This window comes from Flavobacterium foetidum, from assembly GCF_004634245.1.
In the GTDB taxonomy this organism is placed as follows: Bacteria; Bacteroidota; Bacteroidia; order Flavobacteriales; family Flavobacteriaceae; genus Flavobacterium; species Flavobacterium foetidum.
In genome coordinates this window covers 115,344-173,014 of the sequence record NZ_SJTF01000011.1, presented here as the reverse complement: position 1 = coordinate 173,014, position 57,671 = coordinate 115,344, and the positions used below count along the sequence as shown (strand labels likewise).

General features: G+C 31.5%; 55 protein-coding genes and 1 pseudogene (2 of these 56 cut by a window edge). All 56 read right to left on the bottom strand.

Annotated elements, in window-relative coordinates; genetic code table 11:
* A protein-coding gene (locus tag E0W73_RS15075; protein WP_135222882.1) for a serine O-acetyltransferase crosses the window boundary here: on the bottom strand, positions 1–435 show its 5' portion. 120 nt of this gene lie to the left of the window's left edge; only the first 435 of its 555 coding nucleotides appear in the window; the start codon lies at positions 433–435; its stop codon lies off the left edge, out of view.
* A 3-nt stretch (positions 436–438) separates the two neighbouring features.
* On the bottom strand, positions 439–1,248 hold the full coding sequence (locus E0W73_RS15070; protein WP_244248488.1) for a glycosyltransferase: 810 nt from the start codon (positions 1,246–1,248) through the stop codon (positions 439–441).
* A gap of 203 nt (positions 1,249–1,451) precedes the next feature.
* Positions 1,452–2,450, bottom strand: a complete 999-nt coding sequence (locus E0W73_RS15065; RefSeq protein WP_135222880.1) for a glycosyltransferase family 2 protein — start codon at positions 2,448–2,450, stop codon at positions 1,452–1,454.
* Positions 2,450–3,985, bottom strand: a complete 1,536-nt coding sequence (locus tag E0W73_RS15060) for a glycosyltransferase family 2 protein (RefSeq protein ID WP_135222879.1) — start codon at positions 3,983–3,985, stop codon at positions 2,450–2,452. The genes E0W73_RS15065 and E0W73_RS15060 overlap by 1 nt, the downstream gene beginning before the upstream one ends.
* Positions 3,982–5,142: a glycosyltransferase family 4 protein gene (locus E0W73_RS15055; RefSeq protein ID WP_135222878.1), complete on the bottom strand. Its 1,161-nt coding sequence runs from the start codon at positions 5,140–5,142 to the stop codon at positions 3,982–3,984. Before E0W73_RS15055 ends, E0W73_RS15060 begins: the two co-directional genes overlap by 4 nt.
* Positions 5,142–6,023, bottom strand: coding sequence for a hypothetical protein (locus E0W73_RS15050; protein WP_135222877.1), 882 nt, complete (start codon positions 6,021–6,023; stop codon positions 5,142–5,144). Before E0W73_RS15050 ends, E0W73_RS15055 begins: the two co-directional genes overlap by 1 nt.
* Entirely contained in the window at positions 6,024–7,457 is a 1,434-nt protein-coding gene (locus E0W73_RS15045; protein WP_135222876.1) for an MBOAT family O-acyltransferase, read from the bottom strand. It lies immediately after the preceding gene.
* 7 nt (positions 7,458–7,464) lie between these two features.
* Complete coding sequence (locus E0W73_RS15040; protein ID WP_135222875.1) at positions 7,465–8,862, bottom strand: glycosyltransferase family protein; 1,398 nt, start codon at positions 8,860–8,862, stop codon at positions 7,465–7,467.
* Positions 8,863–8,902: 40 nt separating this feature from the next.
* The gene (locus tag E0W73_RS15035) at positions 8,903–9,718 is read right to left on the bottom strand and encodes a polysaccharide pyruvyl transferase family protein (protein WP_135222874.1); all 816 of its coding nucleotides are present in this window, start codon (positions 9,716–9,718) and stop codon (positions 8,903–8,905) included.
* Positions 9,719–9,724: 6 nt separating this feature from the next.
* Positions 9,725–10,600: an N-acetylneuraminate synthase family protein gene (locus tag E0W73_RS15030; RefSeq protein WP_135222873.1), complete on the bottom strand. Its 876-nt coding sequence runs from the start codon at positions 10,598–10,600 to the stop codon at positions 9,725–9,727.
* On the bottom strand, positions 10,587–11,753 hold the full coding sequence (locus E0W73_RS15025) for an acylneuraminate cytidylyltransferase (RefSeq protein ID WP_135222872.1): 1,167 nt from the start codon (positions 11,751–11,753) through the stop codon (positions 10,587–10,589). Before E0W73_RS15025 ends, E0W73_RS15030 begins: the two co-directional genes overlap by 14 nt.
* Positions 11,754–11,766: 13 nt before the next feature.
* Positions 11,767–12,699 carry an O-fucosyltransferase family protein gene (locus E0W73_RS15020; RefSeq protein ID WP_135222871.1) on the bottom strand — a complete coding sequence of 311 codons (933 nt, stop codon included), beginning with the start codon at positions 12,697–12,699 and terminating at the stop codon, positions 11,767–11,769.
* Between the two features lie 43 nt (positions 12,700–12,742).
* Positions 12,743–13,714, bottom strand: a complete 972-nt coding sequence (locus tag E0W73_RS15015; protein ID WP_135222870.1) for a glycosyltransferase family 10 domain-containing protein — start codon at positions 13,712–13,714, stop codon at positions 12,743–12,745.
* 62 nt (positions 13,715–13,776) lie between these two features.
* Positions 13,777–14,838, bottom strand: coding sequence for a glycosyltransferase family 2 protein (locus E0W73_RS15010; protein WP_135222869.1), 1,062 nt, complete (start codon positions 14,836–14,838; stop codon positions 13,777–13,779).
* Complete coding sequence (locus E0W73_RS15005) at positions 14,835–15,860, bottom strand: glycosyltransferase family A protein (protein ID WP_135222868.1); 1,026 nt, start codon at positions 15,858–15,860, stop codon at positions 14,835–14,837. The genes E0W73_RS15010 and E0W73_RS15005 overlap by 4 nt, the downstream gene beginning before the upstream one ends.
* Positions 15,857–16,672, bottom strand: a complete 816-nt coding sequence (locus E0W73_RS15000; RefSeq protein ID WP_135222867.1) for a polysaccharide pyruvyl transferase family protein — start codon at positions 16,670–16,672, stop codon at positions 15,857–15,859. The genes E0W73_RS15005 and E0W73_RS15000 overlap by 4 nt, the downstream gene beginning before the upstream one ends.
* Positions 16,672–17,460, bottom strand: a complete 789-nt coding sequence (locus tag E0W73_RS14995; protein WP_135222866.1) for a glycosyltransferase — start codon at positions 17,458–17,460, stop codon at positions 16,672–16,674. The genes E0W73_RS15000 and E0W73_RS14995 overlap by 1 nt, the downstream gene beginning before the upstream one ends.
* Entirely contained in the window at positions 17,457–18,272 is an 816-nt protein-coding gene (locus tag E0W73_RS14990) for a glycosyltransferase family 2 protein (RefSeq protein ID WP_162847714.1), read from the bottom strand. Before E0W73_RS14990 ends, E0W73_RS14995 begins: the two co-directional genes overlap by 4 nt.
* An 11-nt stretch (positions 18,273–18,283) precedes the next feature.
* Complete coding sequence (locus tag E0W73_RS14985) at positions 18,284–19,267, bottom strand: glycosyltransferase family 2 protein (RefSeq protein ID WP_135222864.1); 984 nt, start codon at positions 19,265–19,267, stop codon at positions 18,284–18,286.
* Between the two features lie 4 nt (positions 19,268–19,271).
* On the bottom strand, positions 19,272–20,198 hold the full coding sequence (locus tag E0W73_RS14980; protein ID WP_135222863.1) for a glycosyltransferase family 2 protein: 927 nt from the start codon (positions 20,196–20,198) through the stop codon (positions 19,272–19,274).
* Positions 20,195–21,082: a GT-D fold domain-containing glycosyltransferase gene (locus E0W73_RS14975; protein ID WP_135222862.1), complete on the bottom strand. Its 888-nt coding sequence runs from the start codon at positions 21,080–21,082 to the stop codon at positions 20,195–20,197. Before E0W73_RS14975 ends, E0W73_RS14980 begins: the two co-directional genes overlap by 4 nt.
* On the bottom strand, positions 21,075–22,370 hold the full coding sequence (locus tag E0W73_RS14970; protein ID WP_135222861.1) for an ABC transporter ATP-binding protein: 1,296 nt from the start codon (positions 22,368–22,370) through the stop codon (positions 21,075–21,077). The genes E0W73_RS14975 and E0W73_RS14970 overlap by 8 nt, the downstream gene beginning before the upstream one ends.
* Positions 22,371–22,395: 25 nt before the next feature.
* Positions 22,396–23,262, bottom strand: a complete 867-nt coding sequence (locus E0W73_RS14965; protein WP_135222860.1) for an ABC transporter permease — start codon at positions 23,260–23,262, stop codon at positions 22,396–22,398.
* A 171-nt stretch (positions 23,263–23,433) separates the two neighbouring features.
* Positions 23,434–25,363 (bottom strand): annotated as a pseudogene (locus E0W73_RS14960) (polysaccharide biosynthesis protein).
* 118 nt (positions 25,364–25,481) lie between these two features.
* Positions 25,482–26,366, bottom strand: coding sequence for a glucose-1-phosphate thymidylyltransferase RfbA (rfbA, locus tag E0W73_RS14955; RefSeq protein ID WP_135222859.1), 885 nt, complete (start codon positions 26,364–26,366; stop codon positions 25,482–25,484).
* Between the two features lie 62 nt (positions 26,367–26,428).
* A complete protein-coding gene (gene rfbD, locus E0W73_RS14950) occupies positions 26,429–27,274 on the bottom strand; it encodes a dTDP-4-dehydrorhamnose reductase (protein WP_135222858.1) in 846 nt (281 codons plus the stop codon).
* Positions 27,274–27,822 (bottom strand): dTDP-4-dehydrorhamnose 3,5-epimerase, encoded by a 549-nt coding sequence (gene rfbC, locus E0W73_RS14945; RefSeq protein ID WP_135222857.1) that lies wholly within the window; start codon positions 27,820–27,822, stop codon positions 27,274–27,276. Before rfbC ends, rfbD begins: the two co-directional genes overlap by 1 nt.
* Positions 27,823–27,839: 17 nt before the next feature.
* On the bottom strand, positions 27,840–28,982 hold the full coding sequence (locus tag E0W73_RS14940) for a DegT/DnrJ/EryC1/StrS family aminotransferase (protein WP_135222856.1): 1,143 nt from the start codon (positions 28,980–28,982) through the stop codon (positions 27,840–27,842).
* Positions 28,972–29,400: a WxcM-like domain-containing protein gene (locus E0W73_RS14935; protein ID WP_135222855.1), complete on the bottom strand. Its 429-nt coding sequence runs from the start codon at positions 29,398–29,400 to the stop codon at positions 28,972–28,974. The genes E0W73_RS14940 and E0W73_RS14935 overlap by 11 nt, the downstream gene beginning before the upstream one ends.
* The gene (locus E0W73_RS14930) at positions 29,397–30,362 is read right to left on the bottom strand and encodes an MraY family glycosyltransferase (protein ID WP_135222854.1); all 966 of its coding nucleotides are present in this window, start codon (positions 30,360–30,362) and stop codon (positions 29,397–29,399) included. The genes E0W73_RS14935 and E0W73_RS14930 overlap by 4 nt, the downstream gene beginning before the upstream one ends.
* Before the next feature lie 17 nt (positions 30,363–30,379).
* Positions 30,380–31,312, bottom strand: coding sequence for a GDP-L-fucose synthase (fcl, locus tag E0W73_RS14925; RefSeq protein WP_135222853.1), 933 nt, complete (start codon positions 31,310–31,312; stop codon positions 30,380–30,382).
* A 46-nt stretch (positions 31,313–31,358) separates the two neighbouring features.
* Entirely contained in the window at positions 31,359–32,477 is a 1,119-nt protein-coding gene (gene gmd / locus E0W73_RS14920) for a GDP-mannose 4,6-dehydratase (RefSeq protein ID WP_135222852.1), read from the bottom strand.
* A 9-nt stretch (positions 32,478–32,486) separates the two neighbouring features.
* Complete coding sequence (locus E0W73_RS14915; protein WP_135222851.1) at positions 32,487–33,413, bottom strand: NAD-dependent epimerase/dehydratase family protein; 927 nt, start codon at positions 33,411–33,413, stop codon at positions 32,487–32,489.
* Positions 33,414–34,235 carry a glycosyltransferase gene (locus E0W73_RS14910; protein WP_135222850.1) on the bottom strand — a complete coding sequence of 274 codons (822 nt, stop codon included), beginning with the start codon at positions 34,233–34,235 and terminating at the stop codon, positions 33,414–33,416. It abuts the gene before it with no gap.
* Positions 34,236–35,027 carry a glycosyltransferase family 2 protein gene (locus tag E0W73_RS14905; protein ID WP_135222849.1) on the bottom strand — a complete coding sequence of 264 codons (792 nt, stop codon included), beginning with the start codon at positions 35,025–35,027 and terminating at the stop codon, positions 34,236–34,238. It abuts the gene before it with no gap.
* Positions 35,028–35,123: 96 nt separating this feature from the next.
* Positions 35,124–36,197: an EpsG family protein gene (locus E0W73_RS14900; RefSeq protein WP_135222848.1), complete on the bottom strand. Its 1,074-nt coding sequence runs from the start codon at positions 36,195–36,197 to the stop codon at positions 35,124–35,126.
* A 2-nt stretch (positions 36,198–36,199) separates the two neighbouring features.
* Complete coding sequence (locus tag E0W73_RS14895; protein WP_135222847.1) at positions 36,200–37,390, bottom strand: glycosyltransferase family protein; 1,191 nt, start codon at positions 37,388–37,390, stop codon at positions 36,200–36,202.
* A gap of 187 nt (positions 37,391–37,577) precedes the next feature.
* Positions 37,578–38,519: a glycosyltransferase family 2 protein gene (locus tag E0W73_RS14890; protein WP_135222846.1), complete on the bottom strand. Its 942-nt coding sequence runs from the start codon at positions 38,517–38,519 to the stop codon at positions 37,578–37,580.
* Between the two features lie 48 nt (positions 38,520–38,567).
* Positions 38,568–39,530: a glycosyltransferase family 2 protein gene (locus tag E0W73_RS14885; RefSeq protein ID WP_135222845.1), complete on the bottom strand. Its 963-nt coding sequence runs from the start codon at positions 39,528–39,530 to the stop codon at positions 38,568–38,570.
* 114 nt (positions 39,531–39,644) lie between these two features.
* The gene (locus E0W73_RS14880) at positions 39,645–41,135 is read right to left on the bottom strand and encodes an O-antigen translocase (RefSeq protein WP_135222844.1); all 1,491 of its coding nucleotides are present in this window, start codon (positions 41,133–41,135) and stop codon (positions 39,645–39,647) included.
* Positions 41,136–41,155: 20 nt separating this feature from the next.
* Positions 41,156–42,097 (bottom strand): hypothetical protein, encoded by a 942-nt coding sequence (locus E0W73_RS14875; RefSeq protein WP_135222843.1) that lies wholly within the window; start codon positions 42,095–42,097, stop codon positions 41,156–41,158.
* An 11-nt stretch (positions 42,098–42,108) separates the two neighbouring features.
* A complete protein-coding gene (locus E0W73_RS14870) occupies positions 42,109–43,206 on the bottom strand; it encodes a DegT/DnrJ/EryC1/StrS family aminotransferase (protein ID WP_135222842.1) in 1,098 nt (365 codons plus the stop codon).
* 123 nt (positions 43,207–43,329) lie between these two features.
* Positions 43,330–43,935 (bottom strand): HAD family hydrolase, encoded by a 606-nt coding sequence (locus E0W73_RS14865; protein ID WP_135222841.1) that lies wholly within the window; start codon positions 43,933–43,935, stop codon positions 43,330–43,332.
* Positions 43,932–44,828, bottom strand: a complete 897-nt coding sequence (locus E0W73_RS14860) for an NAD-dependent epimerase/dehydratase family protein (protein WP_135222840.1) — start codon at positions 44,826–44,828, stop codon at positions 43,932–43,934. Before E0W73_RS14860 ends, E0W73_RS14865 begins: the two co-directional genes overlap by 4 nt.
* Complete coding sequence (locus E0W73_RS14855) at positions 44,828–45,895, bottom strand: ATP-grasp domain-containing protein (protein ID WP_135222839.1); 1,068 nt, start codon at positions 45,893–45,895, stop codon at positions 44,828–44,830. The genes E0W73_RS14860 and E0W73_RS14855 overlap by 1 nt, the downstream gene beginning before the upstream one ends.
* On the bottom strand, positions 45,892–46,302 hold the full coding sequence (locus tag E0W73_RS21470; RefSeq protein ID WP_162847713.1) for a sugar 3,4-ketoisomerase: 411 nt from the start codon (positions 46,300–46,302) through the stop codon (positions 45,892–45,894). The genes E0W73_RS14855 and E0W73_RS21470 overlap by 4 nt, the downstream gene beginning before the upstream one ends.
* A complete protein-coding gene (locus tag E0W73_RS21465) occupies positions 46,295–46,696 on the bottom strand; it encodes a sugar 3,4-ketoisomerase (RefSeq protein WP_162847712.1) in 402 nt (133 codons plus the stop codon). Before E0W73_RS21465 ends, E0W73_RS21470 begins: the two co-directional genes overlap by 8 nt.
* 100 nt (positions 46,697–46,796) lie before the next feature.
* A complete protein-coding gene (locus E0W73_RS14845; RefSeq protein WP_135222838.1) occupies positions 46,797–47,858 on the bottom strand; it encodes a Wzz/FepE/Etk N-terminal domain-containing protein in 1,062 nt (353 codons plus the stop codon).
* A gap of 4 nt (positions 47,859–47,862) precedes the next feature.
* Positions 47,863–50,289: an SLBB domain-containing protein gene (locus E0W73_RS14840; protein WP_135222837.1), complete on the bottom strand. Its 2,427-nt coding sequence runs from the start codon at positions 50,287–50,289 to the stop codon at positions 47,863–47,865.
* 4 nt (positions 50,290–50,293) lie between these two features.
* A complete protein-coding gene (rfbB, locus tag E0W73_RS14835) occupies positions 50,294–51,340 on the bottom strand; it encodes a dTDP-glucose 4,6-dehydratase (protein WP_135222836.1) in 1,047 nt (348 codons plus the stop codon).
* Complete coding sequence (locus tag E0W73_RS14830) at positions 51,340–52,344, bottom strand: mannose-1-phosphate guanylyltransferase (protein ID WP_135222835.1); 1,005 nt, start codon at positions 52,342–52,344, stop codon at positions 51,340–51,342. The genes rfbB and E0W73_RS14830 overlap by 1 nt, the downstream gene beginning before the upstream one ends.
* Before the next feature lie 30 nt (positions 52,345–52,374).
* Positions 52,375–53,664, bottom strand: coding sequence for a nucleotide sugar dehydrogenase (locus E0W73_RS14825; RefSeq protein ID WP_162847711.1), 1,290 nt, complete (start codon positions 53,662–53,664; stop codon positions 52,375–52,377).
* 284 nt (positions 53,665–53,948) lie between these two features.
* The gene (locus E0W73_RS14820) at positions 53,949–54,413 is read right to left on the bottom strand and encodes a UpxY family transcription antiterminator (RefSeq protein ID WP_135222834.1); all 465 of its coding nucleotides are present in this window, start codon (positions 54,411–54,413) and stop codon (positions 53,949–53,951) included.
* 76 nt (positions 54,414–54,489) lie between these two features.
* On the bottom strand, positions 54,490–55,881 hold the full coding sequence (locus E0W73_RS14815) for a UDP-glucose 6-dehydrogenase (protein WP_135222833.1): 1,392 nt from the start codon (positions 55,879–55,881) through the stop codon (positions 54,490–54,492).
* 29 nt (positions 55,882–55,910) lie between these two features.
* Positions 55,911–56,891, bottom strand: coding sequence for an SDR family oxidoreductase (locus E0W73_RS14810; protein ID WP_135222832.1), 981 nt, complete (start codon positions 56,889–56,891; stop codon positions 55,911–55,913).
* A 4-nt stretch (positions 56,892–56,895) separates the two neighbouring features.
* A protein-coding gene (locus E0W73_RS14805; protein ID WP_135222831.1) for a polysaccharide biosynthesis tyrosine autokinase crosses the window boundary here: on the bottom strand, positions 56,896–57,671 show its 3' portion. The gene runs 1,669 nt beyond the window's last position; the window shows 776 of its 2,445 coding nt (coding positions 1,670–2,445); its start codon lies off the right edge, out of view; its stop codon occupies positions 56,896–56,898.

Sequence of the window (57,671 nt, the reverse complement as noted above, 5' to 3'; positions counted from 1 at the left end):
CAATATAATTTTGCCGGCAATAACCGCATTTGCTCCAATATACACATTATTCCCTAAAATAGGAACGCCTCGTTTTTCTCCAAGGCCAGAAACACCAACTGTAACACCTTGCGAAATATTGCAATTATTCCCGATAACCGCATTTGCATTTATAATTATCCCTCCAAAATGGCCGATATAAAAAGAATGGCCGATGGTTACAGAAGCCGGAATAGATATTCCTGTTAAAACTTCAATAATTTTTTGATTTATTAAAACCCAAAGTAATAAAGGAAAACGAAAGATTTTCCATTTGACATTTTTGTAAATGTAATGAGAAATTCTATAATGAAAAGACGCCCAAAAACCCTGTGTGAAAAATACAATAACAAAAAAATTACCTCCGTATTTTAGGTGTTTTTTGTAATCAGACTTAATCAGTTGGAATAATGTCATAATTTATTTTAAATCGTTTGTATTTTCATTCAACAAAATTAAATCTTTACTGCCACTCTTTTCAAAATCAAAATTTTGATAATATTGCGAGTAATAATCAAGTACATTTTTCATCATTTTATTTTTAGTTTCCCCAGACATAGACAGCGCCTTATCTATCACGATTTTAATATCACCAACCTTTTCGTAAACTAAACAATTATAATCATTTTGCAATGAAGGATTCAACCAATGCGCATAATTTAAAATCGGAATTACACCAACCGACATTGCTTCTAGTACATTGTGGCACATTGGCATTGTCATTCCAGGAGCACAGAAAATAAAATCGGCCGCAGAAAGATAATGTCTCCATTTATCTGTAGGAATCGCTCCTGACTGCCATTTCATAAGAACAAATTTGCCATTAAATCTATTAGAATCAAGTTCATTTACAAAATCAGTTCCTGAGACTGAAATTATTTCATTGTATTTTATGACTTCCTGATAGATTTCCCATCGGTTTAATAATCCGAAATTTAATTGTATTGTTTTGGTATTATAAATTTTTTCTTCAAAATTCCCGCTCATTAAAATACCTGCTTTTTTAGGTAATTTATTAACTTCTCCTTGCATATAATTTCCCGGATGCATTATATACGGAAGTGCATTCTCTTGAAAATCATTTACACTATAAATTTGTTTATAATTGTAATTAACTATGAAATCAGCATTTTGCTTATGACTGAAAACCTTAGCTTTTTTGTTATTTGAAAATGGTGCTTCAAAATAAATATAATCAAGATTCTTAAACCATTTTGCTAAAAAAATCATTCGAAGCACAGAAAACTTTATAACGATTGGCTCTTTGTAACAGCTACGAATTCGGAAAAAAAGATTTAAATAAGTCCTAACCTTTGTCTTATGGTTTAAATGGATATAAATCACTGGTTCATTTTCTTTATAAAAACGAACTTGCGAGTAACTCTCTTTAAATTCTTTAAGCTTTTTGAGTATTTTCTTTTTTAGTAAAAAAATCATTGCATTTTGGGTTTATTAAATAATAATGTTCCCAATCCTACCATTCTGCCTAAGCTTTCTGTAAAAGCACTTTTTTTTTGCTTTTCGGTCAATACATTGGTCGATCTAATTAGAATTAGTAAAATGGTTATAGAATTCCACTTCAAACGGTCTTTAAAAGTTGGATTTGGATTTTTTACTTTCCATACATACCAACCGTTTCGAACCACCATTTTTCCATATTTATATTGATTTGGTCTTCCTGAGGGTGCATGAAAGTGATCTAATTTTACTTTAGTATTAATAACGTTTTTTCCGAACTGCAATGCTCTAAGGCTAAAATCGGCATCTTCATACAAACCGTATCCTTCAAAAAATTTTGAGAATTTTATTTTTTCATAAACATTCTTTCGAAATGCCATTGACATTCCTATTAATAAATCTACTTCATGCATTTTGCCGGTTAAAGGAAATCCGCAGGTTCTGCCGTGTGAATAGGAAGGCATTTTACCAGGCCCTAAATCTGATGCAAGTCCTAAATAATTGCGAACTACATTTCGTAGCCCTTCCTTATAAACAAAGCCTTCAAAGAAATAATATTTCCGTTTATCGTAAAATACCTCAGGTTGTTTTTCTTTCCACTTATTTTCATTTACCGCAACTCCTCCTACTCCAGTAATTTCAGCATAATTTTGAAAAGTTATGGCAATTTCTTGAAAATAATCGCATTCTAAAATTGTATCGTCATCTATAAAACAAATAAAATCCGAATCTGGATTTACTTTAGAAATACCAAAATTTCTCTGCTTTGTTAAACCTCGGTTTTCATCAGAAACTAAAAAATATGTTAAGTTTGGAAAATCATTCTCACGAAAAATTGCTTCAGTTTCCTTATTTACAGAACCGTCAATAATTAGAATTTCATCAGGATATAAATTTTGTCCCTTCACTGAATTCAAAAGACTCAATAAAGATATTGGGCGCATGTACGTACAAATGATTAATGAGAATCTCATCAGCTGTTTCTTAAGTTGTTCATCCAATATAAACTTTGTCTCCACTGCTTTTTAAAATTTGCATAGTACAAAATTGGATTTTTTATTTTTTGAACTTTATAAAATTTTAAAAGCAGAATAAACTTATAGGCACTTACCTGATTTATTGTTAAGTGAAGTTGCTTGCACAGCATAACCGTTGGCGAAGGCTTTGGCTGAATAGGGTCAGAAGACCATCTCAAAACTGGTTTTGTTCTAAAACCACCAATCGGAGCTTTTAGATGAAGTATTTCTAAATTAGGGAAATAAATTATATCTGTCCCGATGTTTCTAAGTTGCATACCAAAATCAATATCTTCTCCGTATCCAAATTCGAATTTCATATCGAACTTCACTTTATTTAGTACGTTTGAACAAATAAAACTGTTTCCTGAACCAAAAAAAGAATGTTGTTTTACTCTCAAATCTTTTTTAATCTCATTTGTTTGCAGATAAGATGTTGTTAGTGCTTGCAAACCAAATCTTTTTAAATTACTCAAAACATTTTCAAGCAAATCAGAACCAAACCTGTTATCATCATCGTTCAAAAATACCCATTCGCTTTCAACTTGATTTAAAGCGAGATTACGTGCGTTGCAGGCGCCAGACTGATTTGTGAATGTGTGTTTTATAGTAAACGGCCAATCTTCTGACGTCAAGTAATCCAATTCGGAACTGCTCTCAGGATTAGGGTTTTGCTCGATAATAATTACATTTACTGGCAAATGAGTCTGCACAGCTAAATCTTTCAGAACATCGTAAAGATACTTTTTTCTCCCAATCGTTGGAATTATTACATCTATAGTTCCTAATTCTACAACATTTTTTGAAGAAATGACTTCGATATTATCTAAAACAGCTGTCGTTAATTTTTTGTTTTTAAAAAAGAAACTCCAAAGAAGAGGCAAAAACTTAAATTTTCTCTCAAACAATGTTAGACAAATAAATAAAAAGAAAGTCCATTGAGCTTTATAATTCTGTTTGACAAATTGAAACAAAATGAAAAAATCTTCTTTGAACTCTGCTACTGTAACAGATTTATCTTTTAATAATTTTGGTTCTGAGTAACACAAAAGTCCTTCGTCAGAAGCTTTCTTTGCAAGGGAAATTAAAAAAAAACCGAGATTTCTGATATGGCAAAAATCCTTTTTAAGAACTTTTAAAATTGATGCATGAATACCTCCCACCCACGAACTCATCATCCAGGTTGGATAAGCAACATTTTTATTGATTTTTAAAAAAGGTGCTCCATCTACATAACCAATTGAATTAGGCAAGAAAGAATTGTGACCAGGGTTATAAGATGCCATTATTTTTTTGTGATGAAAAACAGATTTCAGATTTTTAAGACTTAAATTGTCTTTCAAATCAATATGGCACCAAATAATGAATTGATTTTCAAATTTCTCCGCAGCTTCAAATAAAACCACTACTGGATTTTTATCTTGAAATTTTAGTAATCCCTGATCATTTTCAACTTCAACAATTTTATTTTTTTGATGATAGATAATAATCATGATTGCTTATTTGAATTTATAATCTCCTTGCAAAACTGTATGTTGTCATGAACGAGTTTACTTATATCGAATCTTTCAAGCACTCTTTTTCGTGCTGATTTGCCAATTTGAAGTGCAAATGAATCATTTTTGAGAATCTCTATAATTCGTTCTGAAAACAAATCATGATCAGAAGGATAAACCAAAAATCCGCTTTTATTGTCAATAATCAATTCCTTTGCCCAGCCTATGTTGCTGTTTACAACTGGTTTCTGCATTGCCATCGATTCTATGGTTACCATTCCTAGAGTTTCTGCATAAGTTGGAAAAACACATACATTTGCTCTTTTAATGTATTCTTGGACTTTTTCGTACGGAATTTTACCCGTGTAAATCACATTCTGCAAATCGTCATTCTTAAATTTTTCCTGCATCAATGCCCAAGTAGATTTTGAACCTGTTGCAATATCAACAGAATCGCCACCAATTAACACCAATTTTGCATCTGGAAAAATCTTACGTACTTTACTGAAAACTTCAGGAAGCTCTAAAACTCCTTTTTTTCTAATCAGAGTACCAATATATAAGAGCAGTCCTTTTTCAAAAACTTCAGGAGATCCATTCTCAAATTTTTCTGTTTCTAATCCGTAATGAATGGTTCTGATTTCCTTATTTTTAATCTTAAATAATTCTTTTGAGACTTGACCAGCAAAAGTTGTTGGAGCAATAAATGCATTTGCTTTTTTTATCGCTGTCTTTTCAAACCAGAAATTCTTGCGTTTTTGCGGTCTGTTTTCTAAATGACAAAAATAAGTATCACTTCCGTGAAAACGAATGGCAAGGGGTATATCAAAATTCATGAAAGCTGTGATTCCTGTCCAATCAGGAGCTTCCAGCAAATCAATTTTTTCTTTTTTGACAACCGAATTGATATAGTTTTGAATGTATTTTCGATGAAAAAACCATCCAAAAACTTTATATTTTCTATTTTGAATAAGATGTATTGTGATTCCGTTTTCTTCTAAAACTTCTTGAGTTTTCTGTCCGAACACAAAAACAGTAACTTTAACATCTTCTTTACTTAAAGCTGTCGTGAGGTTTTTTATACTAGTTCCTATTCCAGCGGCATGAGTCACTTTTGGGTGAGGAAATTCTGGGGTCAAAAAAGCTATATGCATTATTTCTTAAAAAAATCTTTTAAAATTCTAGCTGTAAACATTTTTGCTCCTTCATCTGTCATGTGTCCGCATGAAGAAAAGTATTTATCTTCAATAACAGTGTTTTCATAATTATGAATCTCTGGATAAGCTTTTTTTACTTTATCGAAATAATTCATTCCCACCACATTTTCGCACATTGGGGTCATTACTGCAATAAAATTAATATTGTTCTTTTTACAGATTGATTTTATTTCTTCATAATACTTGTTATGTGGCAGCGGATTCAAACTGACAATATTATTCTTCATATTGCCATTTTTATGTTTTTTTAATGGATAAAATCCTAGATTATCCAATGCATTTGTTTCCTCTTTTTTTACAATTTTAAACATCTCTCGAAAACCAATCTTCGAATCGTATTTTATATATCTGTAAAAAGGAATAAAGTGGAGTTCGTTAAAATCTTTCTCATGTTCAAAGTGTTTTTTTATTACTTCTGAATTGTGAATAAATGGTAAAAATTTAGCCGAGACCCCTTCGGATTGTTTGTCGTTTGAAAGGTTTAAATCGGCTTCGAGAATTACATTTTTAATCTGGTATTTTCTCTCAATCATTAACTTCAACATTAAGGACGCTTCAAACAAATGACCGCCACTCATTCCGTAATTAAAAGTTTTGATTCCTTTATCCTGAAACATCTGAGACACAAAATGATTATTTGCTCTTGACGACCCTAAAATCACGACATCATATTTTTGAACTTCAGAATTTACAACACTTTCAATCTTTCCTCTATTTTTCGAGTGCATGAAAATGTAGGTGTATAGGCCGTCTAAAAATACAGCAATTAAAGCAGTAACGACAAAAATCTTAACGATATACAGTAAAAACTTTTTCATTTAAAACTGAAAGTATATAAATTCTTTATAATCAGAATAAGTACCAAAAGCGATTATGGCCATTATGGCTAACGCTATTTTGAGCAAACTATTTTTTCCTGAAATCGGTTCAACTTTAGTGCGATTAAACCATTCAACCAAAACAAAAATGCCAACCATTACAATTATTTCATAATTGTAGCGCTCGTTATCCAAATATTGTAAACTGAAATTCCAATCTGTCACTATCCTTCTTAAATATAAAAAAGCGTCAGAAATTGTTCGTGCCCTAAAAAATACCCAAGCAATACAAGTCAGTAAAAAAGTAAACAAAATGCTGAAAATAGTTTTTAGAGATTCCAGATCCCATTTTAAAACAACAGAATCTATATTGTTTCTATTGCTATTAGATAATAATAAAGGAAGAAAATAAACTGCGTTGATAAATCCCCAAACAATATAGGTCCAATTAGCTCCGTGCCAAAATCCGCTAACGATAAAAATGATAAAGGTATTTCTAATTTTCATCCAAAGTCCACCTTTGCTTCCTCCTAACGGAATGTACAAATAATCTCTAAACCAAGATGAAAGCGAAATATGCCAACGTCTCCAGAATTCTGCGATATCTCTTGAAAAATAAGGATAATTAAAATTTCGAAGCAGGTCTATACCAAACAATTTAGAAACCCCAAGCGCAATATCTGAATAACCTGAAAAATCTCCGTAAATCTGAAAAGCAAAATAAATCGCTCCTAAAATCAGTGAAAAAGTATTCATGGAAGTGTAATGGTCAAAAATCGCATTTGCATAAACGGCGCAAGTATCCGCAATCACAACTTTTTTGACCAAGCCCCAAACTATCTGACAAATTCCTTCTTTTGCTTTTTCCAAATCGAACTCACGTTTTAGCTTTACCTGTGGCAGCAAATGAGTAGCTCGCTCAATTGGTCCTGCAACCAAAAGTGGAAAATAGCTCACAAATAAAGAGTAATCAACAAAATTGTATTCGGCTTTAATTCTTTTATAATAAATATCAATTACGTAAGATAGTCCGTGGAAAGTGTAGAACGAAATTCCGACTGGCAGAATTACATTCAGTAAAACAGGACTTACTTTAAACCCGAAAGAAGTAAACATTTCGGCAAAAGAAGCAGCAAAGAAATTGTAGTATTTGAAGATTCCCAGAAATCCTAGATTGACAATAATACTCAGCCAGAACCAAAATTTTCTGCTTTTCTCCGATTTTCCTTTCTCAATTTGAATTCCAGTATAATAGTCTAAAAATGTTGAAAAAACCAGTAAAAATAAAAATCTCCAATCCCAACAAGAATAGAAATAGTAACTTGCAACAATTAATAAAGCATTCTGTGTGCTTTTATTTTTATTAAAAACAAACCAATATAAAAAGAAAACGATTGGTAGAAAAATAGCAAATGCTAGAGAATTGAAAAACATAAATTAATTACTTTCTTAAAATCTCATTAAAACTTTTCCAAATATTTTCAGATGCTTTTGTTGGTTCGGATCCTACAATAATCTCAAACCATTTTTTGCTTTCTTTCACACTTGAAATTTTTCCATCAAGAATGTCTTTCACTGTAGAAGTCAGATCTTTTTTATCTCTTATCCATAAAGCAGCTTCTTCAGAAGGTTTGGATCTAAAATGAATGTATTTATAATTTTGTCCAATATCACGGATTCCTTTTTTTAGTTGCGGCTGTTCGTAATCAAAAAAGAGACATGATTTATCATGTGCTGCAAAATCGAATACCATGGACGAAGCAATATTACCAACAAAAGCAGTATGTTCGCATACATTTGCCTGTAAAGCGAAATCTTCTTTTGTAGGCATAATTTCGTTCCAACTCTCCCCAACCGGGCTCCAAAGCGGATCTATGCTTACAATTACGTCTTTATATTTTTCTAGTACTGCATCATAGCGATTTGTAAAATCTACAGGACATTTTCGATAAATAATTCCTAAAGAATAACCTTGACTGTTTAATTCTCTAACAGAAACGGCAAGGTCCTCTAAATAATATTGATCTAAAGGAGATGTTACGATATCGTCTCCAGAATAACAGATGTATTCTTTAGAAATATCTAAATTGTGCGATTTATAAAATTCTTCTTTTGTTTGCAAAAGGCTTTTATCAAAATGGCTTTCGAATTGCGGAGTACCTGTAACAAAAACCTGATTTTCTTTTACATACGGGCAATACATTAAAACCTCTTTTTTCATATGCTCGCTCCACACAAAATAATAATCTGTTTCTACGAGAGTCGTTGCTTTAGGAAGATTATCCCATGAAAATATAAAAGTTCCTGTTGGAATTCCTAAATCTTGAGCTGCCAAAATTGGTGCGATTGCTTGTGTAGGACGCTGGTTGGTGCAAAAGATAAAATCTGGCCTATGAGTTTCGAGTTGTTTTTTGCAGTACTGGTATTTCGGAGTGCTTCGTTCTAATTTTTTAATTTTATTTCGAACGAAATTAATTCCTTTTTCATTAGATCCAAAAGTGGTTAGAGCGTCGACCATTAGGCTCTTAAAAGCATTTTTAACCCCTTTATATGAATGCGGAAAATTATAAGTATTATAAACGGTTTCTTTAAATTGCTTGTCAAAAAAGTTCAACTCCATACGCTTGCGAGCTCGCGTATAGACCGTTGTAAAAGGATGCAGAGAAGTATCTTTGATATGAACTTCCTTGAAACCTAATTTTTCTGAGATTGAAAAAGGAGTATTATTCCAATAGGTAATATCGTAGTTATTTTTTTCACCGATGCTTTTAAAGGCAGTCAAGGCAAAATTGCGAAGCCCGACACCGTCTGGCAGAAAAATAAAGATGTTCTTTTTCATTTAAAATTTAAATAGACTTGGGATAGACTTAAAAAACGTTTTATTTAAAAGGACAGACTTCCATAAGTCCGTCGCATAATTCGATAATTTTTTCTTTTTGAGGCAGACTTGGCAATTCTTCAAAAAGATTTTTTATTTCAGTTTCTGTGTAAACTTCCGATTTTATCTGAGGCTTATAAAATGGCATTTCAACAGATTCAAAATAATCCTGATACTTTATATCATCGCCAAAAACTTTATTAGAGAATTTCTGCCAGACTGCAGGAATATTATACGAATGTGCTATAATTACGCCATGCAATGAAGAGGAAATGATTTTTTCGCATTGCAAAAATTCAACTGTTTTAGATTCGATGTCATTAGTCATCATATCAATCAGCAAAATTTCTTCATTATTTACAAACCAGTCTTTTACTTGTTTATAATCATTGTAATGGGGAACAAAGCCGTATTTGTATTTTTTTTCGACTTTCGGATTAAAATATCTAGGCAACAAAAGCGCCGGATCGCCATAAACCTCAGGAACATCATATCCTGAATTTAGAAGAAATTTTCTTGTCTGAGGACCACGGACAGCTAAAAAGACAGCTTTCTTAATTGGGGTTTTCTGGTCAATAATACCGCTTCCCCAAACAATACATTTTTTGTTTACGTTAGCCAAAATACTGCCAACAGTAACATAAATAGGCGCAAACCAATCTAAAAAAGAGAATTTTTTAGGCCAAGCGAAAACAACTTTTTTCCCCGATATTTTTTCTACAAGATATTTTCCAAGAATATCTCCGTAGTTTTCATGAGATTTCCCCTGAATAATTCTTTCATTCCACCAAAAAAGCCTGATTCTGCCTGACAACATAGAATATTATACCTTTTTATTTTTCAGTTTGTCTCTTTGTACTTGTTCTATCGGTAAAATATCCGAGGATTTATAAGTCAAAGCCTCATAAACAGCCTGTAAGTCACGCGTCAGTTTTCTTAAACCCATTGGCTCGAGAGAAGCTGCGTGGTCTGTACCTTTCCACGTTCTGTCAAGTGTATAATGTCTTTCGATGATATTGGCGCCAAGCGTATAGGCTGCAATATCGACAGCAATTCCTAAATGATGGCCAGAAAAACCGATATGTTTGACTTTGTCTCCGTATTTTTGTTTTAGAAGATTAATATCCAGCAGACATACATCTTCAAACGGAACAGGATAACCAGAAGTACAATTGTATAAAACCAAATCTTTGTTTCTTCCTTTTGAAGAAAAGAAATCTACCAAAATATCGGTCTCGTTTTTGGTTGTCATTCCGGTTGAAATGTGAAGTTCGCCCGAATAGTTTTCGCATAACCAACCCAGCATTTCAAAATTGTTATTACAAGCGGAAGGGATTTTAATAAATTCCGGATTTAAAGCTGCAATTTCTTTTGCCGATGTAGTATCCCAAACCGAAGTTGAATAAACAATTCCGATTTCTTCGCAATAGGATTTTAGTTCCGCATGCTGTACAGCATCAAATTCGAGAAATTCTCTGTGCGCGCCATACGTATCTCCGTAAGAGTTACTGGCATTTGGATGCGGTGCATAATACTGCTCTTCTGTTAAAAGTTCTTTATTGTTGCGTTTTTGGAATTTTACGGCATCTGCATTCCCGAAGATTTTAGCAATTTTTATTAATTCTTTGGCTATTGCCATTTCACCTTTATGATTACAGCCTATTTCGGCAATGACGTAAGGTTTTTTAAATTCCTTCATAACGTTTATTATACTTTAATAAAATTTCACAAGTTTCTCGTATGGCACCTGCTCCAGAGGCATGAGTCAAAACATAATCAGCATTAGCCTTTACTACGTCTACCGCATCAGCAGGAGTAAACGACCAGCCAGCACTGCATATATTTGCAAGATCATTGACATCATCACCTACGTACGCAACGGCGCCAAAACTACTATTTCTCTCTGAAAGAAAATGTGTTAAAAACGAAAACTTATCTTTTACCCCTAAAAAAGTTTGATTTAGCTGCAATTTCTTCATTCGCTGGGCGACTAATTCAGAATTTTCTGAAGTTAACACAATAACCTCCACCTGATTCTGTCTTAAAATTTCCAATCCCATTCCGTCACGCATATCAAATTTTTTAGCCATTTCTCCGTTCTGATCATAGTAAACGCAACCATCTGTAAAAACACCATCAACATCAAGGATCAAATATTCAATACGTTGATGTGTTTTCTTTCTCTTTTGGCGATCCGCCAGTAGTTTTTCGACAATATCCCAATCCGACAAACTATCGATTTCTACAAGAGATTCTTCTGCCATCTTAACCAAACCTATTGTACCGCTCACTCTGTTTTTTGAACCTAAAAAAGCTTCTTTTGTTGTACAGTAAACCGCTCCGTTTTCAATTAATAGCCCATTGAAATCTTGTCTTCTCGGGCGATTGAAAACGTCGTAATTTTGTGGAGTTCCGTCTTCATTCCAAATGAATCGATGGGTATTTACAACAGTTATCGCTGACGTTTTTTTATTGTTGATGACTTCGTTCAATACGGCATTAATGTCTGATGCGGTTGTTTGTGGCGACGTTGCCTGAAGCAGACAAAGCAGCTCAAAATCATAATTTACAGCCTCCGCAAATTCAATCATGGCACTTTCTGTCGATGCAGTATCGGATGCATTTTCATCATTGCGCAAGAGGGCTTTTATTTTTGGAGTCCAAAAATATTCTCTTTCAATGTATGCTATTATTTCTTCATCATCAGTAAAAACATACACCTCATCTAATTCAGAAAAAACAGCTTCTGTGAGCACCCATGAAAAAAGCGGACGCCCCAGCATTTTCTTTTTATTTTTGCCCGGAATTCCTTTAGAATTTTTGCGAAGTGGTATTATGGCGGTTTTTTTCATAGTTTTTTACTATTTATAAAGGAGACCATTCTGTATCGAGACTATAACAATCTTTATTATTTCGCATCAAGGTGACAAAACGTGAAATATTGCTTGAATTAGTTCCTATGAATATTTTTGAATTTATTAGTAAATTGGCATCTTTTAGAACATCTATAACTTCTGCTCTTTTTCTTTTAATGTCTTTTGTTTTATTGTATTGAGCCTGAAAATAACCGTTTTTCGCTGAATCACAAAAGCTTAAATAAATAAATCCAGGTGATTTTTCTTGAAAATTTTCCACGACATTGTAGTCGTCTGTGCAGATGGTAATTTTTTTAATTTCCGAATTAATTTCTTGAACTTTATTTAAATAGAGCTCAACATCAAATAGTTCAGCTTCTTTTGTTTTGCCACTTACTTTATCACCTCTTCTAATATGAATTCCGAAACTATCCTTTACAAAATCGCTATCAGCTTGTTTCATTAAAAAAACTTCTTCATAAGTTTCCTTATTATAACTAAGCAGTATGTTGCAAAGCTGTCTTTTAGCTGCAAAAATAGATCCGTCAATACCTAACTCAGGAAAATTAAAATACTTTTCGGTAAATGAACTGCTTCTCATTTCTTTCCAGATATCATCTTGTAAAATCTTCCTGCCTTTTAGATTTTTATGATACATTTTTAAGAAAACATCCTCTCTTTTTTTAGAAAACACATCATTAGGTACTGGCATTAGCCCGTTATACTCTTCAAGCAGAGGTATAAAATAATCATTCCATTTTCCTCCAACCCAATTTCTAGTGCAAAGTCTTAACTTGATTTTATTATCAAGACAAAACAAGGCCGCTAGAACTAGATTATTAATTTCCGAAAAAAATCCTCTATTAGTGAGCGGATATATTAGCTCCGTCTTACTGATAGAATTATTAATTGATTTATATGCTTCTATATATTGATTTACCATATTTCCTTTTAATTATTTTTAGAACGATGCAGCACATCATTACTTATTTATTGTTGGCCCTTTGCACAATAAATCTAAGCTTTTGAACAATTTTCTCCAACACCATCTTCCTTTCCGAATGTTCTAAGTCAGCACCTTTCTCGCTTATAGCGTTATAAACATTTATACATTTGTTTAATCTTGAAATGTACTCACTATCTGGCATTTGCTCGATATAATCAAACAATTCTTTGGGGTTATTAAATTTAGAGTAATCTATAAAACTATTTTCAGGGAAAATTTCATATACATTAGTTCCTGCGCCATAATAAATAGGAAGGCAGTAACTTTCTATACTATCCCAAATTTTTTCTGTTAGATAATTGAAAGCAATGGTATTTTCAAAACATAAATTAAATTTATAAGGCTCTAATAAAGTTTGTTTTCTCGTCCTCCATTCGCCAGCTCTCGAATTTTCCTTAGACATACCCTCAGGCCATCCTTTTCCATAAATATCCATAACAGAAGATTTATAACCTTCAGTAGCAATATATGCTCTCAATGTAATTAAATCAATATTTACTCCATCTCGTATTAGTTTTGGAGCATTTAACCCTCCGTAATAAGACATTAAGACTACGGCATTTTTCGTCTTTTCTGGGCTAATTTTTGTTATGAGCTCCAATTTTTTATTTATCAACACTGCGGTAAAAGATAAATTGGACACAAAGACATCCTTTGTATAAATATTCATAAAATGAATTTTTATCAATCCGAAAAAAATCTTCTTTAAGGCCTTAAAAGATGTGTCAAATCTTGGTTCATTTGTCCAGACTAAAAATTTCTTTTTCTGAATAAATCTCCAAAAATACTTTGTTAAGTGCTTATAATTCTGTGAGATAATAACATCTGCATCTTTAACATTATCTACTAAAACAATATTGTTTTTTGACAAAAAATCGAGATCGCCTGGAATATAATTGCCAAATGGAGTATAGGTAAATGTCGACGCTTTAAATAGTTTGATAGGATTCATTTATTTCTTAACGGATTAGAAATTCAGGTATTCTTTATTTTTTCTCATCTTTAATTTATTAATCACAATTTTATTCTTAAACGAATTTTATTTTGACTTATAGAATATTGATAAGGTGCATTTCTGAAAGAAGAAATTATTAATTCTAAAAGCAGATCATTTATCATTTGCAGTTCATAATATTCTATGTATTTTTTACCTATAGCTTTTTTGATCAGATTTTTAGTTTTCTCTTCCTGAGCTTTATTTATTTCTATTTCTACTATTGAGTTTTTTAAATCAACTAAGGTTCCCCTAAGCAAGGCATCAACTGTTGCTCTTTCGTTTGTTATCGAAATAAAAACATTAGGATTATCCAGAGACATATAATCATCATGATTTGGAATAACTCCCCACTCAAAATTAAGATTGGCTCTTGTTTTTTCAAACTCCTGAGTCTGCAAAAGATATCTTGCATTAATTTTTTCTAGTGATGTATGAAAGCCTGCTATATTTTGAACTGAGCGATATACTTTGGCGTGCCACTGATGCAGCATCAATATTTCCTTATCATAATACTCAACAGATATTCCAAGATTTTTTAATCTGACATGCACATCTGTATCTTCAGATCCCCAGCCATGGTAAAATTCATCAAATCCGTTTATCTGCTTAAGCAATTCGGTTGGATACAAAGTCATGCCAGTTGCATTATCGGTCGAGTTAAAGCTAATTTTATACTCTTTGAACAATCTGCTTTTTTCACTTTCTTGTTTATCTAAAAAGCCAACCTGAAAATATTTAACAACTTTTTCATTTTTGAGTTCATGAAGCCTTTTTACAAAATCCGGATGATAAATCATGTCTATGTCTCCAACGAAAAAAAAGTCTGTTTTACATTCTTTTAGAGCAATATTAATAGCTCTGCATTTATTCCAAAGTTGTCCCGAAACACAACAACCTATAAAATTTATCTTTGGATACGAATGCAGCAATTCTTCTAAGCTGACCAAATAGTTTTTATCAGAACCGTAATCTACAAAAAACAAGTCAAACCAATCATTAGACTGATTTTTGAGCGAGTCTAAACATTTTTTCACAATGTTTAAATCGCGATTTCGATTGGTTAAAACAATTGAGATCAACTTGTAAAATTTTTAATTTGTTCGCTTGTCAGTCCTTTATATCGAAGCATATTTTTTTGGATTGTTTTTATGCCGATAATTTTTCTGAATATTTTTTCACCTAAAAAATATTCCAGCTTGTTCTTTTTAAGTTTCTTTAAAGAACTATAATCTAAAACCTGCTTTTCACTCGTTATCAAATTATCATACACATCTTTCATCCATGGCTCTAAACTATTTCCCATATGAAAAGCATGATTATCATAAGTCGCAAGACGATAACCTCCCATTTTCAAAACCGGGACGTCCAGATATAAATGTTCACTGTTTCCACCTAATAAAAAATCGGTGTTTTTTTTGGGTGATTCATTAAAAACTTCTCGTTTGTAGGTAACTACAAAATGCGAACATCCTAAAACAGCAGTCGTATCATTGGCTTTTATCGTTCCAATTACATCTTTAAACTTTAAATCTAACCTTGACCAACCAATGCTTTTCGCAAATGCTGTTAATCCTTCTGGATTTTTAACAGATCTAAAATATAATTTTTTAGAAAAAAAATGTTTGATCCAGATGTTGCCCGTATGTCTAAAATGAGTTCTAAAAACCGGAACTGGGCTTACTGAACCTGCTTTCGGAAATGCCTTAAAAACGTCTAATACTGCTTTTTCCCAATTGTTATCAAACAAAACGTCAGCATCGGTCACTGTAATCAAACGTTCGTCTGCAGTTCGAAGAGCTTTCAAGATACTATTGATCTTGCCTATAGCCCTTTTTTCGATAATTAGTTCGTCAATGGCGTCTTCATTAAAAAGCAATGCTAATTTTTCATTAACCGCTGCACAGCTGCCGTTACTTACCACAGATATCTTAATAAAAGAATTACTCGTTTTTTTTACAGATAACAAACAATATTTAAAAATCTCGAAAGCATCTGCATAATATCCTTCTTCATTAGGAATGTACAACGGAATGATAACTCTATGAAAAGCATCACTTTTTTTTATTTTTTGATCTCTTACCGGATTATCGCCTACTCTCATTTTGTAAAAGGGCAAGTGTTTAGTAATTCTTGTCTTCTAAGAGAAACGATTTCTTCTTTAGGAAGCAAAATCTCTTTCTCGGCAGACAACAAAATCTTTATCTGCTCATACGTTAAATCGCTTACGTTATACGAAAACTCTTTATTGTATTGAATATTTAACGACTCAAAATAATCGTAAAACTTAACATTATCTCCGGATAATTTATCTGAAAATTTAACCCATAAAGCTGGAATATTATAGGCCTGCGAAACTATAACGCCATGCAGGGATGATGCTACAATTTGTTCACATTCTAAAATTTCGACGGTTGTCTGTTCAACATCAGAAGTCAGTAAATCAATTACTTTTATTCTAGAATCATTTTTATAAAATTCATTTACTTCTTCGTAATCTACATAATGCGGTATAATTCCGATTTCAAATTTCTTTTCTGTTTTATTTTCAAATAAGACAGGAAGTAGAATGGCAGGATCGCCATAAACCTCTGGCACTTCATATCCTAACTCCATTATTCGTTTTCTAGTACGTGGACCTCTTACTGCTAAAAACTTAGCTTTTCTGATGTTCTCATTTTTCTTTATGATACCGCTTCCCCAAACAATTGTGTTCACACTCGCAGCCGTTATGATACTGCCTATCACGCTGTAGTTTTTTACAAAGAAATTATAGAATCGAGATGACGGATATTTAACCTTAATTACAAAAGACTTACTAAGCTTTTTGACTATGTACTTTGATAATACATCGCCGTAATTATCTCTTTTGTCTTCTCGGTTTAAAGAACACCAATACAAAAAAATGATTCTCATTAATAATCGAACTTTTGAGGTTTGTTAAATTTAAATCGAACCATAAAAAACATTCTTTTAAAGGCGTAATATGTTTGTACGAAAGATTGTTTTATTATTCTGATTAAAGACATTATAAATCCTTTTAGAATTGAAAGTCCTGAATCTTCATGATGCCAAATCTGATAATTTCCAAAAACATCTCTTGTAAATCGGAAATATTCTTGGGCTGGTGTTCTTTTAACTTCATAATTAAAAACTACTGGGGCAAAATCAATTTTATACCCTGCTTTTAAGACTTTTTTAGTCCAGTCTTTATCTTCAAAAGTCGGTACATTTTCGTTAAAAGGAATAATTTCCCATACCTCTCTCTTAAAAGCTGAACCAGAGAAAATCAGGCCTGATTTATTCGGATCGGTAATTGCGTCGATACCCAATATGTAATTCTTGTAATCATTGGTTGAATGAAGACATCTTACACCTGCCAAATGAGGATTTTCTTCAAATTTTTGTTTAATAACCTTAAAAAAATCAGGACTTACGGGATAAGAATGTGCACTAAATATAACCACAATTTCATTTCTTGCTGATGAAGCTCCTATATTAGCACTGCCTCCGTAACTGAATTTTTCTATTGAGACAAATCTAGCCTCGTATTTTTCTGTTATTTTGCGGGTAGCATCAACAGATAAGTTATCCAAAACAACAACCTCATCAATGTCCTGAGCATAACGCTGCTTTAAATTTTTAAGTAGGAAATCAAGTGCTTTCTCTTGATTTTTAGTTCTAATTACAACACTAATTTTCATAATTTGCTCTTGATTTTCACTAACAATTTGAATAAAATATTCCTTTTGACTTTTTCATTGAATTCTTTTAAAATCAAATTTTCGTTAAAGGCTATAATCGGGTTTGGAAAATGTTTTTTATAAATTTCTTTGTGCTTTTCATAAACATAATCGTATAGACCGAAATAAAAATCAGGATCTCTCACAAATTTATTACTCATACTGCCAAGTTTGTGTTTTCTGTAAAAAAACATAAATTCGGGAATCTTATAAACTTGACTCTTTTCATCCAGAATTCTGATCCAAAACTCCCAATCTTCAAATGATTTCATGCTTTCATCATAACCATTTACTCTTTCCCATTCTTTTTTTTCGAAACATGAGCAACAAACAAAACAATTTCTCACCAACAATTTCTGATAGCTATAATCTGGTAATTTCATCTCATCATTAGTGACACCAAAAAACTTTATTTTTGAGGTAACTAACTTTAAATCCTTACTTTTTGCAAAAGCCAATTCTATCTTTTCCAGAAATGTTGAATGAATTTTATCATCTGAATCAAGTGGCAGAATATACCTCCCTTTACTAATTACAATTCCAGCGTTTCTTGCGCTCGACAAACCTCCGTTTTCTTTTTTGAGATATTTAAAACGGTAATCCTTATTGCACCACTCTTGAGCTATCTCTTCAGTATTGTCCAAACTGCCGTCATTAACAATAATACATTCCCAATCTGCTAGAGTTTGATCTAAAACAGACTGTAATGTTTCAGACAAGAAATGAGCCTGATTATAGCAAGGTACAATAACAGAAATAAGGGTTTTCTCCAACACTCGCCTATCTAATTAATTTGTGATTTTTTAAATTTATTTCTAAGTCTGTTCATACCAATACCTTTCATTTTAAATAGTCCAGTATTTAAAAAAAGCATTGTCATTATTACTGCCAATTTCTGATTTGCTGCAAAAATATTGGATTTAATTGTCCAGAAAAGAAATTTATTAGATTCTTTCCTATTTTGATAAAAATAAGGCATCACAAACTGAATTATGATTTTACTGTTAAATTTCCTAAATTCAAGTTTATAATTTCTATTTGCTAATAAATCTCTGTGAATTTGATGAAACACATTAAGTGACTCATAAATATTCTTAATAAAACTTGGACTCAGAATCTTTTGTTTATCATCTCGGTAATAATTATCAATTTTAAAATCTCGATGTATTTTCACCTTTTTAGATTGCGAAAGTACTCTAATATTAAAACTTAAATCTTGAAAACGCTTTAAATTTTCATCAAATCTACAATTCCCAATACTGCTTTTTTTATATAAACAGGCCATAATCGGCCAAGGAATTTTATATCTTAAGAACATGCTTAGATAATTTTCGCTATTCTTTGTTTCCGGATCTTTATTGATAGAAAATAATTGTTTTACATTATCAATAAAATAAGCAGTATCTCTAACTAATAAATCTATGGAAAAATCACCGGACACAATACTGGCTCTTTCCTCCAAACAAAAAGACTCGCAAACATCATCAGAATCAAGAAACATTACATATTCGCCTTTACTCTTTTCCAGTCCGAAATTCCTGCAGGCATTTGCCCCTTTTAAGCGGTCAGAAGGTCTGTTGTAAAATTGAAAACGGCTGTCTTTTTCTATATAGTGATTTACAATCTGATTAGTATTATCTGTAGATCCATCATCCACAATAATACATTCCCAGTTTTGATATGATTGTTCACAAATACTTTCTAAAGTTTCATGTATAATATGAGCTCTATTATAAGCCGGAATAATGATAGAAATTAAAGGAATCATTAAACTAATTTATAAAAGAGTTTTTAGTTCTTCTGGACTCTGCCCTATTTCTAATTATTTGCTTTTTATCCAAATTGTTTAATATTTTAATTTTGAAAAAACTTTGTTTTAATTGATTAAAATTAAAAAGAAACAGCGCTTTAAATATTTTTTTTATGCACTTCAAATACTCTTTATTAAAAGTTTTGATTTCAAAAGGATTTGAATATTCAAGTATTAATGAACGATTATAAATTATATTTAGATCACTAAAAAATTTGTTTGGTTTTCTATATTCCCTATCATGATAAATTATAGAAGTTGGCAAAACACCTGTTTTAAGTCCATGATATTTTAATCTTTCCACGTAATTAAGATCTTCGCCATAATGAAAAAAAGATGGATTAAATCCGCCAACCATTTCTATGCAGTTTCTAGAAAGCAGCCATGCTGCTGCATTTACAAAATCAGTTTCATATATTCCTTCTAATGTTTTATTTAAAAAAATATCTGAATATAGATTTTTACATTTTGAAGGATTTATATAATTGGAAAAATTATAATCCAGCGCATCGCCTTTCCCATTTAGATGCATAGGACTTACAATACCATATTCTGGCTGATTTTTTTGAGCTTTTACTAAGTTTGATATTGTGTCAGGTTCAACCCAAGCATCTTGGTTTAATAAAAAAACATAATCAGCTCCTTCTTCATAAGCTTTTTTAATTCCTAAATTATTGGCTTTACCAAATCCTATATTTTGAGTTTGCTCTAATAGGATTATATCTTTGAAATTATTTTTAACAAACGAAACCGTATCATCAGTGCTATTATTATCTACTACAATTATGGATAATGGAATAGTGCTATTTATTAGACTAGCTAAACATGCTTCAATCCATTTCATTCCATTGAATGTTACTATTACAACTCCAACCTTTTTATTTTTCATTCGACTTCGTCTAATCCTTTTAATAATAAATCAAGATCAAGATTATTTATTTTTAGCCATTTCCTTGTGTTGTTTCCAGAAATACCATCTAGTAAACTTCCAAAATCAAATAAAAAAACATTATGATTTTTTTCCCAAATTCTTTTCATTAATGGTCTACCAGAACATCCCATTGCAATAGTAATCACAAAGAAATCATCATTTGTTGCAATCAAGTTCAGTACCTCATTTTCAATTCTATCAATTTCAGAATAAGCGTCTTTTTCAGGAGTTTTTACGTGTACTGCTTTACTCCCAAAAAGCAATTCTTTCAAATCCACATTCACAGATTGATTCCCGACAAATATTTTAGTATTACTCTTTAAAGTTTTCAAGAATGAATTTGCTCTTGCAACATTATTTGTAGAAGTAAAGTGTAACGCAACTGGGCTATATATTTTGCAACCGACAAAATATACAAAGCAAGCTGTAAATAATTTTAAAGCAAATTTATCTTCATTTTTATGATTTCCAGCTGACATTCCTTCTTCATACCCAAATCTATCGGAATGTATTGCGAGGCACTTGTAAATATGCGAGCCTTGCATCAAAAAAACTTCCTTCATTTCTTCTGAAAGTTTTTTATCAGTTGTTTGATAGGAATCTCTCATTCCATTCATCAAAAAAACATCTCCATCTCCAAATCTTAAGTAAGCTCCTTTTTGTTTCGTTAATATTGATGCTTCTACTTCATCTAGAGTATCTGTTGTAGATACAATTGATATATTCTTAGATAAAGAATTTACAATATCATCTCTAAATAAAGAGTAATATGGAGTTCTGATTATTTTAAAAACTGAAAAACGAAGAGAACTTAAACTTTTAAAAAAAAATCTCTTAATCATTTTTTGCTATATCAGGTATCTTCCAATTAGAATGCAAATACATTTTTGCATGTTGTGGTAAAGCTTTAGTTCTTTTAGAATAATTACTTTGTTCTAATGAAAAAGAGAAAAAATTCTTAATATCATACAAAGCTTGCCTTTGAGCTATTCCTACCCAAAGATTTATACAATAAAATCCTGGTATGAATAATAATTCTGCTGTTTCAATTTCAATGTTTAAAAAATCACCTTTTACTAATTTATATATGTAAAAACCATCATCTTCATTTGTTAAGTGTGAAACCAACTCTCCACTTTTATTAATCACATCAAAGGCAATAGACAAATCGTCTAAATTATCTTTTATTAAAAACTGTAGTTTCAATTTAATTTTTTGTCCTAAAAACAATGTTGCTCCACTGTGAATTAGTTTGTCATTAACTTCAAAATTTGAAAATCTAAATTCTATTTTGTTTGCATAATCTTTATGTATAGGATCTTCTTTAAAGGTTTTTGAGAAAATTTCAGAATAATAATTTATACTATCATCAATACTTCCCTCAAAGATTATTTTTCCAAATTCCATTACAATACCTCTAGTACATAAACTCTTTACAGCTGCCATATTATGGCTCACAAACAAAACCGTTCTCCCTTCACCTCTCGAAATATCCTGCATCTTACCAATCGCCTTCTTTTGAAACTCTGCATCGCCAACCGCCAAAACTTCGTCAACAACCAAAATTTCAGGCTCTAAAAAAGCCGCAACTGCAAATGCCAAACGAACTGTCATTCCGGAGCTATATCTTTTTACCGGAGTATCAATATAACGTTCGCATCCCGAAAACTCGATAATTTCATCTAGTTTCGAAGCAATTTCTTTCTTAGTCATTCCTAAAATGGCTCCATTAAGAAATATATTTTCTCGACCAGTCATTTCGCCATTAAATCCTGTACCAACTTCTAATAAAGAAGCGATACGTCCTCGAGATTTAATGCTTCCAGTTGTTGGAGCTGTAACTTTAGAAAGTATTTTTAAAAGAGTAGATTTTCCTGCACCATTCTTACCAATGATGCCTAAAACTTCTCCACGTTCTACTTCAAAATTAATATCTTGTAGCGCCCAGACATAGTCTGATGTTCCTTTTGTGGAACGGTCGTTCGTATCTCCAATTTTGAGATACGGATTTTCTTTTCCACGAATTTTGTACCACCATCGGTTTAAGTCATGACTCAAAGTTCCTGTGCCTACCTGACCTAAACGGTATTGCTTAGAAATATTTTCAGCTTTTAAAATTATATCTTTCATTTTATAAAATCTTTTTCGAAGTCAATTATACGGTATCTATGAAACTTTTCTCTGTTCTATTAAAAACCAATAATCCAGAAAAGAAAATAACCAAAGTTACTACCATTGCGTAAGTTAGACCTAGAAATGAAATGTCACCAATATTTAAAAGCATATAACGAGAAGTCTCTATAACGTAAGCCAATGGATTGTATTCTACAATCCATCCTAAATTGGGTAATTTTTGTTTTATTAGCTCCATCGGATACATTACGGCAGATATATACATAAGCAATTGAACTCCAAAACCTACTAGATTATTCAAATCACGATATTTTGTGACCATTGAGGAAATCACCATGCCCAATCCTAGTCCTAAAATCCCCATAAATGCAATTAACACAGGAAAAAACAATACCGATACATTTAAGCTTAAATTAAACCCTCTCACATAATAAAAAATATAGAATGCTATAAAAATACCAAACTGAATTCCAAATTTGAGTAAATTCGAAATCACTATAGAGAGAGGAGTAATAATTCTCGGAAAATATACTTTTCCGAATATGCTGGCATTAGATTTAAAAGTATCGGAAGTTCCGGTCAAACAAGCAGTAAAATAATTCCAAACCATTATACTTCCTAAATTGAATAAAAAAGGAGGAATAGTTCCTGTTTTAATTCCGGCAACGTTATTAAATATTATTGTAAAAGTTATCGATGTAAAGAGGGGTTGAATTAAATACCAAAGTGGTCCCAAAACTGTTTGCTTATAAACAGTAATTATATCTCTTTTTACAAAAAGCATTAATAAATCTCGATACTGCCAAATTTCTTTAAAATTTAGAGATAAAAATTTGTTCTTTGGTGTTATTTCAAACAACCATTCTTTAGATTGGGGGGTAGGGTTCATTTGTTTTGATTACATAATTTTTAAAATAGCTTTTTCAGAAATTCTAAGAATAAAACTTAAAAACCACTAGATTTAACAAGATTTTTACCTTTTATGGAAATTCCTAAAAATGGAAAAAGGCGTTTAAAAAACACCTTTTTCTACTATTTAAATTTTGTCCAAATATATAATTTATTTATCAAGAACTTCAAAAGCCGAGTTCATACTTTTAAATTCCGGAACAATTTTTTTCATTTTTGCCACTATATCGTCATTATCATAAAAGTCTGCAATTCCGATTAGTTCTTCTACATCGATGTGGAGATTTTCGTATTCGTCCTGTATTTCCTGCGCAATCATGATTTTGTTATGATAAGTCGGAAGTGTTTTTGAAGTGTCATTCAACAATTCTTCGTAAAGTTTTTCGCCAGGACGAAGACCTACAATCTTAATTTTAATTTCTTTATCTGGAATAAATCCTGCTAGTTTGATCATCTTTTTGGCTAAATCGATAATTCGAACAGGCTTGCCCATATCAAAAATGTAAATTTCGCCTCCATTCCCCATTGCACCTGCTTCAAGCACCAATTGGCAAGCTTCTGGAATCGTCATAAAATATCTGATAATATCCTGATGCGTAATTGTAACTGGTCCGCCCTCTGCAATTTGTTTTGTAAACAAAGGAACAACAGACCCATTAGAACCTAAAACATTTCCGAAACGAGTAGTAATAAACTTGGTTCCTCCTTCAACATTTTCCTTTTGATTTTTTAAGAATAAAGACTGAACATATTTTTCGGCAATACGTTTACTCGCCCCCATTACGTTGCTCGGATTTACAGCTTTGTCTGTAGAAACCATCACAAATTTCTTCACCCGATACTTACAAGATAGGTCTGCTAGGTTTTTGGTACCTTTTATATTGGTATGAATAGCTTGTGCCGGATTCTCCTCCATCAATGGCACATGTTTATAAGCAGCAGCATGAAAAACGACATGTGGATTATAATTTTTGAATATTTTTTCAAGTGCTTTGTGGCTTCTTACATCTGCTATTACCGCAACCATTTTTGTAGACAAATTCATATTCTGAATTTCCAAACATAAATTATGAAGTGGTGTTTCAGCATGATCCAGTATGATTACCTTTTTAGGATTGAAATTTAAAACCTGTCTTACAATTTCGCTTCCTATTGAACCTGCGTGTAATTAGAATTGTTTTATCTTTAAGCTGTTTTGAAATAGATTTACTATCTAGAACTATAGGTTTTCTTTCTAATAAATCTTCAATCTGTATATTTTTTACCTTTTGCGAAATCTCCTTTTGATTTTCCCAATCCGAAATCAACGGAACCGTATAAACTCGGTAGTTGAATTCAAGACATTGGTCAACTATGATAAGTTGTTCGTCTTTTGTCAAACTTTTGTCTGCTATAATCACACCTTCAGCAGCAACAGAGCGCATTAGTGCAGGCAGTTTTTTTCTTAAGATAAGAATCGGAAGATCCAACATTCTTTTAGAAGCATTCTGATTGTTTTTATCGACAAAACCAACAATCTTAAAGCGAGAAGGCGATTCAAATTTTAATGCATTAGCCACAGAGATGGCATTTGCATCAGTACCGTAAATAACTGTCCTTATTAGTTTTGTACTTGCTTTTTCCGAAAAATACATTTCAAAAGTCTGTTTTACGATTACCCTGTACAAAAACAAACCGCAGAAAGACAAAACCAAATTTATAAAAAGAGCTGTATTTAAAAATGCTTTATGTCCTGTATATAATTCGAAAACCAAATTAAAGAACAAGAAAAACACTAAAACCGACATTTGAGAAAAAAGCAGTTTAATAGCATCAATATAGGAGGAATGCCTTATAATTCCAGAATAAGTTCTGAAAAGCCAAAAGAAAAAGATATTGACAAAAATTAATCCTCCGACAAAATAAAAATCATGAGATGTAATGATGTAACCAATCGCAGTACCATCAAAAAGCATGTAGGTAAACGAAAAAGAAAAAAACAGAACCATTATATCAATAACAACAATAATCCACCTAGGCAGATAACTTAGATTATTAATATTAGCTCTCAGATTTCTTGGCGAAAAAGTATTAAATATTATAGAGGCTAAACTGTTAGGTTTTTCTGTATTCAATTGAGTAATTATTTAAATCTGTCAAATTTGACTATATACAAAAATACAAATTAAAGTTTTCTAAATGTTTATTTATGCTTACAAATTAAATTTTAACACCTTTGTTTTTTTGTGTTAAAAAATCCAGAAGATATTTACCGTATCCTGATTTTACTAATGGCAAGGCGACTTCTTTTAGTTGTTCATCGTTTATAAAGCCCTCTCTCCATGCAATTTCTTCGATACAACCCACCTTCAATCCCTGTCGTTCTTCCAAGACTTGTACAAATTGTCCTGCTTGCATTAAACTATTAAAAGTTCCTGTATCAAGCCAAGCAGTTCCTCTCCCAAGTATGCCAACTTTTAATTTTCCATTTTCAAGATATACTTTGTTGACATCAGTAATCTCGTATTCTCCACGAGCACTTGGCTTAATTTTTTTTGCAATTTCAACTACCGAGTTATCGTAAAAATAAAGTCCGGGAACAGCATAATTTGACTTCGGATCAGATGGTTTTTCTTCAATAGATATCGCATTTTTATTTTCATCGAATTCTACTACACCATATCTTTCTGGATCGGAAACGTGATAAGCAAAAACGATACCTCCATTCGGATCAGCGTTGTCTTTTAATAATTGACGCATGCTTGTTCCAAAAAAAATATTATCTCCTAATACTAGTGCTACCTTATCATTTCCGATAAATTCTTCTCCAATTATAAAAGCTTCTGCTAAACCATTGGGATGGGACTGCTCTTCATAACTGAATTTACAACCTATTTGGCTTCCATCTCCAAGAAGTTTCTTAAAATGAGGCAAATCATGAGGAGTAGATATTATTAAAATCTCATTTATTCCTGCCATCATTAATGTTGACAATGGATAGTAAATCATGGGTTTATCATAAACGGGCATTAATTGCTTACTTACTGCTAATGTCAGCGGATGCAATCTTGTGCCAGAACCTCCAGCTAGTATAATTCCTTTCATAAAATTTGATTTTAGATCTCAAAATTCGATTCAAATTTGAATACGAAATTTAGAATCATGATTTAAACAAACATTTTCTTTAAACTTTCTTTGTGATATGGAACTTCTAAATTATAGACAGATTTAATTTTTGTTTTATCCAATAAAGAAAAATTAGGTCGTTTTGCTGGAGTTGTATAGGAAGACGATGGAATTCCTCTAACTTTACAATTGTAATCTCCTAAATCTTTAATACTTAGCGCAAATTCATACCAGCTAATCTCACCTTCATTTGAATAGTGATAAATCCCAGGAACCCATGCTCGAAACTCTATTATGTCAATCATAGCCTGTGCCAAATCAGCAGCATAAGTTGGAGAACCTATTTGATCATTTACAACGTTTAATTCTTCTCTCTCTTGCATTAATCGCTGCATCGTTTTTACAAAATTATTCCCAAACGTGCTATAAACCCAAGAAGTTCTTATAATGATTGCATTTGGATTTTCTTTCAAACATGCAATTTCGCCTGCTAATTTACTTTCTCCATATACATTGATGGGATTTGTTCCAGCTTCTTCACTTAAGGCAATTGAAGAAGAGCCATCAAAAACATAATCGGTAGAGATATGAATTAATTTAACATTATTAGCTGCTGCATATTTTGCAAGTGATTCTACTGCTAAGTGGTTTATTCTAAAAGCTAAATCTCTCTCAGACTCCGCTTTATCTACAGCAGTATAGGCTCCGCAATTAAAAATAATATCTGGTTTAATTTCGTTTAATTGAGATGATAGTTTATCCAAGTCATCTAATGAGATTTTTGTTCTATCTGCAAATATCCATTCATATTGTGGATAAGAAGAAGATAAAACTGAAAGTTCAGAACCTAATTGCCCCGTTGCTCCTGTTACTAGAATTTTCTTCATTAGAATAAACTATTACAATTTTCAATGGAAGGCAGTATCTGGTCTTTTTCTGAAACAATAGCGTCTTTTAAATCCATACCCCAATCGATATTTAAAGAAGAATCGTCATATTTAATTCCTCCCTCTGATGCTTTATTATAAAATTGATCACATTTATACATTACAGACGCTGTTTCGCTGATAACAGAAAAACCATGAGCAAATCCTTGTGGAATTAATAATTGTTTTTTGTTTTCAGCCGATAAATGCATTGTAAAAGATTTTTTGTAAGTAGGTGAGTCTCTACGCAAATCGACGACTACATCAATAATTTCGCCATCCAAAACTCGTATTAATTTTGTTTGGGCAAACGGAGGATTTTGATAATGTAGCCCTCGTAAGGTTCCCTTTTTTGAAAAAGACTGATTATCTTGAACAAAATCAATATTAATTCCTAAATTTTCAAATGTAGTTTTATTGTATGATTCAAAAAAGTAACCTCTGTCATCACCAAAAACTACTGGTTCAATAATTACTAAATCTTTTATAAATGTTTCTTCGAGTCTCATATGAGATTTTTGCAATTCTACTTTATTCCTATAAAGTTATTAATAACTTTTGTTATTCTATTTTTATCTTCAAAAGATAAATTCCCAGAGGGAAGACACAATCCTTTGTCAAATAATCCTTCGGCAATATTTTCACCATAATAAGGATATTTTTCAAAAACAGGTTGTAAATGCATTGGCTTCCAAAGTGGACGACATTCAATATTTGCGTCTTCAAATGCCATTCTTAAATTTTCTCTATTTATACCTTTTTTATTTTGAGCATCAACTAAAATCGTTGTCAACCAACAGTTCGAAAAAAAGTTCGTGTCTGTATTTTCAAAAACTTCAACCTGGCTAATATCTTTAAAAAGCTCTTTATAAAAAGTATTTATTTCTCGTCTTTCTTGAATATTTTGTTCTAGAATTTCCATTTGGCCAAGACCAATTCCTGCACAAATATTACTCATTCTATAATTATAACCAATCTCACTATGCTGATAATGAACTGCTTTATCTTTGGCTTGAGTTGCAAAAAATAAAGCTTTATTCTTGTCAACTTCCGAATTTGAAATCAATGCTCCTCCGCTTGAAGTTGTTATAATTTTATTTCCGTTAAATGACAAAATTCCCAAACTACCAAAAGTACCGCATTTCTTTCCTTTAAAACTACTTCCTAATGCCTCTGCACTATCTTCTATTACTGGAATATCATATTTATTGGCCACCACATGCACTTCTTCGACCTTATATGGGTTTCCGTAGAGATGTACCGTTATTACAGCTTTTGGTTTTTTGCCTTTCTTGATTCTATCCTGAATTGCTAATTCTAAAAATTGTGGACAGATATTCCATGTATCAATCTCGCTGTCTACAAAAACCGGAACGGCTCCCTGATATAAAATTGGATTTGCCGATGCTGAAAATGTCATACTTTGACAAATTACTTCATCGCCTGCTTTTACTCCTAATAAAACTAATGCCAAATGAATAGCTGAAGTCCCGGAATTTAAAGCTGTGACAAAAGATTCCTCTTCAAAATATTTTTCTAATTTCTGCTCAAACTCTTCCACATTTGGTCCGCCAGAAGTAATCCAATTGGTCTCAAATGCATTTTTAATGTATTGCTCTTCGAAACCACTTTGTTTTGGCAGCGAAAGATAAATTCTTTTATTCTGCATTTATTTTCCAATAATCACTTTCATATCGAACATCATCTTCGCTAACTTTTGTTAATGGAAGAGTAGAAAACGAAATCAATTTTGAATTCGATTCTAAAGATTCTATTGCATTAGCATAGCCCGCAGGAATGTGAACAACTTTACTATCAGATTCTGAAACTAAAACTGTTTCAATTGGCAAATCTTTAGATGGATTTTCCCAATTATCTACTTTTACGAAATGAATTTTAAACGAGCCTGTTAAACAATAAAAATTTTTGGCATCTAATTTATGTCCCTGCCATGCACGAATCGGATTCTCATCAGAATTGCTGATTATATAAAATCTTTCGATGTCTTCGAAGGTAAAGTCATTTACATACGAAATGCTTCCCCGATGATCTGAAAAATTCCCTCCCTGAATTACTTTTGGATTCATGCGCTTGCTTTCATATTATATTTATTCAACAAATAAAACTTTGATGAATAAATTATTACTAGTGGAACAATGACAATTGCAAACAAAGTTACATCTTCTACTTTCTGATAAAGAGATATGACCAAAAACGAAATGCCGCTTTGAACTATAGCATAATAAAAAGAAACAAGTCGGTGCTGTATCTTATATTCATTGCTTAAAACCTGATAAAGATGTAAACGGTGTGCCTCGAAAATATTCTGTTTTAGATATAAACGATGCAGAATCGTACAAACTGCATCTATTCCGTAAACTGCTAGAAACAATAGCCAGATTAAAGAATTAGTATTCAAAATAAGTTTCAAAACCAAATAAATAATCCAAAATGCAATAGCTATACTTCCTACATCTCCAGCAAAACATTTGGCTCTTTTTCTGTAATTAAAGAACAAAAACACCAAGCTTGCAATCATAGCATATTTTATGAAACTTCCATCAATAAAAAGCTGAATTTTTGTATTAACAAATAACAATGCTCCCATTACAGACAAAGTATATAAACCAGTTATCCCGTTTATACCATCCATAAAATTATAGGCATTAATTAAACCTATAGCAAGTATATAAGCCGTAATAATCTGCCAAACTGGTAAAACCTGAAAAATTCCAAGGTCAAAAAAAATCAATGAAATAGCCAGAAAATGGACTGATATTCTGATTTTATTTGACAAACTTTGAATATCATCCCAAAAACTAATCAGACTAACTAAGGTGATTCCAGTAAAAAACAAATAGTTATTTTGGAGATGTTGCACAAAATATATCAAAGAGGCAAACCAAAAAATGATTCCGCCTCCTCTTAGAGTAATCTCAGTATGTGAGCTTCTTAAATTTGGTTTATCAATGATATTATAACGGTCAGCAACTCTAAAGTAGAGAAGCATTAAAATCATTAATATAAGTCCCAGCAGTGTAAATTCCATTATCTATTTTAGCGAGATTACTCCCAATTTGTGTCTTTTATTTCGTCATAAACTTTTTGAATGCCTTCTTCTAAAGAAGTTTTAGCTTTCCAGCCAAAACTATGAAGTTTAGAAACATCCATAAGCTTACGTGGTGTACCGTCTGGCTTAGTTGTATCTGTTACAATTTCACCTTCAAATCCAACAACTTTTTTAACCAGAATAGCCAAATCTAAAATAGAGATATCTTCTCCTACTCCGATATTTACTAGCCCTTGTTCATTATAATTTTTCATTAAATAAACACAAGCTTCAGCTAAATCATCGGCATGCAAAAATTCTCTTTTCGGACTTCCTGTACCCCAAATTGTCACAGAGTCATCTCCATTTTTTTTAGCTGTAATAAACTTTCGCAACATCGCTGGCAATACATGAGAATTTTTTAAATCGTAATTATCATTTGGCCCATACAAATTGGTAGGCATTACTGAAATAAAATTACAACCAAACTGATCTCTGTAAGCGTCGCACATTTTTATACCTGCAATTTTTGCTATTGCGTAAGGTTCGTTTGTTGGCTCCAATTCTCCTGTAAGCATATATTCTTCCTTTAATGGCTGAGGAGCCATTTTTGGGTAAATACAAGAAGAGCCCAAAAACATTAATTTTTTTACTTCATTTAAATAAGCCTGATGAATAACATTATTTTGAATCATCAGATTTTCGTAAATAAAATCTCCTTTATAAGTATTGTTGGCAATGATACCTCCTACTTTTGCAGCTGCTAAAAAAACATAATCTGGTTTTTCTTTTTCAAAAAAATCTGCAACTGCCTGCTGATTTCTCAAATCTAATTCTGACGAAGTTTTCAAAACAAAATTTGTAAACCCTTCAGCTTTTAATTGTCTCAAAATAGCCGACCCGACCATACCGCGGTGCCCTGCTATATATATTTTATCTGTCTTGTTCATAATATGAAATTTCTAAATAATAAAAATAATAATGCCTTACCGTTAATTAATATCTAACAGCTGACCTCACTTCTTTTATCATTTTTTCTTTCTGTACATACTGAAGATCAGACGCTATCATCTCCTTAACCAATCCAGCTAAATCATATTTCGGCACCCATCCCAATTTAGTTTTAGATTTAGTAGGGTCTCCAATAAGCAAATCTACTTCTGTAGGGCGGAAATATTCAGGATCAACAGCAATAATCTGTTTCCCCACTTCAATTTGATAAGCCGGATTACTGCAAGAAGCAACATAACCTTTTTCATTTACTCCTTCGCCCTTAAACTCAATTTCAATACCAAGCTCAGCAAATGACATTCTTACAAAGTCACGTACATAAGTAGTTTCTCCCATTGCAATAACATAATCTTCAGCAACATCTTGCTGCAATATACGCCACATAGCTTCCACATAATCTTTAGCATGCCCCCAGTCGCGCTGTGCGTCTAGGTTTCCTAAATATAAGCATTCTTGTTCACCTAAAGCAATTGCAGCGGCAGCCATTGTGATTTTACGAGTTACAAAGGTTTCGCCTCGACGTGGCGATTCATGGTTGAATAAAATTCCGTTACATGCATACATGTTGTATGCCTCACGATAATTTTTAGTAATCCAAAAACCGTAAATTTTTGCTACTCCATAGGGAGAACGTGGATAAAAAGGTGAATTCTCATCATAAAATCCTTTTTCATTTTTATTTTCAGCCAAACCACCATACAATTCAGAAGTTGATGCTTGATAAATACGCGTTTTCTTTTCCAGCCCTAAAATACGTACGGCCTCTAAAATTCTAAGTGTACCAATACCATCAACATTAGCAACATATTCTGGAGAGTCAAATGATACTTTTACGTGACTCATTGCTCCTAAATTATAAATCTCATCAGGTTGCACTTCTTGAATTATTCTAATAACGTTCGTAGAATCTGTCAAGTCCCCATAGTGCAGCTTAAAATTCACATGAGCTTCGTGTTGATCTTGATAAATGTGGTCTATACGCTGTGTATTAAAAGAAGAAGCTCTTCTTTTTACACCATGAACCATATATCCTTTTTCTAATAATAATTCTGCTAAATATGATCCATCTTGACCTGTGATTCCTGTTATAAGTGCTGTTTTCATTTTGTTTTTTTATTTTTTCTGTTTTTTGAATGATATAAATGTTCTTTTTAAGCCTTCTTCAGCTGAGACTGGAAGAGGTTTTCCAATTGCCGCAACAATTTTCCTATTACTTACAACGTAATCATCCGTTAGTTTTTTTAACCTTTCTGTGTTTAATGGTAAATGTAAAACATCGCCCAATTTAGACAGAAAAACTATAACCTTTTGTGGTAATCTTAATATAATACTTTTTTTACCAAGAGTTTTCCCTAAACATTTTATTAATTCATTCGTAGATAAGGATTTATTATCTGCCACTTGATAAATACCAGAAGGTATTGAATCATTTGCTAAAAGCTCTTTTACTACGAAACATAAATTTTCGATACTTAAAAATGATCTCTGATTTTCAAAAGCACCTAATGGCCAAGGAATTTTCTTTTCAATTATTTGGTACAGTAAATTAAGATTTCCTTTATTTCCTGGTCCATGAATCATACAAGGTCTAAGGATATAAATTCGTTTTCCTTCTGGTATTTCTTTACTAAGAATATAATTCTCGGCCTTATTTTTAGAAATTCCATAATGAGTTTTAGGATCAGGAACGGTTTCTTCATATAAAACTTCCCTTACTTCATCAGCAACTGCCTTTACTGTACTCATAAAAATAAAAACTTTAGCCTCTGAATCTAAAAAAGCATCAAACAATTGTTTTGTTAGCTCATAGTTTGCTTCATAATAATCAATAGGAGCAGATACTTTTTTTATATCATGAGCTTTACCTGCTAAATGAATTAAAACATCTGATTTAATACTAATTTTTTGATTAGGTAAATAACGAACACTAAGTGGCTTGATTACATAAGCTTTTTTTAGATAATTTTGAAGATTTAAACCTACAAAACCAGATATTCCTGTGACAATCACACGTTGTTGATTTGTTAGAATGACTGTCATTTATCTTGCAATTTTATAATAAACAAATTTAAACATAAAAAAGGGTAATAATCTAATTGGTATTTTTAAGAAAACAACTTTGAAGAAATCATAGTGATTAAAAAAACCAATCTTTAAAAATTTTTTATATAAATGAAATTCATTTTTTGCATACTTAAATCCCCATCTTCTTTTTATTGCATCGGATCTGTTCTCTCCTAGTCTAAACCATAAAATTTCATCTTCTAGGTTTCCAAACTTAAATTTTTGCAAGTAAGCTCTAACAAAAAAATCATAATCTTCAGGAAATATTGAAGAGTCGTATCCTCTTAAAACATCGAATACCTCTTTTTTAAATAGTATAGTTGGGTGTGAAAATGGAGATCTAAACTTAAGTAACTTAATCATTTCAGAATGCTCAAGAGGAACAATTCTTTTTGATATTACATCATCGACGTTCTTACCAAATTCTATAATTTGTCCACCAACAATATCCAAGTCAAGTTCATTTAAAGCTTTTATCTGTTTTTCAAATCTATCTTTAAAACAAATATCATCTGAGTCCATTCTAGCAATATATTGATGTTTTGTTTCTTTAATTCCAACATTCAGAGCATTTGCAAGCCCTTTATTCTCTTCCAATCTAATTATCTTTATTATTCTATTATTGGAAAAATCTTCAAGCACTTTGTTTATTTCTGTACTTACCTGACCATCAACAACTATAACTATTTCTGCAGGTAAGTATGTTTGCTGTAATAAACTCGTCAAAGCATCTCTGAAATGATTTGAATTGTCGTTTTTATAAACAGACATAACTACACTTATTTGAAACTCTTTCATTTATCCTATTAACTTATAAATTCCAGTTTTTATAAGCCTCACAAAATATTTAAAAAGAGAAAAAGAACAAATAAAAACAAACTTCAAACCACCAATCATATTCATTTTATACAGATCATAGTAAGTAAGAAGCTCTCCTTTTTCCATTGCAAATAAATCAACTGATAAACCTGAAACCCCATAACGTCTTTTACCTTCCTGATTATTTGATAAAACTGAGTTTATATATACGCATTTGTAATTGTAACAAATTTGCAACCATAATTTAAAATCTTCAGAATACTTTTTTGAAATATCAAATTTGAATATGTTAAAAATTTCTTTCTTTAAAATTACTGCAGGCGTTGCAAAATAATTTTTAAGCAATAATTGATTAAAAGATATTATCTTAAAATCTAAATTACTATTAATTCTTTTTTTATCATGCCCTGCTCCACATAAAGCAATAGAAGGGTCTTCTGTAAAATACTTCATTTGCAGTTCTAATTTATTTTCAACACTCCATTCATCATCAGAATCTAAAAAAGCTATGTATTCTCCATTTGAAATCTCAATACCTTTATTTCTAGCTACAGAAGGACCTTGATTAATTTGTTTATGTAAAGTAATTTTATCTGCATAAGTCATAGGCAGTGAAGTCATAAAGTCTTCAACAACCCCAACTGTTCGATCCTTAGATCCATCATCAACAATTATCACTTCCCAAGTTTTATATGTTTGAAGAATAACTGACTTAATTGCTCTTACAATAGTTTTCTCAGAATTGTAAGCTGGAATAATTACTGAAACCATTTATTATATTTTAATATGTTATTGGGTAAGTCTTTTTAAAACGATTAAAATTAAAATTATTTAAATCCTGAAATTGTTGGGTTTGAAATTTAGAAATTAAAAGATAGTTTTATAAGGCACATAAAAATCATAATAAAGATTAATTGTGGTATATAATTTTAATACAAAATATCCTGTGAAGCATAAAAACAAAAATAATTTTTCATAAATATTATTTGCGTATTTAAGTATGAAAGCTATAAGAATTATTAGTGTTAAATCATATACTGCAGCTAATCTTGCTAATACAATTGAAATAGAAACTGTTGAAAAATACAGCACCATTCCGAACCAATACAAATTCAAAAACCCCCTGTATTCTTTATTCTTAAATTCAATTTTTTTTAACATATACAAAGACACAAAAAATATAAACCCTTTATTTAGTACTGCTCTAATAACAAGCATTTCTTTAGAAACTTCCATCCCGTAAGTTGCATCAGAATCTGCAAAATAAACATCTACTTTTTGCTGAAAAATACCTCCTAATGTTTCTCCAAGTTTTCCAATAATTATTCCAACAACAAATGAAAAAACAACACTTAACCCTATTATTAGAAGCATTCGAGAGACGCTAATTTTAGCCTTATACACCCACCAAGCAAAAATAAAAACAATGGATGTTCTGTGAAATAACATTGCTAATAAAATAAAGAAACAAAAATAATAGAGCTTTTTTTCTTGTATGAATCTTATAGCATAAAACATTAGGACTGTTGCAACAGTTTGCCTTACAAAAAAAACATTCCCTAATGAGATACACCATAACAACCAAAGTGAGGTAAGAGGATAACAACTAAAATTATAAATTGCTTTTGTCTGAAAACTAAAAAGAATTGTTCCTAATATAAATAGTAATACGCTGTAGTTATCGAAAGTAATTTTTACGAACTCATTTAAACGTGCAAAACCCCATTCAAATTCACTTTCACCAAACCATCCTGTTATTTTATTAAAAAAAAATTCGTAGGTAATCCAATCTGTTCCTGTCTCCCATCTAATAAATGAAAGTATATATAAGAATAACGACAGAAATAAAAATATTGGAAGTATTGCTGTTTTCTTTGCACCCCAAATTTCTAAAAAAGCAAAAATTCCAAAAAAAATAAAAATTCCAAAGTAAATCCCCATTCCTAATTTTCACTTTTTATAAATTTAATTTTCTCAAATTCCTTTAATGTCTGTCTAGAAATTGACTCAGGTGAAAAATTATTTTTTATTTGCTCAAAATTGAAATTATCTTTTATTTTACCAGAAGCAATTTTTTCAACTGTATTTACCATCTCATCGATTGTATCAAAAAGATATCCAAAAGCACCAAATTTGTTAAATAGATATTCGAAATAATCATTCTTCAATGCTATAATTGGTTTTTCCATTTTTATAGCATCCATTATCGCTCCGCTAGCAGTAATTTTATAACTGTCTTGAGAATAAAAGAAAAGGATAAAATCTAGCTCATTTATCTTAGCATCATAAGTTTCACGGCTAATTATTGCACCATTCTGCAATAAGTAGAGAATATTTCTCTTTTTTAACTCTTCAATGTCGATTTCTATTTTACCAACAGCAGAAACATTAACAAAATCTCTGACTAGGGGACTTAATAAATCAACAAAATGCAGTAAAGAATCAACTCCTTTAGCTCTATTTAGAACACCTACTGTACCTAAATTCAGTTTATTGAGCTTGTCTGTTTTATTAAGCTGTTTAAACTTGCCATCAAAGAGATATGGATGGTCAATTGAGATAAAATTTTCAATTTTATCCTCATTTATAATAGATTTTATATTGCTCTCAATTTTATCGCCAAAAACTACAAAATATACATTATCAGCTATCTTAACTTTTTGATTAGTAAAAAAATTATTCAACATGTTGTAAAGAGCTCTAGCAAGAAAACCACTATGTTCGTTCGCCCCCAATAAACCTTCCATTTCTCCATGACAAAATATTACAACCTTTTTTTTAAAAAATCTATTTAAAAAATTCAATATTCTTAAAGAAAAAATATTGTTAAATGGAAAAATCAATACTGCGTCTTTTGGAACAAGGAGCAAAAATCTTATATTTTGTAAGGCACTTGTTAAATATCTAATTATCCAGTTTATTTTATTAGATCCAGCAACAACAAATAATTTTCGATACTCTACATTTTGCAAATTACGGTTCTTTATTAGTTTCAAAGAATTCTTCCAAGAACTTTTACTGGTGCAACATTCTACATTGTCAAATAATAAATTGCATATTACTATTAAAGAAGAATTAAACTGTTCATGCATTCCCTCGGTACTGAAAGAATCTATATAATAAACTTTTGACATTTTTTATTTTTAAAAATATAACTTCTTTAACTTTCATTAATTTTATTTAAGAACAAGTACTTAGCTAAACAGCTCAACCAGAATAATTTAAAATTAAAAATATACTTAATGATAAAAACGAGTCTATTGAGTTATTTGCCAAGTAAAATAAGCTCAAGCAATAAAATAATATCAGTTATTTATGTGTCTATGAAGGTAAAATCCTAGTAAGAATCTTTATCATGAAATATTGAAAAACAAAGGGTGATTTCAAGAAAAAATATTTTAATTTTAGTTTAATACTTTTGCATTCGAAGTCAATAGGTTCTAAGATAATTTTACTAAATTCACTAAATGTTAAAATTGAAGATCTAACTGCTCTAATTTTTATACCAATTATAAAATTTATCAAGAATGTGTTTGCTAGTAGATTCTTGTCTTTATTTTTTAGAATAATATCTTTTTTTATTTCGCTGTAAATTTCTTCCAAATTTTTTAAATTACGATTGGTAAAATTTGAATTAAGACTATCTTCTTGAATAAAATAGAGATAAGTCGATTTTTCAATTATTCTTACAGATTGTGCCAACATACAGCATTGATATGTCCATAATATATCTTCATGAACTAATCTTGGCTTGAAAAAGAGTTCATTACTAATTATAAATTCTTTTTTAACAAGCTTGTTACAAGCCATATCATATATTTTACCTTTAAAATATGCCTCTGCAACTGCTTCTTGTTCAAATTTATTTTCAACATTAGGAAAATAAGGAGATCTATCTCCTTTTAAAAATCCCCCCACAACAAAATCTTCATCTTTACAGTTTTGAACCAAAAATTCAATACAATCTATTGTAATTTCGTCATCACTATCTAAAAAATAAATGTAATCACCACTTGCAATTTTTATCGCTGTATTTCTAGCAACAGATAATCCCTCATTTTCAAAATGAGTCATGATCTTAACTCTTTTCTCATCTGGTCTTGACAACAGTATGTCGTCAACAATTTTCATTGAATTATCAAGAGTACAATCATTAACCAAAATAATTTCAATATTATTATAACTTTGATTTAGTACAGAAAACAAGCAACGTTTTATATGTTGCTCCACATTATATATAGGAATTATTACACTTACTAACATAAAGTTAAATATGGAATGATGTTTTAAAAAAATTAGCAGATAAGAGACTTAGTTTTTATTTGCCATTAGATGTTTGGAATAAAACTTAATTAGCGAAGTATGACATATAACAAATTTAAGAAGCCCTTTAAGTCCAGAATTAATTAAAAATTTCGAATGATATTTTGCTCTTTCAAAATGCCCCTCTCTAACAAAAACAACTGTTAAAAGATTATGATGAATCTGCTCTAACCTCTGAAAATCAACACCTTTAACAGGATATTTTTCTATATAATATTTCTTTATATTTAATACTGAATTTTCAAACTTTTCTGTCTTTCTAAAATCGGTCTTATTATTGCTTATTGATCCTTCTGCAATCGTATAACTCAATGTTTCAATTGGGATGTATTTAAACTTTGAATGCTGAATCATTTCTAACCACATTGGATAATCTTCCATTAAAAATCCAAGTGATCTAAATTTATCAAAATTTATATGATTTAAGTACAAATCCTTTCTAAAAACGACAGTTCCTGCTGAAATAAAATTTTCTGTAATTAAACTTTTATACATATTATCCTCAATAAAAATAGGCTTAGAACTAGAAAAAACTGCACCACCATTTATTATATCCACATTAACTATTCTAAAGTCAGTAAAACTTAAACCATAATCTTTATTTTTTTCTAAAAAATCAACTTGTAACTGTATTTTATTTGGATTATGCCACCAATCATCTCCAGAACAAATCCCAACATATTTCCCATTGCATTTATCTAAGCAATCAAAATAATTTTTCAATACCCCTTTATTAGGCTCTTTGGTCATTAAACGAATAATATTTGGATATTTTTCAGCATATTCCTCACAAATTAATCTTGTATTGTCATTTGGAGAAGCATCCTCGCCAATAATTATTTCAAATGTATATTCGGTCTGTTGCATCAATACGCTATCAATTGCTCGAGCAATAGTTTGTTCTTGGTTATAACAAAGAACAATAACCGAAAGATCAAGTCTTTTCTCCATTTTTAATTTCTAATAATTTTCAAAAAGATTATTTTTTTTTAATCTTTACTCTCTATTATCTTCTTAACTTAAATTATTCTCCTTTTTTTATTTTTTTTAATATTTGAAAAAAAGTTATTTCTTAATAAATTTAGATCGCAAAATGCTCATAAAACTAATTCTTTTGTCAAGCTCGGAAAAACTAAAAAAAGATAAAATTATCAATCCAATAGTTCCTAATGCATATTTTAAAAAGACGTTACCAACTGTACTTACAATAAAAAAAGCGCTTACACATCCAAGGCCTAAAATTAGCGTCAGTTTGATACTTGACGATTCAAACTTAAATTGATACCTTCTATATACAACGACACTTACAATAAAAAGATATATTAGGTATATAATTATAAAGGAATATCCTAGTCCTTTTAATCCAAAATAATAATAGAAAATAATGTTAAGACTCAGTTGTAGAAAATTTCCAAAAACTCCTTCCATCCAAAAAAAAACTTTTTTATCTCCTTTTGCGAAAGAAATGTACCCCAGAGGATAGGAAGCTGCTTTAAAAAAAGCTCCAAGTGCCATTGCATTTAATAAAGGAACTATCATCAAGAATTTAGAGGTTAATAAAATCTTGACAGCAAGTGAAGAGAAGATCATAAATCCTGTAACTATAGGAGCTACTAAGAGTAAAACAATTTCTATTTGATTATTAACCAATTCATTTGTTTTTAGCTTATCATCAGAAATTGCTGCTAATCTTGGAAGGTAATCAATTGACATGGCTGTGAATACAAGTCCTACATATTGATTTGTCATGGAGTTAGCAGATTGAAAAAATCCTACATCTCCAATACCTCCAGTTCTCGTTATAAATATATTTAACAGATATGTAGAAAACGTACCAAGCAATACAGCAATCATTAATACAATCCCTAAGCTAATCATACGCTTTGAAGAATTGTTGAAATCAATAATATTTAATTTATTAAAAGAAAAATTAAAGTTATCTTTATTTAAATAAATATTAACTGCTAAAGTGCCTAATGATAGAGCTAACATAGCGGGTACAATTCCATAAATACCTTTATAATAATAAAATGGAAGTCCTATTAAAAGTCCAAAAACAGCACCTATTACACTTCCTAAGGCTACTTTTTTAAACTTTTTTCTTCCTTGTAATATTGAAAGTTCTCCATTAGCCATTGTAGTAAGAAAAATAAAAATACTCAGCAATCTAAATTCAAAAATATAGTTATCGTTTCCGAAAGTAAATTGGCTAAACTGTCCTGCAAATAACAAACATATTAGCAATCCAACAAATCCCAGAACAAAAATTAACACCCTTATATTTAACAAAATACCAGACATTTTTTTATCTTGTTCTGCTTCTGCCTGCGAAATATCTTTTACTGCAGTTAAATTAACCCCACATGAACTAAACTGTTGAATCATATTTGTCGTGTTTGTTAATAAAGCTGAAACTCCCATTCCAGCAGGGCCTAAAAATATAGCAATAACTTTCCCTCTAATAAGATTAACTAAAATAGTAAACAATTGTGTTCCTCCAAAAATGGCTGAACTTTTAATAATGGATTTGTAATTATTGTTTTTAGATTGTTGCATTTATCTTAATGAAAGAATAATCAATTTCTATCAATGAAGTTATACTTTTTAATTTCAGCTTCTGAAACTTCAAGCCCCATAAACTCCTTATAATCGATTCTTTTATTCTCGTTCCATAAATCTAATAATTCATCTAATGAAAAATGTCCTAATATATTATTATATCCTTCAGTTTGTGTCAGATTAGTATGAATGCAGGGTGTTGCGACATTTTCAAGACAGATACCATCACGCATACTGAAATAAGGTAAAAATTTTTGTAAGTTATGTTCTAAAGAATTAGGAGCTTTGAAATGGGTAGCTTTCATCATAGCAAGAATTTCTAAACGTGAAAACATATAGCCAGAAACCCCTATTGGATATGTCCAGTCAGAAAACTCTTTGATTTCATCCCATTTAAAACTGTACATATTATCTGAAATCTTATTGAAAGACGGAACTGCAATTTTTTTTGCAAGAACTGTACTATAATTTAAATCTTTTCCTCTAGATAAGCTTAAAATATTTTGCAAAGGATCAATCTCCTCAAACCATTTGTAATCTAATTTTTGTGAAAAGAGCATATCATCTACATAAAAAAAGACTCTATCTTCGAAAGATTTTTCTAAAGCTCCAATAATATCTTCTCTGAAATTAGATTCTTTAATAAATTCTACAGGTAAATCAGAGTAAAATTCACTTAAGTCATCATAAGATTTCTTATGAGCTTCGGTACTGGTGCAAAAAAGCACTTTAATTGGAGAATAATTCTCAACGTTTTCAAAATAACTTGCAAGAAAACCATCTAGTTGCATTGCTCGGTCTTTTGAAAAAATTACAGAAACAATATTTTTATTATCAGACTTAAATACTGTCTTCATTTGATTATAAAGATTAATTTTGGGATCTTCTCCAACGGTTTTTCTTTCAAAACCTTTTTTATCCAAAAAATTTAGTATTCTATCCTTGACAAATTTCTTCATGAAAATTTTTTTTAGAACTGATTAATTATTTGTACTACGAATTCTACATCTTCCATACTCATAACAGGACTCATAGGCAAACTCAAAACTTCTTTGTGTATATTTTCCGTAATAGGCAAAGAAATATGAGACAAATTAGAGTAACACTCTTGTTTATATAGAGGAATTGGATAATGGATCAAAGTCTGAATTCCTTTTTCTTGCAAATAAAGCTGTAATTCGTCTCTTTGGGGTGTACGTATAACATAAAGGTGCCAAACATGCTCTCCTACTTCACCTAAAGATGGTAGGATTATTTTATCATTATTTATATTAGAATTGTAATATTCAGCAATTTCTTGACGAAGATTTAGTTCATTTTCAACATATGGTAATTTTACAGTCAAAAAAGCTGCCTGAATTTCATCCATGCGACTATTTAAACCTTGGTATTGATTTACATATTTTTGAGCTGAACCATAATTTGACAAAGCACGAATTGCTGTAGCCAATTCTGCATCTTTTGTAGTAATAGCCCCAGAATCTCCTAATGCTCCTAAATTTTTTCCAGGATAAAAACTAAAACCCGCCGCATCACCTAAGTTACCAGTTTTAATTCCATTCCAGCGTGCTCCTATTGCCTGAGCATTATCCTCAATTACTTTTAAGTTATGCTTTTTTGCGACAGTTTCAAGTTCATTACTCCAACAAACACGACCATAAAGGTGAACAACCATAATAGCTTTTGTTTTAGGCGTTACTTTACTCTCAATTAATCTAAAATCTAAATTAAAAGTATTTAAGTCTGGCTCAACCAAAACAGGAACTAATTTATTATCTGTAATTGCTAATACTGAGGCTATATATGTATTAGCAGGAACAATCACTTCATCACCCTCTTTCATAAAACCTAATTCTATATAAGCTTTAAAAATAAGTCGCAAGGCATCTAAACCATTAGCAACAGCTATTACATTGCCTCCTTCTTGAAATTCTAGTAATTTACTTTCAAATTTCTTTACTTTATCTCCTAATAAATACCAGCCACTGTCAATTACTTCAGCTGCTATCGCTTTGAGATCTTTAGCATATTGCCCATTTATTTTTTGTAAATCTAAAAATTTAATCATTATTTTTAATTTATAAAGTTTTCATCAACAATCATCACCTGCTCCAATTAAATAATCTCGTAGAGATTTATTACAAATTATTCTAAATTTTATTATAAGTTAGTTTCAACTATAGTCTTAGTATTAGAATTTTAACAGTGTTACATCTGAAACAATCACATCTGGCGAATAAGTAAGTAATTGTTCATTGGATAGAAATCCTGTCAGAACTGCACAAGTACGAATTCCGAGATTTTTTCCGGTTTCAACATCTTTTCCTGTATCACCAACAATCCAATCATTTTCATTCATTGCACATCTATTTCTAATAAGCTCTTCTTTGTCCGTCTTCTGAAGTGTAACTAAAATATCATTAAAAATGCCCTTCAATCCTAAATTTTCAATCTGATTAATTACTACATCTTCATACTGTCTAGCCGTTACAAGATATAATTCATTCTCTGATTTTAAAAATTCCAAAAATGTTTTTACTCCATTAAAAAGTTTATCATAAGCTAACCATTCGGCACTTTCTATTAGTTCCATCCATTCAGTATTAAATTTTAATACCTCATCATCTTTGTATCCAAAATACTTAATGAGTATTTCTTTATGTGGAATTTTATCTTTTTTTAGTTTCCAATACTCTTCAAAAGTTAGCTTAGAAGTTGGAACGAGAAATTGAAAAAGATGATATAGCCTTGGTTTTGAATCAAGCAATGTACCATCTAAATCGAAAAATATTTTCATGCTTTTATTTTTTTCATATAATTAAATTCACTTCTTAATCCTTCAATAAAATTAATTTCTTTACTAAGTAGATATTTTTTCATCTTGGAATTATCAAAAATAAAATCCCTCCTAATATTATCATTTGTTGTTTTTACAAAATCAATATCAACTTTTGAATTTGCTATTTTGATTAATTGTCTTGCTAAATTTTCTATACTGATCTGATTCTCGCTAACTATATTTATAGGTCCATTAAAAAAAGTTAAATCCATTGATTTTACTATTGCATTTACTACATCGTCAATAAAGATAAATGAACGTATATCTTTTCCTGAACCAATAATCTGAATAGGTTCATTATTTAAAATTTTCATAATCATGACTGGTATTGCCTTTAGGTATTTTTCTTCACCAGGGCCATAAACATGCCCAATTCTCAAAATTTGATGCAATACATTCTGTTGATTTGCCCAAGAAGTAATCATTTTTTCACAATAAACTTTAGAATGTCCATACAATGAAATTGGATTAACCACTGAATTCTCATTGATAATATCACTAACCGCGTAAACGTCAAGAGTGCTTAAAAAAATAAATCGTTTTAAATTTGGAAATCCTAATTTTAAAAGAGCTTCTGTATTGATTATATTGCTATTACATTTAAAATACTCATTTGCCTCAGTTGATTGTTTAGGAGTAAATGCTCCTGCATGAATTATGGTATCAATATTCTCAAAATCAGAACGAAGAAAAGAATCTGGGCTAACATTATAATTATTATGTAATAAATACCTGCATTTTTCAATTGGGCTGGATGTTAGAGCTAGAATATTATCAGCTCCATATTTATCTATGAGTTTATCTAATAAAACAGCCCCAATAAAACCTGAAGTTCCAGTCAATAATATCATTATAGATTAATTATTTCTTTTCTAATCTGTTCATTATTGAAAATTCTAGGTATTGTATCCATGCCTCTAAGCCAAAGCAGGCCATCTGGCAAAGGGTTTATGATTTTATTTAGATCTGGTTTTTCACCATATAATGCTAAATCTTTAAAAATTTCGGGCATATTCAATCCTGCTTCAGTAAAAAATAATACCGTAGTAAAAAACCTCGAAATATTAATCTCTGTAGGATTCGGAAAACCATCTTTATCATAGGCCATATCAACTCCAAAAATCCCGTGAGGCTTATCTGAAACTGCCTTTACAGTATTAATGGCAACTTCATCAACAATTTTATCCGAAAAAGTTTGACCTACCTTTGTAACACCAGTAACACCAGATACGGTTCTATTTCCATGTGTCCATCCTTTTCTAATTCTTGTTTGAGCTACAATTAGTTCACCCTCATGCCATATCGATAACCAAGTAACAGTTTCTGGCGTTAACAGTTCTGCTGCAATAAAATCTCCCCATCCATTATAACGCTCAATCCATCCTTTTGCAAAAGTAAAATCATTTGTTGGTAAAGCTCCTTTTCCACCACCACCGATCGAAGAAGCTCTTAACCAAATTTTACCTTCTTCATCTCCTAGTTCTTCGAAAGCTCTTAAAAGATTTTCCTCATTATTTAAAAGTATATTGGTAGGCACCTTAACATTGGCTTCTTTCAATTTTAAATAAGTTTTATACTTATGCACGCATGTATCAATAACATCATGATCTGGCATAAATGTTTTCGTGCCTGTAGCATGAATTTGTTCTCGATATTGAGAAGCATAAAAGACTTCTAAATCATTTTGAAAATGAATTAAATCTGGTTTTTCAGTATTAAGAATTCCTAATAATGATTCTAAATATTCTGGAGAATCAGCATATGGAAGTGCATATTTTTTTTTCGCACTAGATAAAACTAAATCAGTTGGATCACTTCCCATTCCAATAATTTCTTCCCCTTTTTTACTACGTAAAAGTGAATTTATCACACCTTCTGATGGGGCCCCACCAGCTCCACCAATTAATATTTTTTTCATAATTTTTTAAAATTTAAAAATTCTTTGTAATCTCTTAAATAATCCTTTTCAGAATAAATCTGTGAAGCTAAAACCATACAAATGGATCCACTCGAAAAATTCTTGATTTCTCTCCATATTCCAGGCTTAATATATAATGCTTTTGAAGGGTCATTTAAAAAAACTTCTTTTTGATTTTCTCCATCATCAAGAACAAAAGTAAATGATCCACTTGCCGCAACAATAAATTGCTCTAGCTCATAATGTCCATGTCCTCCACGCTCAGACCCCATGGGAACATCATACAAATAATAAATTCTTTTAATATCAAAAGGAACGTTTTTATTATTCTCTAAAACTGTAATATTACCTGCATCGCTATGCACTTTTGATAAATCAACAATTTTACAATCTGAAACACTATACATCTTTTAATTTTTTAAGTTCCTCAAAATCTCTAATATAATCCTCGTTGGAAAAAAATTCACTAGAAATATGTAATGCTAAGGAATTTGTAGAAAAATTTTCAATATGCCTCCATGTCTTTGCAGGCAAATATAATCCGTAGTAGCTTCTATTTAATGAATACTTTTGAGTTGTGCCATCTAAATTTGCTGTAACTACATCAAAACTTCCGCTAAGAGCTATAATAATTTCTTCTTGAATTTTATAGGCATGCCCTCCTCTTACCTCTCCACCTGGAACATCATAAGTCCAAAAAGTTCTTTTTATTTCAAAAGGGATTTGAGAAGGATATTCTAAAAAAGTTAAATTACCTCTTGGATCATGAACTTTTGGAAAATTGATAATATATGGTTTCATTTATTAACTAATTATGTAACTAAATAATGCCTCTTTCAAACTTTTGCTTCAAATCGAGTTGTTAAGAACTCAAATAAAAAGCAATAAATTAATGATGATACTATATCAAATCTTTTATAAATCGTCTAACAATCAAATACAAAACAGTTAAGAAACCAGCTAAGATTCCACCTATCATCAATCCCTTTGCTTTACCCAAACGTTCTTTTGGCAATGGCAAGATAGGGTGATCAATAACCTGAATTAGAGGTGTTTCTTTACGTAAGGTAACTTTTGCAAGTTCAGTCTGTTTTACCAATTCTGTTAAAATTGCTGTATTAGCTTGAACATCTACTTGCCTACGAGAGGATGGTGCACGACGGACATTCAAAGCGGGATTTAACATAAAAGTGTTATCATTGGCAACTGCAACTCCTGTAATAGCACTATTAAGTTCTCCACGTATAGAATCGCTTTGACGTTTCAATATCTCCATATTTATTCGAGCTTTTTTACTTTTTGTATCAACGTAAAATTTGCCCACTTGTTTAGCTAGTGCTTCACAAAAATATAGCGAAAACAATTCATTATTTGAAGCTACATCTATCGAAATAACTGCTATTTTTTTATCTTTTTGACCAACCGCCAAAGATCCCTGAGATAAATTTTGATAGATGACTCCCAGAATACTGTCATGAACACGCGTAAAATAACTTCGGTCTGTTCCAGGTAAAAACTGTATATTTTTAAATTTAGGATCTTTATTCCAGCTTTGACGTAATTTGTTATTTCGAATATACATTTCAGCTAATGAAATATCTTTCCCATCTATCTTAACTGGTGAAAGTAAAGTCTGCTCAACCATACTCCTTGACTTAAATAACTCAATAAGATTAGACCCCATAAAGACACTTCCGCCCCCGCCACCAATATCAATACCAAAAGAACTTGCTAATGAACCTAATCCAGCAGAAGAGCCATTGTCGTCTTCCAAAGCAAAAGATAAAGTAGCCTTGTATATTGGCTTTTTAAGAAACGAATACGTTAAGCCTATACCAGCTCCTATTATACCACTTAATATTATAATTTTCCACTGAGAGAGCAAATATGAGTACCATTCATTTAATTTTTGTATTAATTCTTTCAACGAAATTTCAGCGCTTTCATTTGGTATTTGATCCATTAAACTATTTATTAAAAATCGAAACAATTAACAATGCTAAACTAGCAAATGCAGTACCTAAACCTGCCCACTCTCCCGCACTCACCTTTCTTCTTTCTGGTTTCTCTGGAACAACTATTTGAGAGTCCGGTTCAACTTTTGGATAAGATTTTAAGAATAAGAATGAAGTCGTCACGTCGGCTTTCCCATTGGGGTAAATTATATACGCTTTTCTCTTCCATCCCTTACTATCAACACCACCAACAGCGTTTAGATAATATTTAAATCCTTTACCACTTCTGTAAGGAATCTCAGATGTAAGTAATACATTTCCTGTAACTTTTACTCCCTCATTATATACTGCAACTTCAATTTCATCTCCAGGAAATAAAGTCACATTTGAAAAATGATTTTTGTTTTTTACAATTTTTTCCCAGTTTACAGGAATAGTTGCGAACTTTAAATCTTCCTTTAATTTTTTGGCCAGTTTGCCTTTTAGGGTATCGTTCTTGTCTAAATTTAAATCAATCCTCTCTAATGTCTCAATTTGATCTTCCTTTATAGGTCTCTTGATTTTCATTCCATCAAGATTCGCGATAGAAGTTAAACCCCCAGCTCTCATTACAACATTATAAACTGTCTCTTTTTTATTCGCCAAAACATATTTTCCAGGATAACTTACAGCTCCACTAATAGTTACCATTTGAGGCTTTTCATAAACTGCAATTCTTCTGACATTAATTACATCGAATGGTTTTAAGATAAAATTTTTAACCTGCTCATTATTGTCTGCAGTGATTTCTAGCTCTATTAATTCGACTCTTTTTGGGTCTGCGTCATCGATTTCATCAGATTTTACCATTCTGGCAATCTCTACTCTTTTCGATGCTGAACCTGTCAAACCTCCGACTTGTACAACTAAATCATTTAAAGTTAAATTTTCATAAAACTCATATTCTCCCGGATTTTTGACTTCTCCATCAATTGTGACCTTATATTCTTCTCTAAAATCTAAAATAGAATAAACGGTAACAATATCCTCTCTCTTTAATTCGACATCAGCACTTAAATCTCCCGATAAGGCTGCTTCTAAATTTACATTTACAATCTCTGTAGTTAAATCGGTTTTTAAACGAATAATTCTTGCTCTTTTGCTATAAGCGTCTTCTTTTAAGCCTTCTGCTCTTGTAATAAGATCAGAAATTCGCATTCCTTCTGTAAATGAATAATAATCTGGTCTGAAGACTGCTCCCTCAATTTTAATACGATTTTCGAAGCGATTTAATATTCTAGTTACTCTAAAAACATCTCCTGATTGTGGTTGATAGGTTTTAAACTCACTTTCGTTTATATCATGAACTTTAAATTCTTTTCCTGTTTTCTGAACTACATTTACAGACGCTGTATAGGCAAACTCATTGAATCCGGAGGCAAAACCTAATAAATCGGCAAATGTTTCTCCTTTTTTCATTTCGAAAATCCCTGGACGTTTTACTTCTCCTTCAACAGTAACTCTCTGTGTGTAAGCAGGAATTCTAATAACATCATTCTCTTTTAAGCTGACATTATCTGACTGATCTCCTTTCACTAAAAATCTGTAGATGTCAATATTCCTATAAACTTTATTATTTCTAATCAATTCAATATTTCTATAACTTCCATTTTTACCTGGTCCTCCCGCTAAGTGTAAAGCATTATAAACTGTTGCTAAAGAAGATATAGAATAATTTCCCGGTTGCTTTCCTCCGACTACCGTAATTTTTATTGTTCTAATCTTACCTAAACTAACACTTACTTGTGACTGTCCAGATCTAACTGTGCTGTATACTCTTGCTATTGCAGCTTTTATTTTTTGTGTTGCCGCTTCTATTGTCATTCCAGATACAGCAATCTGCCCTACATATTCAATAGCTATTTTTCCTTCAACACTAACTGGAAGAGTTCCGTTATATTCCTGTACTCCATATATTGTAACTTGAAGTTCATCTCCCGGTCCCAGAATATAATTCATTGGAGTAGCCATTTTTAAATCCGGTTCAAAATTAAGAGTCGGATTATCAAACAGTTCGGACCCAAAAATAATAGCGTTTGCGGAGTCTTTTACTTTTACATTTTTGATTGCATCCTGTTTTCTACCAGAATCAGATTTTTTTTCAACTCTTTCAACATTTTCGGCTGGATTTGCATTTTTCTTTGCGTATTCGTTCAACTTAACCTTTAATTTGTTGAAATTTGCTTGACTCATACCTTTAGATAATACCATTGGCTCAACCTGATCAATTGTTGCATTATTGCTTTTTAGCTGTGCATTAATTTTGGCCAAATCATCATCTGATAAATAATCAACATTTACAGTGCTCAAGTCTTTAGACTTCATTATATCCTGTGCGTTAACACTTAAAGACGTCATAAATGCAAAAAGCAAGAAAAGAACGTAGGTTATTTTTTTCATATATTTATGAATATTGTTTTTGGTAGTATTCTTTATAGGTTCCAGAAGTTACATTTTCTAACCATTCTTTATTATTCAGATACCAATTAATTGTTTTCTCGAGCCCTTCCTCAAAAGTAACAGAAGGTTTCCACCCTAATGTTGCATTAATTTTAGATGCATCGATAGCATAACGTAAATCATGACCCGGTCTATCTTTTACATAAGTAATCAACTTCTCAGAATCACCAGCATTACGCCCTAATTTTTGATCCATTATTTTGCAAAGGAGTTTCACCAAATCAATATTTTTCCATTCGTTAAATCCTCCAATGTTGTAGGTTTCGTGATTTTTTCCTTCGTGGAAAACCAAATCTATAGCGATAGCATGATCTTCTACAAACAGCCAGTCACGAGTATAATTTCCATCTCCATACACAGGAAGAGGCTTATTATTAATAATATTATTGATGAATAATGGAATTAACTTTTCTGGAAAGTGAAAGGAACCATAATTATTAGAACAATTGGTTAAAACATATGGCAATCCATACGTTTCTCCGTAAGCTCTAACAAAATGGTCCGAACTAGCTTTTGAAGCAGAATAAGGCGAATTTGGGTCATATGGGGTAGTTTCTGTAAACAAACCTTCAGCTCCTAGCGAACCATAAACTTCATCTGTACTGATATGGTAAAATCTTTTTCCTTCAAAGTTGTTCTTCCACTGATTTTTTGCAGCATTTAACAAATTCATTGTTCCGATGACATTTGTTTTTACGAATGCCAAAGGATCTTTAATTGAACGATCAACATGTGATTCAGCCGCTAGATGTAAAACACCATCAAAATTATGAATAGAAAAAAGTTCATTAATAAAAGTTTCATCAACAATGTCCCCTTTTATAAAAGTATAGTTTGACTTGTTTTCTATATCTTTAATATTTTCTAAATTCCCAGCATAAGTTAGAGCGTCTAGATTAAAAATCTGATATTCGGGATATTTATTTACAAAACGTCTAACAACGTGAGACCCTATAAAACCTGCTCCTCCTGTTATTAAAATTTTTTTCATTAATTTAACAATTCTGAATTTATCTTTTCTAATTCACTATAGATGTCTTTTACATCCTGTGAATTCTCTTTTTGCAAAATTAAATTAGCTGTATCTGTATAAACAAAGATGGTATTTTTAACTCCTAAAAAGGTTGTGTGCTTATCACATCCTATTACCATATTGCCATTCGCATCAACGGGATGTCCTTTAGCTACTAAATAATCATAAACCGATTCGAAGGAACCTAAATCTGACCAAGAAAATGATGCTGGAACCACTTTGATTTTCTTACTTCTTTCCATTACAGCATAGTCAATACTTATTGATGGAATTTCCATAGATAAAGCCAAATCTAGAAAGCCGTCTTTTGCTGCTTCCCAAACTGCTTTTGATTTTTCATAAACATCAGGCTGGAATTGTTTTAATTCAGCTAGAAGAACTCCGGCCTTAAAACAAAACATTCCGCTATTCCATAAAAAATTACCTCTTGCTATAAATTCTTTTGCTGTGGTTTCATTTGGTTTTTCGCGAAATGAAATTACTTTATCACCCTTAGCTTCAATATATCCATAACCAGTTTCGGGTTTTGTAGGTATAACTCCAAAAGTTACAATAAAACCTTCTTTTGCTTTTGTGATAGCTTCATTGATTGCATTGTTGTAATTATCCATTAAATCAATTATATGATCCGAAGGTGTAATAATCAAAATGTCGTCTGGTTTGGCCGCTAAGGCCGCAAATGCAATTGCCGCAGCTGTATTTCTTGGCGTAGCTTCTACAACATTTAAGTATTCTGTATTGGTTTTGCACATCACTTTTTCGCTTAAATGATGGTTATCGACATTTCCTACTACCATTACTTTACTAGCCAAATGACTGTTACGATCAACAGTCATCTCGAAAAGAGATTTTCCATCAAATATCTCTAAATATTGTTTTGGTTGGCTCTTTCTTGATAGAGGCCACAATCTGCTGCCAACTCCTCCTGTCAAGATTACGTGTATTATTGAATTATCTTCCATTTTATTAATTTAAAAAAAAGAGTTAGAATACTATAGCCTATTATCTGCCATAGTCCCTAAAACTCCCTTAACATCATATATTAAACTATTTGATTTTTGCAGTTCAGCAAAATCTAATTCTAGAAACTCCTTATGAGAAACGCCTAGAACTATCGCATCAAATTTATTGTTGGGAACAGAGCTTGATGTTACTAAATTATATTCTTTTTTTACATCATCCCCATTTGCAAGAGGATCAAATATAGTTACTAAAATCCCATATTCTTTTAATGCTTTTACCACATCAACTATTTTAGTATTTCTAACATCAGGACAATTTTCTTTAAAGGTAATTCCTAACATCAATAATTCGGCGCCATTTACAGAAATCCCTTTTTTGATCATCAACTTCACAATTTGCGAAGCCACATATTCACCCATGCTGTCATTCAAACGACGTCCTGCTAATATTATTTCAGGATGATAACCGAACTCTTGTGCTCTTTGCGCTAAATAATAGGGATCAACACCAATGCAATGACCTCCTACTAATCCTGGTTTAAATGGCAGAAAATTCCATTTTGTGGCTGCGGCATTTAATACTTCCTGTGTATCGATGTTCATTAAGTTAAAAATCTTCGCTAACTCATTTACAAAAGCAATATTGATATCTCGTTGAGAATTCTCAATAACTTTAGCCGCTTCAGCTACTTTTATACTTGGAGCCAAATGTGTTCCCGCCGTTATTACTGATTTATATAAAGCATCTACTTTTAGTCCAATTTCTTCTGTGGATCCTGAAGTTACTTTTAAAATCTTTTCTACAGTATGTTCCTTATCTCCGGGATTTATCCTTTCTGGCGAGTAACCTGCAAAAAAATCTTCATTGAATATAAGACCTGAGACTTTTTCTAAAACAGGTACACATTGCTCTTCTGTAACTCCTGGATAAACGGTAGATTCGTAAATAACTATATCGCCCTTTTTGAGAACCTTTCCAACAGATTCGCTAGATTTATACAAAGGCGTTAAATCTGGACGATTGTTTTTATCAACTGGAGTAGGAACTGTAACGATAAAAAAATTACAGTTTGCAATATCATTTAAAGAACTGGTGCAATACAATCCTGTACCGTTAATAGGATTATCGACTAAAACCTTTTTTAAAGTATCAACATCAACTTCTAATGTGCTGTCGATTCCAGAATTGAGGCTTTTTACCCGTGATTCGTTAATATCAAATCCTACAACCGAATATTTTGTAGCAAATAATCTAGCTAAAGGCAGGCCTACATAACCTAAACCAATAACTGCTATTTTTATATTTTCTTCTGATCCCAATTCTTTCTATTATTTTCAGTCATTAATATTCACGGCTTCGCCCTTCTAAGCCACAGGGTAGGGCTCAGACACTTTAAACAAATGATTTCCCGCAAATATAGGATATTCACATTACTTTATCAATACGGTTTCCCGTATAACTCAAAAGAAATTCGTATTAATTTTTTCTAAAATAAATAAAGCTCTCTTAGTCAACGATTAAAGATTTTATTTACAAAAAAAGAGAGGTCAAACATCTAATGATTAAACTCTCTTGTAATTATTATAACATTAAACAAATAACATTACTTGTATTTTATTTTCAGAATACAACCCAATGATTCTAAGATTAAAATATAATGCGTTTTTGAAACTTCCTGTACAATCGCTTCCTGATTACTAAAAGCGCCTGATTCGAGTTTTATTTTATCTCCAACCTGAATCGCCGTTACTGTCACATCTGCAATATTTGGCGATTTAAGACTCGATTTGATAATTTCAATTTCTTCATCTTTTACAATTGCCGGTTTGCCGAGCCAAAAGAGATATCGCACAACACCCGAAACCTGAAATACCGAGTTCCTTTCTGCTTCCTCTAACCTAACAAAAACATACGAATTAAAAAGAGGCACTTCTACTTTCTTTTTTCGATCAGACCATTGCTTAATTTGGGTTATTAATGGACAGTAGCATTCAATTCCTGATTGCTCGAGTTTTTCCGCCACTTTTTTTTCCCATTTTGGCTTGGTATAGATAACGTACCAATTCATAATTTCTTATTTTATTGAAATAAAACTTTTGTCAACATCATTTTTTCCACACTCAATTTATCTCAATTGAAGCATTTTACGAACCTATGCCGTGGTATACAAATCCGATTTCTTCTAACTCTTTGGCATTTAAAATATTTCGTCCATCAAAAACAAATGCAGGCTTATGCATATTGTCATAAATTTTCTGCCAATCGTAAGAAACAAATTCATCCCATTCTGTCAAAATTGCTATTGCATGCGCATCTTTACAAGCGTCATAAGCATTTTCAAACGCAACAACTGCATTTTTATTATCAGTAACAGATCTTGTTTCTAAATAATTCAAATCATTCATTATTTTATGTTCTGAAACTTTAGGATCGTAAACTGCAATTTTTGCCTGTTCATTAATCAAATCATCTGCAACATAAATCGCTGCAGATTCACGTGTATCATTAGTGTCTTTTTTGAAAGCCCAGCCTAAAAAAGCAATTTTTTTATCGGCTACCGTATTGTACAGGGTCTGAACAATTTTATTTGAAAATCTTCTTTTCTGATGGTCGTTCATAACAATTACCTGCTCCCAGTAATCGGCAACTTCATTGAGCCCGTATGATTTTGCGATATAAACTAAATTCAGAATATCTTTCTGAAAACAAGATCCGCCAAATCCAACTGAAGCTTTTAAGAATTTAGGTCCAATTCGACTGTCCATACCAATTGCTCTAGCAACTTCACTTACATCTGCTCCTGTCTTCTCACACAGTTCCGACATTGCATTAATGGACGAAATACGTTGCGCCAAGAATGCATTAGCTGTTAATTTTGATAATTCTGACGACCATACATTAGTGGTTAAGATTTTCTCCTCTGCAACCCAATTTGCATACACATCAACCAAAGCCTTGATTGCTATTTCACCTTCTGGAGTTGTATCCCCTCCAATTAAGATTCTGTCTGGATTGAGCAAATCTGTTACAGCCGTACCTTCTGCCAAAAACTCAGGATTTGACAAAATCTGAAACTGAACACCGTTTCCTGTATTATCTAGAATACTTTTAATCGCCTCTGCAGTTCGAACTGGAAGGGTCGATTTTTCTACTACAATTTTATTTTGTTTTGCAACTCTTGCAATTTGTCTAGCGCACAATTCAATATATTTCAAATCAGCCGCCATACCCTTTCCTTTTCCATAGGTTTTGGTCGGAGTGTTCACAGAAATAAAAATCATTTCGGCTTCGTCAATTGCCTTGTCAACTTCTGTTGAGAAAAAAAGATTCCTTCCTCTCGCTTCGGCAACAATTGACGAAAGTCCCGGTTCGTAAATCGGAATATTTTTAGTATTAGGATCATTCCAGTCTTTAATTCTTTGTTCATTTAAATCTACGACCGTAACTTGAATATGTGGACATTTTTGTGCTATAACCGCCATTGTAGGTCCGCCTACATATCCTGCGCCAATACAGCAAATTTTTGTAATTTTCATCTAATCTCTATTATTATCTTGATCTTTTATCATTTTAAATTATTCCAGTACCAGCTTACTGCTTCTTTTAATCCATCTTGCAAAGAATATTTTGGATTATAACCAAGCTGTCTTTTTGCCTTGTCGATAGAAGCCAACGAATGCGGAATATCTCCTGCTCTGTTTTCACCATAAACTACAGGAACAGCTGCAATCGCAGAATCAAACTCAGACAAATATTCTTTGAGATAAGCCACCAAATCATTTAATGTATTGCGGTCTCCAAATGCCGTATTATAAACTGTATTTACCGCTTTAGAATCTTGACAGGTTATAGCCAGTTCATTCATCTGAATGACATTGTCAATGTAGGTAAAATCTCGAGAATAATTTCCATCTCCATTAATTACCGGACTTTCATGTTTCATGAACTGCATTACAAATTTTGGTATTACTGCAGCATAGGCACCATTCGGGTCTTGTTTTCTTCCAAAAACATTAAAATATCTCAAACCGATAGTTTCTATACCGTAAGTTTTACTGAAAATTTCCGCATACAATTCGTTTACATATTTGGTAATGGCATACGGAGAAAGCGGTTTACCTATCACGTCCTCCACTTTTGGCAAACCTTCTGAATCACCATATGTTGAGGAACTAGCTGCATAAACAAAACGCTTCACTTTTGCATCACGCGCTGCCGTAAGCATATTTAAGAATCCCGAAACATTAACATCATTAGTTGTTATCGGATCTTTTATAGACCTAGGGACAGATCCTAAAGCCGCCTGATGCAAGACATAATCGACACCTTCTACAGCTTTTATGCAATCAGCGATATTCCTGATATCACCTTCTATCAAAGTATAATTTGGATTTTCTATAAAATCTGTCAAATTATGTCGATGTCCTGTAGAAAAATTATCCAGACAAATTACTTTATATCCTGAGGCTAAAAAATACTCAGACAAGTTCGAGCCAATAAACCCTGCACCGCCTGTAATCAATATTGTACTTTTTATCGTATCCATCTAATTATCTTTTTCTGATTTTATTAAAGATTGTTGAAAAGAATCCTGTTTCTGGTTCTTCCTCATGATATCCGTTTGCATACGTCCCATAGCCATATCCGTATCCATAAACGGCTCCGTACTTGGCTTTATTTTGATAACCATTTAAAACAATACTTGCATTAGTCAACTCACCTCTTTTGATTCTAGTATTCAAAACTGTAATCATGTCCTTTTTAGTATAATTTTGTCTTACAATATATAAAGTGACATCGGCAAATTGCACTAATTCTAAAGAATCTGCAACTAGACCAACTGGCGGAGTATCTAAAATTACGTAATCGTATTTTTGTTTAAGTTCATCTATTAATTCCTTCATGGCTTCGCTAATTATCAACTCAGATGGATTAGGAGGTATAGGCCCAGAAAGTATTACATCAAGATTTGGAATCTGTGTGGTATTGGTAATTTCTTCTAGACTGTTTTGCTTAATGAGGTAATTAACCACACCAAGAGAAGTTGTCAAATTAAACTCATCGGCCAATCTTGGTTTTCTCAAATCCAAACCAACAATTACAGTCTTTTTTTCGCTTAAAGCGAAAACAGTAGCAATATTTATAGAACAAAATGTCTTTCCTTCACCGCTTATTGAAGAAGTGATCATCAATGTCTTTGAGCCACTAACCTGTTGTTTTTTGTACAAAAACTGCAAAGAAGATCGAATTCCCCGAAATGCTTCTGAAAGTGCAGATTTTGGTTTTTCGAATACTGCCAGACTTCCTGTATTTTTACTGATACCAA

Excerpts from the sequence above, each read along its gene's own strand:
- E0W73_RS15070 (WP_244248488.1), bottom strand. The coding sequence starts at position 1,248 with ATGATTTTTTTAGCAAAATGGTTTAAGAATCTTGATTATATTTATTTT.
- E0W73_RS15065 (WP_135222880.1), bottom strand. The coding sequence starts at position 2,450 with ATGAGATTCTCATTAATCATTTGTACGTACATGCGCCCAATATCTTTA.
- E0W73_RS15060 (WP_135222879.1), bottom strand. The coding sequence starts at position 3,985 with ATGATTATTATCTATCATCAAAAAAATAAAATTGTTGAAGTTGAAAAT.
- E0W73_RS15055 (WP_135222878.1), bottom strand. The coding sequence starts at position 5,142 with ATGCATATAGCTTTTTTGACCCCAGAATTTCCTCACCCAAAAGTGACT.
- E0W73_RS15050 (WP_135222877.1), bottom strand. The coding sequence starts at position 6,023 with ATGAAAAAGTTTTTACTGTATATCGTTAAGATTTTTGTCGTTACTGCT.
- E0W73_RS15045 (WP_135222876.1), bottom strand. The coding sequence starts at position 7,457 with ATGTTTTTCAATTCTCTAGCATTTGCTATTTTTCTACCAATCGTTTTC.
- E0W73_RS15040 (WP_135222875.1), bottom strand. The coding sequence starts at position 8,862 with ATGAAAAAGAACATCTTTATTTTTCTGCCAGACGGTGTCGGGCTTCGC.
- E0W73_RS15035 (WP_135222874.1), bottom strand. The coding sequence starts at position 9,718 with ATGTTGTCAGGCAGAATCAGGCTTTTTTGGTGGAATGAAAGAATTATT.
- E0W73_RS15030 (WP_135222873.1), bottom strand. The coding sequence starts at position 10,600 with ATGAAGGAATTTAAAAAACCTTACGTCATTGCCGAAATAGGCTGTAAT.
- E0W73_RS15025 (WP_135222872.1), bottom strand. The coding sequence starts at position 11,753 with ATGAAAAAAACCGCCATAATACCACTTCGCAAAAATTCTAAAGGAATT.
- E0W73_RS15020 (WP_135222871.1), bottom strand. The coding sequence starts at position 12,699 with ATGGTAAATCAATATATAGAAGCATATAAATCAATTAATAATTCTATC.
- E0W73_RS15015 (WP_135222870.1), bottom strand. The coding sequence starts at position 13,714 with ATGAATCCTATCAAACTATTTAAAGCGTCGACATTTACCTATACTCCA.
- E0W73_RS15005 (WP_135222868.1), bottom strand. The coding sequence starts at position 15,860 with ATGAGAGTAGGCGATAATCCGGTAAGAGATCAAAAAATAAAAAAAAGT.
- E0W73_RS15000 (WP_135222867.1), bottom strand. The coding sequence starts at position 16,672 with ATGAGAATCATTTTTTTGTATTGGTGTTCTTTAAACCGAGAAGACAAA.
- E0W73_RS14995 (WP_135222866.1), bottom strand. The coding sequence starts at position 17,460 with ATGAAAATTAGTGTTGTAATTAGAACTAAAAATCAAGAGAAAGCACTT.
- E0W73_RS14985 (WP_135222864.1), bottom strand. The coding sequence starts at position 19,267 with ATGATTCCTTTAATTTCTATCATTATTCCGGCTTATAATAGAGCTCAT.
- E0W73_RS14980 (WP_135222863.1), bottom strand. The coding sequence starts at position 20,198 with ATGAAAAATAAAAAGGTTGGAGTTGTAATAGTAACATTCAATGGAATG.
- E0W73_RS14975 (WP_135222862.1), bottom strand. The coding sequence starts at position 21,082 with ATGATTAAGAGATTTTTTTTTAAAAGTTTAAGTTCTCTTCGTTTTTCA.
- E0W73_RS14970 (WP_135222861.1), bottom strand. The coding sequence starts at position 22,370 with ATGAAAGATATAATTTTAAAAGCTGAAAATATTTCTAAGCAATACCGT.
- E0W73_RS14965 (WP_135222860.1), bottom strand. The coding sequence starts at position 23,262 with ATGAACCCTACCCCCCAATCTAAAGAATGGTTGTTTGAAATAACACCA.
- rfbA (WP_135222859.1), bottom strand. The coding sequence starts at position 26,366 with ATGAAAGGAATTATACTAGCTGGAGGTTCTGGCACAAGATTGCATCCG.
- rfbD (WP_135222858.1), bottom strand. The coding sequence starts at position 27,274 with ATGAAGAAAATTCTAGTAACAGGAGCAACGGGGCAATTAGGTTCTGAA.
- rfbC (WP_135222857.1), bottom strand. The coding sequence starts at position 27,822 with ATGAGACTCGAAGAAACATTTATAAAAGATTTAGTAATTATTGAACCA.
- E0W73_RS14940 (WP_135222856.1), bottom strand. The coding sequence starts at position 28,982 with ATGCAGAATAAAAGAATTTATCTTTCGCTGCCAAAACAAAGTGGTTTC.
- E0W73_RS14935 (WP_135222855.1), bottom strand. The coding sequence starts at position 29,400 with ATGAATCCAAAAGTAATTCAGGGAGGGAATTTTTCAGATCATCGGGGA.
- E0W73_RS14930 (WP_135222854.1), bottom strand. The coding sequence starts at position 30,362 with ATGGAATTTACACTGCTGGGACTTATATTAATGATTTTAATGCTTCTC.
- fcl (WP_135222853.1), bottom strand. The coding sequence starts at position 31,312 with ATGAACAAGACAGATAAAATATATATAGCAGGGCACCGCGGTATGGTC.
- gmd (WP_135222852.1), bottom strand. The coding sequence starts at position 32,477 with ATGAAAACAGCACTTATAACAGGAATCACAGGTCAAGATGGATCATAT.
- E0W73_RS14915 (WP_135222851.1), bottom strand. The coding sequence starts at position 33,413 with ATGACAGTCATTCTAACAAATCAACAACGTGTGATTGTCACAGGAATA.
- E0W73_RS14910 (WP_135222850.1), bottom strand. The coding sequence starts at position 34,235 with ATGAAAGAGTTTCAAATAAGTGTAGTTATGTCTGTTTATAAAAACGAC.
- E0W73_RS14905 (WP_135222849.1), bottom strand. The coding sequence starts at position 35,027 with ATGGTTTCAGTAATTATTCCAGCTTACAATTCTGAGAAAACTATTGTA.
- E0W73_RS14900 (WP_135222848.1), bottom strand. The coding sequence starts at position 36,197 with ATGGGGATTTACTTTGGAATTTTTATTTTTTTTGGAATTTTTGCTTTT.
- E0W73_RS14895 (WP_135222847.1), bottom strand. The coding sequence starts at position 37,390 with ATGTCAAAAGTTTATTATATAGATTCTTTCAGTACCGAGGGAATGCAT.
- E0W73_RS14890 (WP_135222846.1), bottom strand. The coding sequence starts at position 38,519 with ATGTTAGTAAGTGTAATAATTCCTATATATAATGTGGAGCAACATATA.
- E0W73_RS14885 (WP_135222845.1), bottom strand. The coding sequence starts at position 39,530 with ATGGAGAAAAGACTTGATCTTTCGGTTATTGTTCTTTGTTATAACCAA.
- E0W73_RS14880 (WP_135222844.1), bottom strand. The coding sequence starts at position 41,135 with ATGCAACAATCTAAAAACAATAATTACAAATCCATTATTAAAAGTTCA.
- E0W73_RS14875 (WP_135222843.1), bottom strand. The coding sequence starts at position 42,097 with ATGAAGAAATTTGTCAAGGATAGAATACTAAATTTTTTGGATAAAAAA.
- E0W73_RS14870 (WP_135222842.1), bottom strand. The coding sequence starts at position 43,206 with ATGATTAAATTTTTAGATTTACAAAAAATAAATGGGCAATATGCTAAA.
- E0W73_RS14865 (WP_135222841.1), bottom strand. The coding sequence starts at position 43,935 with ATGAAAATATTTTTCGATTTAGATGGTACATTGCTTGATTCAAAACCA.
- E0W73_RS14860 (WP_135222840.1), bottom strand. The coding sequence starts at position 44,828 with ATGATATTATTGACTGGAACTTCAGGTTTTATTGGGGCTGTTTTATTA.
- E0W73_RS14855 (WP_135222839.1), bottom strand. The coding sequence starts at position 45,895 with ATGAAAAAAATATTAATTGGTGGAGCTGGTGGGGCCCCATCAGAAGGT.
- E0W73_RS21470 (WP_162847713.1), bottom strand. The coding sequence starts at position 46,302 with ATGTATAGTGTTTCAGATTGTAAAATTGTTGATTTATCAAAAGTGCAT.
- E0W73_RS21465 (WP_162847712.1), bottom strand. The coding sequence starts at position 46,696 with ATGAAACCATATATTATCAATTTTCCAAAAGTTCATGATCCAAGAGGT.
- E0W73_RS14845 (WP_135222838.1), bottom strand. The coding sequence starts at position 47,858 with ATGGATCAAATACCAAATGAAAGCGCTGAAATTTCGTTGAAAGAATTA.
- E0W73_RS14840 (WP_135222837.1), bottom strand. The coding sequence starts at position 50,289 with ATGAAAAAAATAACCTACGTTCTTTTCTTGCTTTTTGCATTTATGACG.
- rfbB (WP_135222836.1), bottom strand. The coding sequence starts at position 51,340 with ATGAAAAAAATTTTAATAACAGGAGGAGCAGGTTTTATAGGGTCTCAC.
- E0W73_RS14830 (WP_135222835.1), bottom strand. The coding sequence starts at position 52,344 with ATGGAAGATAATTCAATAATACACGTAATCTTGACAGGAGGAGTTGGC.
- E0W73_RS14820 (WP_135222834.1), bottom strand. The coding sequence starts at position 54,413 with ATGAATTGGTACGTTATCTATACCAAGCCAAAATGGGAAAAAAAAGTG.
- E0W73_RS14815 (WP_135222833.1), bottom strand. The coding sequence starts at position 55,881 with ATGAAAATTACAAAAATTTGCTGTATTGGCGCAGGATATGTAGGCGGA.
- E0W73_RS14810 (WP_135222832.1), bottom strand. The coding sequence starts at position 56,891 with ATGGATACGATAAAAAGTACAATATTGATTACAGGCGGTGCAGGGTTT.